Here is a 55,041-nt window from a genome sequence, read left to right as displayed (position 1 = left end):
GGCGATCGCCTACGACATGGCCGGGATCACCTGGAGCCTGGCGACGTTCCTGATCGGGTGCCTGGGCGGCATACTCCTGTCCCTGCTGGTGGGACGGCTGCTGCGCACCACGTCCGACCCGGCCGCGGTGGTGGTGGCCGGCACCCGCCGGCTGACCGGCAGCGAGCGCGGCTGGCTGACCGCGACCGGGCTGCTCGGTGGCGGCGTGCTGGCGATGGCGATGATGACCGGCATGCAGCGCGCCGACATGCCGCTGCAGGTGTGGGACGCCGTCTACCACCTCAACGCCCTGTGGTTCATCCAGGACACCGGCAACGCCTCCAGCCTGGGCGCGCTGGCGCCGATGTATGCCGACACGGCCGCGCCGTACTACCCGACCGTGTGGCACTCGATCGTGGCCATCGCCCCCGGCTTCCAGGACGTCACGCAGGCGGCCAACGCCTCCTCCATCGTGCTGGGCACCGCCGTGTGGATGACCTCGCTCATGGCCCTGTCACGGGTCGTCTGGCCCGCCCGGGCCCTCCCGGTCGTGCTGACACCGATCGTCGCGGCGACCTTCGTCACCTTCCCGGCGATCTCCGTGTCGATGCTGGGCGTGTGGCCGTTCGCGGTGAGCGTGGCGTGCCTGCCCGGTGCGCTCGCGCTGATGATCGCCGCGCTGCGGGGCAACCAGACCTGGCGGATGCACCTGGCCTATGCCCTGGGCTTCGCGACCGCGGCCGCCGGTGTCGTGCTGGCGCACGGGTCCGGGCTGTTCTCGCTCGTGCTCCTCGCGGCGCCGTTGCTGGCCGTGCTGCTGTTCCGGCAGGGGCGCCGCTACTGGCGGCGGGGCTACCAGGTGCCGGTCGGGGTGGCAGGGACCCTGCTCGTGGTGACGGTCGTGGTCGGCACCGTGGTGCTGGTCAACTTCCAGCCTGTGCAGGCGATCCTGGGCTACGAGCGCGGCGGCCAGGAGAGCTACTGGCCGGGCATCGGCAGCCTGCTCATCGACCACCCGCTGATCTACGTCTACGAGATCAAGTCGGTCAACCTCGTCATCACCGCCATGGCCTTCATCGGGGTCTACCTGACGATCAGCCGTCGGCACGCGAGGTGGCTGGTCGTCGCCCTCGTGGCCTCGGCCGTGCTGACCCTGCTCGCCGCCGGGCCGCCCGAGAACGTGCTGCGTCCCCTGGCAGGCTTCTGGTACACCCAGGCCTCGCGGCTCAACCAGCTCTTCGTGATCCCGATGATCGTCCTGGCGGCCGGTGGTCTGGCGTGGACCTGCCGCAAGCTGGCCGACAGCCTCCGCCTGCCCATCACGGGGACCACCCTCGTCGTGCTGGCCGGGGTCACCCTGGCCACCTTCGGTCTGCGCTGGCCCTCCCAGGTGGAGGTGATGGCGTCGGTCTACAGCAACTGGCCGATCGCGTGGGGCACGATGATCGACTCCGAGGACGAGCTGGCGATGATCGACCGCGCGGACGAGGTGCTACCCGCTGACGCGGTCGTGCTGGGGGAGCCCATCAACGGCTCGCCCTACCTGCTCGCTCGCAGCGGCGTGCAGGTGGTCTACCCGCAGCTGACGCCGATCGCCGGGTCGCCGGAGCGCGAGCTGCTGGCCGAGCAGTTCAACCGGTGGTACCTCGACCCCGACGTGTGCCAGGTGGTCCGCGAGCTGGGGGTCACGCACGTGTATGCCGACGACCTCACCTTCGAGGAGGGCGGCAAGTGGGAGGAGACCACCCCGGGGTTGCGCGTCATCGACACCGACCGCCCCGGCTTCGAGCTGGTCGACGAGGGTGGTCAGGCCTCGATCTGGCGTTTCACCGGGTGTGACCGGTCGGTTCCCGCGCGCTGACCACGCGGACTGACCGGGGCACGTGGGCAGGGCGGTGGACGGGCCCTGCCTTGAGGGCCGGTCGGCGTCCGCGTAGCGTGTGCGGTCCTGCCTGGTCGTGCCGGACCGGCGTGGGGAGCCGTCGACCAGGGGAGGACCCAGCGTGGAGCCTGTCGTCTATCTCGGTGCGGTCCTGGTCGTGGGGGCGCTGGCCCAGTGGCTGGCCTGGGCGATCAGGATCCCGTCCATCCTCGTCCTGCTCGTCGTCGGGTTCGCCGGCGGCACGCTGGTGAGCCCGGACGAGGTGCTGGGCCGGGATGTCCTCTTCGCGGGTGTCACCCTGGCCGTCGGCATCATCCTCTTCGAGGGCAGCCTGACGCTCCGGCTCGCGGACGTGCGGGACCTGGGCCAGCCGGTCCGGAGGCTGTGCTCGGTGACGGTGCTGATCGCGTGGGCGCTCATCACCGGCGCCGGCTGGCTGGTGGGTCTGGAGCTGCAGCTGGCCCTGCTGGTCGGGGCGATCCTCGTGGTCACCGGCCCGACGGTGATCAACCCGATCCTGCGGCAGCTGCGCCCCACCCGGAGGGTCTCCTCGCTGCTGCGCTGGGAGGGCATTGTGGTCGACCCGATCGGGGCGATCCTCGCGCTCCTGGTCTACCAGGCGGTGCTCGTCGGCAACCGGGAGGACGCCTTCGGCACGGCGGTCCTCACCCTCCTCGTCTCGGTCGGGGTGGCGCTGCTGTTCGCGCTGGTCCTGGCCGTGCTGGTCGAGCTCGTGATGGTCCGGCACCTGGTGCCCGACTACCTGCACGGCACGCTCTTCATCGCCGTGGCCGCCTGCGGCCTGGTGGGCTCCAACATGGTCCAGTCCGAGAGCGGGCTGCTCACGGTGACCGTCCTGGGGATCGTCCTGGGCAACCGGCGCACGCTGCACCTGGAGCACGTCAAGGAGTTCTACGAGCACCTGCAGGTGCTGCTGGTGGGCGTGCTGTTCGTCATCCTCGCGGGGCGGATCACCCCGCAGCAGGTCCTGGACCACCTGCCGATGGCGCTAGTCTTCGTGTCCGTGCTGATCCTGGTCGTGCGTCCCGTCAGCATCTGGCTCGGCCTGCTCGGCACCGGGACGACCAGGCAGGAGCGCCTGCTCATGTCGGGCATGGCCCCGCGCGGCATCGTCGCTGCCGCGGTGACCAGCATCTTCGCCCTCGAGCTGGAGCACGCGGCCGCAACCGCGACGGGTGAGCGCCGTGCGGCGCTGGCCCGGTTGGCCGAGGGTGCCGAGGCGATGGTCCCCCTGGTGTTCGTCACGATCGTGGTGACCGTCGCCGTGTACGGACTGGGGGTCGGCCGTCTTGCCGAGCGTCTCGGGCTGGCGACCACGAACCCGCAGGGGGTGGTCTTCGCCGGCTCCCAGGAGTGGGTGCGGCAGGCGGCGGGGGCACTGGGGGAGGCGGGCGTCCCCACCGTGCTGGTCAGCCAGGACGCGCGGCAGCTGCACCGGGCCAGGATGGAGGGCGTGCGGACCGAGCGTTCCAACATCCTGTCCGACTACGCCCTCAACGAGCTCGACCTCGCCGGGATCGGCAGCTTCATCGCGGCGACGGACGACGACGGGACCAACACCACGGCCGCCCGGGAGTTCGGGCACACGCTCGGGCGGGCCAACGTGTACCAGCTGCGGCGGGCCGACGTCGCGGTGTCCTCAGAGCCCGAGGGCGACGGGTCCTCGGCGGAGCGGACCGCTCCGGGCGAGCCGGTGACGGGCGCAGCGACGACCGGCTCGACCAGGCAGGTCCAAACGGTCCCGGCCACGGCGACGAGGAAGCGCGGGGACCGCACCAGCAGTGCGGACCGCCTCTCGGCGCGGGCACCGTTTCGCCCGGCCCTCACCCACGAGCAGCTGGAGGAGCGGGTCGCCGCGGGCATGGTCGTGCGCCGGACCAGGCTGACGGAGACGTTCACGCTCGAGCACTACCTGGGGCGCAACCCCGACGCCGTGCTGCTGTTCACCCACGACGGGACCCGGGCGACCGTGCTGACCGAGGAGTCGGACGTCCCCGACTCCGAGGTCACGCTGATCGCCCTGGCACCTCCGCGCGGGCCCGACCCTCAGGCCCACTGACCACGCTCGGTGAGCACCTGCCTCAGGAGGTCTGCCCGGTCCGAGACGATGCCGTCCACCCCCAGGTCCAGCAGCCGGTGCATCTCGGTCGGGTCATTGATCGTCCAGACGTGGACGAACTTGCCGGCGGCGTGCGCTGCCTCCACGGTCCGGCCGGTGACGACCGGGAGTCCCCGGAAGGCCACGGGCACCTGCAACCCGTCGGCGTCACGCAGCGCCGCGCCGACCAGAGGCCCCCTCCGTCGCGCCCCTGCCTGCGCCGCGACCCGGAACCGGGCCGTGCTGGCCTGGCCCGCGGAGGTGACCACGGGACGGGTCAGCCGGCGCAGCGCCTCGCGTCGCCGGGCGTCGGAGAAGGAGGTCACGCACACCCGGTCGTGGGCCCGTGCCCGCTCGACCACGCGCACCAGGGGACCGATCGCCCCGGCGGACTTGATGTCGATGTTGAAGCGGGCCTCCGGCCACGTGTGCAGCATCTCCTCCAGGCGCGGGATCGCCTCCGTCCCACCGATCCTCGCCCGCGAGACCTGCGCCCACGGCATACCCGTGATGACCCCGGTGCCGTCGGTGACCCGGTCCAGGCTCGCGTCGTGGAAGGCGACGAGCACACCGTCCGAGGTGGCATGCACGTCCGTCTCGAGGTAGCGGTAACCCAGCTCGACCGCAGCCTGGTAGGCCGCCATGGAGTTCTCCCGCCCGTGCAGGTCGAACCCGCGGTGAGCCAGGGGGATGGGTCCGGGGTGGTCGAGATAGGCGGTCCAGGTCACTCCCCAGACGCTACCGACACCCACCGTATGCCGAGGCACCGGTCGGTCGACCGCGTCACCTGCGAGGGGTGTCGACCGACGAAACCCGGCTCTTCGCAGTGAAAGGTGTAGTCCGGTCGACGCGTCGGTGGCCGGGTAGGGTCGAGGTCTCCCGAGGATGGTGTCGTCCGCCGATACCGGTGTAACGCCGCCTCCGACGACCGGAACACGGACCGACGACGCGCCGCGAGCCGTCAGTCGCCGACGCTGCCGTCGATCATCTCGCGCAGGATGTCCGCGTGGCCCGCGTGCCGGGCGGTCTCCACGATCACGTGCAGGTACATCCACGTCAGCTCCCTGCCCCGCGGTGTGGTGACGGCGTAGTCGAGGCTGTGCTGGGCGGCGATCTCGCGGGAGCGGTCGCACTCCGCCTGGTAGGCGGCGATGACGTCGTCGAGCTTCTCGTTCGGCTCCAGCCGCAGGTCGGCCTCTGGGTCTGCGTCGGTCCACGGCGGCGTGGGCAGCTCCGCGGCAGGGATCTGCCCGATCTGCTCGGCGAACCCGCCCAGTTCCACCCACCGCAGGTGTTTGATCAGGCCGCCGAGGTTGGTGCCGGTCGGCACCGGGCTGCGCCGGGCGTCCTCCTCCGACACCCCGCGGGCCTTGCGCACGACGGCGTCGCGCAGGTAATCCAGGAACGTCTCGAGCTGCTCGCGCTCGCTGGCGGCGAACACGCTGCCGAGGATCTCACCGGGTCTAGTCATGGCCGGAACGTAGCACGCGGGCCGACCCTCGCACCGGGGCTATTTTCGGGCTCTTCGCAGTCGCAGTTGAGGGTGTAGTCCGGTCGGCGCGTCGGTGGCCGGGTAGGGCCGAGGTCTCCCGAGGATGGAGGTGACTATGCCGTCCATCTGGAAGACCTCGACGTGTCTGACGCTACCTTCGCCCGCCCTGACCTGACTAGGTTCGCTCGTCTTGATGATCGGGCTCGAAGTGCTCGCGCAGCGGTTGGCGCCCGATCGGGCGATTCTCCGGTGCCGGGTTGTCGAGCCCGACATTGTGAAGAGCCACGAAACCGCTACGACATTCCGGGAGGGGCCAACGAGACCGCCACGAAAAGTGGTCAGATGTCGCGGAAGGTCTGGATGTCGGCGCCCAGGTTGTTGAGCCGGGTCGCCAGGTCCTCGTAGCCCCGGTGGATCACGTAGACGTTGCGCAGCACGGACTCTCCCGGGGCGGCGAGCATCGCCAGGAGGATGACCACACCAGGGCGCAGCGCCGGCGGGCACATGATCTCGCCCGCCCGCCACTTGGTCGGCCCCTCCACCATGACGCGGTGCGGGTCCATGAGGTGCACCTTGGCGCCGAGGGTCGAGAGCTCCGTGAGATAGATCGCGCGGTTCTCGTAGACCCAGTCGTGGATCAGCGTCGACCCCTCCGCGCACGCCGCGATGATCGCGAAGAACGGGAGGTTGTCGATGTTCAGCCCCGGGAACGGCAGGGGGTGGATCTTGTCCATCGCCGCGCGGAGGGGGCCGGGGATGGTCCTGAGGTCCACCAGCCGGGTGTGCCCGTTGGCTGAGGTGTACTCCTCGGACAGCTCGTAGCGCAGCCCCATCGTGTCGAGCACGGCGAGCTCGATCTCCATGAACTCGATCGGCACGCGCTTGATGGTGATCTCGCTGCCGGTGACGACTCCCGCGGCGAGCAGGCTCATCGCCTCGATCGGGTCCTCGGAGGGGGAGTACTCGATCTCCCGGTTGATCTCCTCGACGCCGGTGATGGTCAGGGTCGTGGTCCCCAGCCCCTCGATCTGGACGCCGAGCGCCTGGAGGAAGACGCACAGGTCCTGGACCATGTAGTTGGACGAGGCGTTGCGGATCACGGTGGTGCCGGGGTGCCGGGCGGCGGCGAGCAGGACGTTCTCGGTCACGGTGTCGCCGCGCTCGGTGAGCACGATCGGCCGGGTCGGACGACGGTCCGGGTCGACGGTGACGTGGTAGCTGCCCATGGTGGCGGTCACGTCGATGCCGAAGTGGCGCAGCGCGACCATGTGCGGCTCGACGGTGCGGGTGCCGAGGTCGCAGCCACCGGCATACGGCAGCTCGAACTCGTCCAGCTCGTGCATGAGCGGGCCCAGGAACATGATGATCGTGCGCGTCCGGCGGGCGGCCGCCTCGTCCATGGAGGCGAGGTCGATCGTGGCGGGCGGCACGATCTCCAGGTCGGAGGAGTCCTGCAGCCACCGGATCTTGAAGCCGATGCTGGTCAGCACCTCGACGATGCGGTTGACCTCCTCGATGCGGGCGAGGTTGCGCAGCGTGGTCCGGCCCTTGTTGAGCAGCGACGCGCACAGGAGCGCGACCGCGGCGTTCTTGGAGGTGCGCACGTCGATCTCGCCGGACAGCCGCTTGCCGCCGCTGATCCGCAGGTTCTGGGGGAGCGCGCTGCCCACGGAGACGATCTCGGAGTCCAGGCTCTCGCCGATGCGGGCCAGCATCTCGAGGGAGAGGTTCTGTTTGCCCTGCTCGATCCGGGCGATGGCGGACTGGCTCGTGTTGAGCAGCGCCGCCAGCTCGGCCTGGGTCAGATCCTTGTGACGGCGGGCGTCACGGATCAGGGCGCCGATGCGGGACAGATAGCTCTCGGTCATGACGCCAACTGTAGATCACATATGAGATAACGCCGCATCGACACGGAGGGTGTGAGGACGCTGGGACAGCGGTGTGCGGGAGCAGGGGCAGCGGTGGGCTGTCGCTGGGCACGGGGTGGACGGCCGCTCGTCTCAGCCCTCGTCCGGGACCTCGCGCAGGGCCTCCACGACCAGCGGGGTGACCAGCTCGCGCTGCCACTGCCGCGCGCCCTGGACGGCCAGTGCCGCGTCGACCGCCTCGGCGTCGCCACCCTCCGGCGGGGTCCAGAGCACCCGGCGCAGGGCCTCGGGAGTGAGCAGGTTCTCGACCGGGACCCGGACCCTCTCGGAGAGCTCGGTCATGGCGGTCCGGGCCCGGGCGAGCCGCGCGGCCGCCACGGGGTCGCGGTCCGCCCACGCCCTGGCCGGGGGCGGCGCGTCGCTGCGCCGCGCCATCTCGGGCAGCTCCGCCTCCGGCAGCTCGGCGGCCACGCTGATGGCCTCGAGCCACTGGCGCTGATAGCGGGACAGTCCCTGGTGGGCCCTGCGCTGGCGGGACCGTCCGGACTCCACGGTCCGCTCCGACACGAGGGCGGCCGGCGTCCGGGGCTGGCGCACCGCCAGGTCGATCAGGGTCGCGTCCGGCAGGACCCGACCGGGTGCCACGTCGCGCTGCTGGGCGATGAGGTCACGGGCGTCCCAGAGGGCGCGCACGTGGGCGGCGATGCGGCGGTTGCGCACCTTGTGCATGCCGGACGTGCGCCGCCACGGGTCCTGGCGCGGGGCGTGCCCGGTGAACTCGACCTCGGCCGCGAACTCCTGGGCCGCCCACTCCGACTTGCCCTGGGCCTCCAGGTCGGCCGCGACGGCGTCGCGCAGCTCCACCAGGAGCTCGACGTCGAGCGCGGCGTAGAGCAGCCAGGGCTCGGGCAGCGGCCGGGTCGACCAGTCGACCGCGGAGTGCTCCTTGGCCAGGCCGACGCCGAGATAGTGCTCGAGCACGGCGCCCAGTCCGACCTTCGGCCGCCCTGCCAGGCGCGCGCCGAGCTCGGTGTCGAAGAGGGTGTCCGGGCGCAGCCCCACCTCGGCCAGGCAGGGGATGTCCTGGGTGGCCGCGTGCAGCACCCACTCGGTGCCAGCCAGGGCGTCGTTGACGCTGCTCAGGTCGGGGAGGGCGACCGGGTCGATGAGGAAGCTGCCGGCACCGTGACGTCGCAGCTGCACCAGGTAGGCGCGCTGGCCGTAGCGGTAGCCCGACGCCCGCTCGGCGTCGACCGCGACGGGGCCGGTCCCGGCGGAGAGCGCCGCGACGACCTCGGCCAGGGCTGCGGGGTCGGCCGTGACCGGCGGGACCCCCTCGGCGGGCGCGGTGAGCAGCTCGACCGGTGGCCCCTCGGGCACTGCCTCCGCGTCGCCCTCAGCGTCAGGGTCCGCCGGCTCGGTGTCAGGGGGGTCGGTGTCGGCTGTGCCGGAGTCGGCGGGGCGCGGGTCCTGGGAGTCGGTCATCGGTCCTGGACCCTACCGTCGCTGGGGGAGGGCGACGACACCCTCGGGCAGCGGTGGCAGGCCGGCGATGGTGCACAGGAGGTCGCCCCACGCCTGGAGGTGACCGTCGATCTGGCGGCCGTCCAGCGGCGTCCACGACGCGCGGATCTCCATCTCCACGGTCGGGGCGCGGTCGGACAGGGCGCCGAAGCTCTCGCTCAGCACGCACGTCACGGCACCCGCCTCAGCGGTCCACCGGAGGCCCCGTTGCTCCAGCGCGTCGGTCAGCCAGGACCAGCCCACGCGCCCGACATAGGGGTCGTGCCCCACCTCCGGCTCGACAGCCGCCTTGGCATAGGTCACCACCCGCCAGGCGCCCTCCCACGGCTCCGGCTCGGCCGGGTCGTGGAGCAGCACGAAGCGCCCCGTCGCGATCGGCTCGTCATCGGCGTTGCGGCTCGGGATGACCTCACCGGACAGGGCCAGGGCCGAGGGGGCCAGCCGGGTGGGCGCAGGCACCTCCTCGATCAGCACCTCCGGGCGCAGCGCGGCAGCGTGCACGGACGCCAGTGCCTCGGCAAAGGTCGATTCATCGCGCACGGTCTCACCTCCCGACGCTCTGCGTGGCCGGGACTGGATGCGGCTCACCACGTGCATCAGGTTAAGTGCGCGCACCGACATGTCCCGGCAGGCCACGCCGACGGTTCCCAGGGACATGGCAGGATGGGACAGCGTGACCACCCCTGATGCCACCACCCAGCCCGGGTCCGAGAGGCCCCACAGCCCGTATGCCGACACCCCCGTCCCCGGGGACCCGACCCAGAGCGCTCTGGTGCAGGCGGCGCGGGGCCGGACCACTCCGCATACTCCCGTGTGGTTCATGCGCCAGGCGGGCCGCTCGCTGCCGGAGTACCGCGAGCTACGGGTCGGCACCGGCATGCTGGAGGCCTGCGCGACACCCGACCTGGTCACCGAGATCACGCTGCAGCCGGTGCGTCGCCACGGGGTGGACGCCGCGATCCTGTTCAGCGACATCGTCGTGCCGCTCAAGGCGGTCGGCCTCGACATCGACATCGTGGCCGGCACCGGTCCCGTCGTCGCCGAGCCCATCGCGACCCGGGCCGACCTGGACCGCATCCCTGAGCTCTCGCCCGAGCACGTGCCGTATATCACCGAGGCGGTGAGCACCCTTGTCGCGCAGCTGGGTTCGACGCCGCTGATCGGTTTCAGCGGGGCGCCGTTCACGCTGGCGAGCTACCTCGTCGAGGGCGGCCCCTCCAAGACGCACCAGCGCACCAAGGCACTCATGCACGGTGACCCCGAGCTGTGGCGTGACCTGTGTGCGCGGCTGGCCCAGATCGCCAGCACCTTCCTGCAGGTGCAGATCGACGCCGGCGTCTCCGCGGTGCAGCTCTTCGACTCCTGGGTCGGTGCGCTGCCCCGGGCCGACTACCTGCGGTTCGTCGAGCCGCACTCACGCGCCGTGCTGACGGCCGTCGGGGAGCAGGTGCCGCGGATCCACTTCGGCGTCGGCACCGGCGAGCTCCTGGCCGACATGGCCGACGCGGGCGCCGACGTGATCGGCGTGGACTACCGGCTGTCGCTGACCGATGCCGTGGAGCGCACCGGTGGCCGCTATCCCGTGCAGGGCAACCTCGACCCGGCCCTGCTGTTCGCGCCGTGGCCGGTCATCGAGGAGCGCGTCACCGAGATCGTGCGCGAGGGACGGCAGGCTCCGGGCCACATCTTCAACCTGGGCCACGGTGTCCTGCCGGACACCGACCCGACGGTGCTCACCCGCGTGGTCGAGCTGGTGCACTCCCTGGGCTGACCCGCTCGGCGCCGAGGGCGCCGGGCGACCCACTCAGCGCCTGGGCGGATCGACCCGCACCACCAGCGGTGGCAGGAAGGCCTGGGTCAGTGGGCCGATCGCGAGGGCGAACAGCACGGTGCCGACGCCCACCACGCCGCCGAGCAGCCAGCCGACGAGCACGACGATCACCTCGAGTCCGGTGCGGACCACGCGGAGGCTGACCGGCAGTCGGCGTGCCAGGCCCGTCATCAGGCCGTCCCGCGGCCCCGGCCCGAACTGGGCACCGATGTAGAGCGCCGTGGCGAACGCGTTCAGCACGATGCCGCCGCTCATCAGCAGGATCTTGAGCACGAGCGGGTCGGGCGTGCTGAGCAGCGCGAGGGCGAGGTCCGCCGAGATGCCGACCCAGATGGCGTTGGCGATGGTCCCCAGCCCGGGCACCTCGCGCAGCGGGATCCACAGCAGGAGGACGAAGAGCGCGACGATGATCGTGATGGTCCCGAACGACAGCGGCACGTGCGCGGCCAAGCCGTAGTGGAAGACGTCCCACGGGATCATGCCGAGCCCGCCACGGATGACCATCGCCATGGAGAGGCCGAAGATGGTGAGCCCGACGAACAGCTGGGTCAGCCGGCGCGGCAGCCGGCCGGAGCGCAGCTGCTGGCGCGGCGTCATGTGCTGCAGGCCCAGCAGGCTCCGCGGCGTCGGCTCGAGGGGGACGTCCATGGGGACATCATCGGGGAGGGTCTGGCGAGTGGTCACACAGGCCTCAACACCGGTGGCCGCGGGAGTATGCCGAGGGCGCCCGCCCCCGACGGGACCACGGTCGGCGACCGTCGGTGGCGAGGCCTACGGTAGAGCCATGGCACACCCGATCGGCGCTCACGTCAGTCAGACCGACCCCGTCGCCGAGGCGCAGGCCCGCGGCGCGGACGCGGTCCAGTTCTTCCTCGGCGACCCCCAGAGCTACAAGGGACCGGTGGTGGAGTATGCCGCGGGGCCGGCTGCCCTGAGGGCCGCGGCCGAGGCGGCGGGCGTGGACCTGTATGTCCACGCGCCCTACCCGATCAACGTGGCCTCCCTCAACAACCGGATCCGCATCCCCGGCCGCAAGCTCCTGCAGCAGCACGTGACCGCCGCCGCCGAGATCGGTGCCAAGGGCGTGATCGTGCACGGCGGCCACCTCGGGGTCGACGAGGACGCGGCCAAGGGCTTCGACAACTGGCGCAAGTGCATCGACGGCCTCGACATGCCGGTGCCCGTGCTCATCGAGAACACCGCCGGCGGGGACAACGCCATGGCGCGGCGGCTGGAGGCCCTCGAGCAGCTGTGGGAGGCCATCGGACGGGCGGAGGGCGGCGACACCGTCGGCTTCTGCCTGGACACCTGTCACGCCCACGCCGGGGGCATCGACCTGTCCGACGTGGTCGACCGGGTCCGCGCGATCACCGGCCGCATCGACCTTGTGCACGCCAACGACTCGCGGGACGCCTTCGACTCCGGTGCGGACCGGCACACCAACCTGGGCGCTGGTCAGATCACCGGTGACGTGGTCGCGGACGTGGTGCGTGCAGCCAACGCGCCGGCCATCGTGGAGACGCCCGGTGGGGCGGCCGAGCAGGGCGCCGACATCGCCCTGTTGCGCGAGCGCGCCTGATCCTGCGGCGTGAGTCGCGTCTGACGCTGCGGCGTGAGTCGCGTCTGACTCTGCGGCGTGAGTCGCGTCTGAGCCTGCGGCGTGAGCGTCTCTGATCAGGCGTCTGCCCGTGCCGCCGGGTCCGTCCCGGGTGTCGAGCCGCGGGCGGCGGAGCCGGAACGACGGCGGCGCCACCACAGGACCGGGGCGGTGAGGAGCGCCGCCGCGGCAGCGAACGGCAGCAGCGCGCCGACGGCGGTGAGCACGAACGTCACTCCCTGGAGGAACGCCTCCCAGCCACCGGCGATGCCGGCGGCGAAGCCGGTCGGCTCGTCCTCCGGCTCGGTCCGGACCGGCTCGTCGGGGTCGACCTCGTCGAGGGTGACGGTGATCGAGGAGCGCGCGACGTCGTCCTCAAGGGTCGTGGCATGGGCCTTGAGGACTTCGAGCTCGGCCTCTCGCTGGGCCAGCTCGCCCTCCAGGAGGACCACGTCCTCGATGTCGGTGGCCTCCTCCATGAGCGCCCGCACCCTGCTGATGCTCGCCTCCAGGGTCGCGATCCGGGTGGTGGTGTCGCGGTAGTCCTGTGTGACGTTCAGGCTGGTGACCGTGCTGCGGGTCACCCTGCCCGTGGGACCCAGCTGCTCGAGCGTGGCGTCGAGCCGCCCGCTGGGGACGGAGAGCACCAGCGCGGCGTGTCCGTCGAAGACCTCAGGGCCGGCATCGGGTTGGAGCTCCTCGCTGACCACCCAGCCCTCGGCGGCTGCAGCGGCCGCACGGACGTCCGCTGCGGCCGCCGTGACGTCCTCGACGGCGAGTCCGAGGGTGGCGTCCCGTGCGATCATCTCGCCCTCGGGGAGCTGCTGGGACACCGTCTCGGCCTGCTCACCCTCTGCAGAGCCGGGCCGAGCCTGCGCCTCGGTGTCGTCGGGGTCTGCCTGCTGGCCGGTCTCGGCCAGCCCGGGCTGGCCGCCGTCGGCCCCGGAGTCGTCCGATCCACCCTGGGCCTCCTGCACCGCACCGCCCCCGCTCGCAGGTTCGGCCATGTCGGACGCCCGGTCGGTGCCCGACGAGGAGCAGCCGGCCGAGAAGGTCAGGGTGGCCGCGGCGATGAGCGTCGCCACCAGCCGGGTGGGTGAGCCGTGGGGCAGGGTCATGGTGCTTCTCCTTCTGGTGCATCGGTGGACTGTCGGGCAGTCGGCCTCTGTGCTGCCTGTGACCTCCAGGTCTGGCCGTCCGTTCCCCGGTGGGGGTCACGGTCGGGTCACAGTTCGGGCGTGATTGGGTAACACCCGTGCGGTATCTCGTGATCGGTGGCGGCATCAGCGGCCTGGCCGCGGCGTGGGAGCTTGTCCAGCACGTCGACGGGAGCCGGGTCACCGTGCTCGACGCGGGGGACCGGCCGGGCGGCAAGCTGCGCGGCGAGCCGGTCGGCGGGGTGAGAGTCGACGTGGGTGCGGAGTCGGTGCTCGCCAGGCGTCCCGAGGCGCTCGAGCTGATCCGTGAGGTCGGGCTCGGGGAGGCGATGGTCCACCCGACGGGTGTGTCCGCCGCGATCTGGAGCCGCGAGGCCCTGCACCCGGTGCCGCGGCGGACGCTGCTCGGTGTGCCCGCCGACCCTGCCGACCTGGGCGGGCTGCTCACCGACGACGAGGTGGCCCGGATCCGGGCGGAGGAGCCGGAGCCGCTGACCGCTGAGGACGTCTCAGTGGGGGAGCTGGTGGCCTCCCGCCTGGGCGATGCGGTCGTGGACCGTCTGGTGGAGCCGCTGCTCGGTGGCGTCTACGCCGGGCACGCCCGGCTGATCTCGGCCGCGGCCGCGGCCCCGGCCCTGCTAGCGGCTGCGCGGGACGGAGAGTCGCTGGTCGGCGTCGCCGCCCGCGCCGTGCCGCCCGCGGACCCGGCCACCCCGCGGCCACCTGTCTTCGCGGGCATCGACGGCGGTCTGCACCTGCTGCCAGCAGCGCTGGTCGAGCGGCTCACTGCCCGGGGCGTGACCGTGCACTCGGCCACGATCGCGAGGGAGCTCCACCGCACCCCCGGCGGTTGGCAGGTGGTCACGGGTCCGGTGCCGGATCCGCGGCTGCACGAGGCGGACCGGGTGATCCTGGCACTGCCGCCGGCCCCGACCGCGCGCCTGCTGCGCGCGAACGTTCCCGCGGCCGCCGAGGCGCTGGCCACTGTCGAGACGGCCTCGATGGCCGTGCTCACCTACGCCTTCCCCGGCGACCTCCTGGCCGACCTGACGGGTTCCGGGTTCCTGGTCCCACCACGGGACGGCCGCTTCATCAAGGCCGCGACGTTCAGCGCCAACAAGTGGGAGTGGGTGCGTCGCAACGGGGTGGGGGCCGGACCCGACGGCGAGGACCTGATCCTGCTCAGGGCATCTGTGGGCCGCCACCGTGAGGAGGCCTCGCTGCAGCACTCCGACCGCGAGCTGCTGGACCGGGCGCTGGAGGACCTGGCACTGGCCACCGGCCACCGGCTGCCTCCACCGGTGGCGCGGCACGTGCAGCGGTGGGGCGGCGGCCTGCCGCAGTATGCCGTCGGCCACCCTTCCCTGGTCGCGACGGTCCGTGACGCGGTCGCCGAGCACTCCGGTCTGGCGGTGGCTGGCGCGACCTACGACGGCGTGGGCATCCCCGCGTGCATTGCGAGCGGCCGCCGCGCCGCGCAGGACATGGTGGCCGGCTGATCCTGACGCTTTCGTCCACCCCACGCTTTCGCCTACCGGCAGCCTCGCCGCCCGCGCCTCCCGGCCGCCCCGCCTACCGGCCGCCCGCGTCTCCCGGCCGCGACTGCGCCCTACCGGCCGCGCCTTCGTCCCACCGAACGCCAGATACGTCGACACCTCACTAGGGCGAACCCGCGTTCGGTTCGGGCGCAGTCGTGGGTTGTCCACAGATTCGTGCCAGCGACCCGGGAGAGCCGCGGATGCTGGAACGCTGACGGGCATGGATCTGCCACCCGCCCCGCGGCCGCCATAGCCGACCACCTGGGAGCCACCGGCGGCATCCTGACCACACCTCAGGCCCGGGACATCGGCATCGATGCCGACCTCCTCACGGTGTGTGTGCGTCGGAAGGTGCTGTTGCGCGTCGGCCGGGGCGTCTACGTCGACCGAACGCTCTTCGACACGGCCGATCGTGATGGCCAGACCGCACTGCGCATCCGCGCCGTTGTCGCAACGTGGCGTAGCGGCGTCGCTCTCGCGCACGTGTCTGCCGCCTTCATCCTCGGGCTGCCGCTCCTGAGGCCTCACGGCACCCATGTCCACGGGATCCGGCCGGGGCGGACCTTTCGCAGGACCCGGCACTACACGCTGCACGGTGGCTGTCCCGCTGCACAGACAGTCGTCCATGAGGGCCTCCGGGTGCTTGAACCCGCGTACGTCATCCTCGGCATCGCGGCCCAGCTGGGTTTCGCGGCGCGCAGCCAGGTCACGGTGCGAGACGCGCAAGGATTTGTGGGCGCGTGGACTTCATGCTCAGGGGACACAAGGTCATCGTCGAGTTCGACGGGCTCGTGAAGTATGCCGGCCTCGACGGGCGGCGGGCGCTGGCCGCGGAGAAGATGCGCGAGGACCGGCTGCGACGGTTGGGGTACGCGGTCGTGCGACTGACCTGGCGTGACCTCGACAACCCAGCCCGCGTGCGTAGCCTGATCGAGGCAGCCATCCGTCAGGCGGCCTGATCGACCGGCAACTGGACGCGGGTCTGTCCCACCGCGGGCGGGTGGCACCCACCAACCGCGTGACACTGTGCGTGGCCGCCAGGGCGAACCCACGCTCGCTCCGATCGTGCAGCCCGTCCCTGCAGATCGCCCCACCCGGTGGTCGGTGGCCGGAGCGCACGGCGGACAATGGACCCATGACCGAGCACCCCCAGGCACCATCCGACGTCCAGCCCAAGCAGGAGACGACCCCCGACAGCGAGCGGATCAACAGCGAGGTCCGCTACGCGATGTACTCGGTGTTCCGCACCGTCAACCCCTTGGGCGACGACCGCGGCGACCTGGCGCACGAGCTGGAGGTGCTGCTGGCCAGCATCGAGGACGAGGGCGTCACCGTGCGTGGGCTCTATGACGTGTCAGGGCTCCGCGCGGACGCCGACTTCATGGTGTGGTGGCACGCCGAGTCCGTCGAGCTGCTCCAGTCGGCCTACCAGCGGCTGCGCCGCACGCAGCTGGGCACCCAGCTGGAGCCGGTGTGGAGCAACGTCGGCATCCACCGGCCCGCCGAGTTCAACCGCGGCCACATCCCGGCGTTCCTGGCGGGGGAGGAGCCGGGTGCCTACATGTGTGTCTACCCGTTCGTGCGGTCCTACGACTGGTACGTGCTGCCGGAGGAGGACCGCCGCCGCATGCTCCGCGAGCACGGCCTGGCCGCGAAGGACTACAAGGACGTGCGCGCCAACACGATCGCCAGCTTTGCGCTGGGTGACTACGAGTGGCTGCTGGCGTTCGAGGCGGACGAGCTGCACCGGATCGTGGACCTGATGCGTGAGCTCCGCGCCGTCGACGCGCGCCTTCACGTGCGCGAGGAGATCCCGTTCTTCACGGGACCGCGCGTGGACGTCGCGACACTGGTCGCCACGCTGCCGTAGTCCGCGCAGGGGCGCCTCAGGTGCAGGGATCCTTGACGCTGCCGGGCCGGCCGGGCGTCAAGGATCCTGCACGTGAGGGGTAGCGGGTTGGGCGTCAGCCTCAGAAGGTGCCGCCGACGCTGGTCGACCTCGGCTGGGCCTCAGAGCCCGCATGGTCGAGCGGCTGCAGCGTCATCGCGATGGAGTTCATGCAGTAGCGCTGGTCGGTGGGCGTGTCGTAGCCCTCGCCCTCGAAGACGTGGCCCAGGTGGGATCCGCAGTTGGCGCAGCGCACCTCGGTGCGGGTGCGGCCCAGCGTGTTGTCCTCGAGGTACTCGACCCGGTCCTGCGCCAGCGGCGCGTAGAAGGACGGCCACCCGCAGTGGCTCTCGAACTTGGTCTCGCTGCGGAACAGCTCGGCACCGCAGGCGCGGCAGGAGTAGACGCCCTCGGTGGTGGTGTCGGTGTACTCCCCGACGAACGGCCGCTCGGTGCCCGCCTTGCGGAGCACGGCGTACTCCTCTGGCGTGAGCTGCTCACGCCACTCCTGGTCGGTCTTGCTGACGGGGTAGGTGTTGTTCTCGGTCATAGTGCTTCCACCGTACGCCCGGTCCCGCGAATCTCCGAGTCGCCCCCGTCCGCGTGGCCCCGGCCTGGGTCAGGCAGTGGTCGGCGGACCCGGCACATCGCGCACAAAACCCTGGTACCACGTGCCCTGGTGGGTCAGCCGGCCGTTGTCGCCGATCGCGAGCATCCCGAACTCCTGGCCGCTCACCTCCAGCTCCAGACGCTGCAGGTCCAGGCGCTCGAAGGTCACGAAGTAGTGGGTGCGTGCGGAGCTGTTGCCGCCGCCGCTGACGCTGTCGCGCTTGCCGATCACCCGTGCCGGGAAGGCCAGCACGGGCGCCGTCTCGTTGGCCCGGCGCCGCTGCCAGGCCGACCAGATGCCCCGCCCGATGACGACCAGGATGAGGAGCCAGACCAGCCCGATGAACAGCGGCACGCCGACAAAGATCCAGGGGAACCACTCCATGAACGCTCTCCTCCGTGTCGTCGCGGGCCTTCCGGACCCGCTGGCGGCTTGGAGGTTACCCGTCGCCAGTCGGTTCCCTCGGAGTCGACACCAGGGGTATGCCGCATGGCTCGGCGAGCGGACCGGTGCGGCCGTCACCCGGGCCGGGTAGCGTTCCGCGTATGGCGAGTGCCCAGACCCTGGTCGTGCCCGGTCCCGAGGGGGACCGCGAGGTGCGGCTGAGCAGCCCCGACAAGACCGTGTGGCCGGCCACCAACGGTGGTGCGGCGATCACCAAGGCCGACCTCGCGGCATACCTCACGGCCGTGGGTGAGCCGCTCCTGCGGGCGCTCGCCGACCGGCCGGTCACCCTGCAGCGTGTCCGCGACGGCATCGAGGGTGAGGTGTTCTACTCCAAGAACCCGCCCAAGGGTGTGCCGGCGTGGGTCCGGACCACCATGGTGACCTACCCCTCCGGGCGGAGTCACCCACAGCTGGTGATCGACGAGCTGGCCGGCGCGGTGTGGGCCGCGCAGATGGGCACCGTGACCTTCCACCCGTGGCCGGTCCGCAGCGGCGACAACGACCACCCGGACGAGATCCGCATCGACCTCGACCCGCAGCCCGGGCTCGGTTTCGCCGAGATCGTCGAGGTGGCGCGGGGGCTGCGCGAGGTGATGACGGAGGTCGGTCTGACGCCCTTCGTCAAGACCACCGGGAGCCGTGGTGTGCACGTCTTCGCCGCGATCGAGCCGCGCCTGGAGTTCCTGGAGGTGCGGCACGCCGTGATCGGCATCGCCCGGGAGCTGGAGCGGCGGATGCCCGACCTGGTCACCACCGCCTGGTGGAAGGAGGAGCGCGGTCAGCGGATCTTCGTGGACTTCAACCAGGCCACGCGCGACCGCACGCTGGCCGCCGCCTGGTCACCACGGGTGCTGCCCGGTGGCCCCGTGTCGGTGCCGATGACGTGGGACCAGCTCGGCGAGATCGGCCCGGCCGAGCTGACCGTGCGGACCGTCCCGGAGTGGCTCGCCGAGCACGGCGACGCGTGGGAGCACCTGCACGACGAGGCGGGCTCGATCGACGGGGCCTACGCCTTGTGGGAGGCCGACCTGGAGCGCGGCCTGGGGGAGCTCAACTTCCCGCCGGACCACCCGAAGATGCCGGGGGAGCCCCCGCGGGTGCAGCCCAGCAAGAAGGTCGCCGAGCACTGGGACGAGCACGGGAACCGCGTCGAGAGCTAGCGCCTCCGCGTGTGCCGACGCCTGATCGGGCAGACTGGCGGCATGGACCTGCCCGTCATGCCACCGGTCAAGCCGATGCTCGCCAAGCCGGTCAAGGGGATCCCGGAGGGCCAGTTCTACGAGCCCAAGTGGGACGGCTTCCGGTCGATCATCTTCCGCGACGGCAACGAGGTGGAGATCGGCTCGCGCAACGAGAAGCCGATGACCCGCTACTTCCCCGAGGTCGTCGAGGCGGTGCTGGCGAACTTTCCCGAGCGCGCAGTGATCGACGGCGAGATCGTCTACGCGGACACCGCCGGCAACCGCCTGGACTTCGAGGTGCTCCAGCAGCGGATCCACCCCGCCGACTCGCGTGTCCGCAAGCTGGCTGCGGAGACGCCGGCCAGCTTCGTGGCCTTCGACCTGCTGGCGCTGGGGGACGAGGACCTCATGGGTTTCCCGCTGGAGCAGCGGCGGGCCCGGCTGGAGGAGGCACTCGCCGACGCTGAGCCACCGATCTATCTGACCCGGGTGACCAGGGACAGTGCCCTGGCCCAGGAGTGGTTCGAGCAGTTCGAGGGCGCCGGTCTGGACGGGCTCATCGCCAAGGACCCGGCCGGGGTCTACCAGCCCGACAAGCGGGTGCTCAGCAAGATCAAGCACGAGCGGACCGCAGACTGTGTGGTCGCTGGCTACCGCCTGCACAAGTCAGGCCCGGACGCCCTCGGCTCCCTGCTGCTCGGGCTCTACACCGACGAGGGTGTGCTGGCGCCGGTCGGTGTCGTCGGGGCCTTCCCGATGGCCCGACGCCGTGAGCTGTTGACCGAGCTGCAGCCCCTGGTCACCGAGATCGGCGGACACCCGTGGGACTGGGCAGCGACTCTTGAGGGCACCCCCCGCAAGAACGAGACGAGCCGGTGGAACGCGGGCAAGGACCTGTCGTTCGTCCCACTGCGCCCCGAACGGGTCGTCGAGGTCAGGTACGACTACCTCGAGGGTGCCCGCTTCCGGCACACGGCACAGTTCGTCCGGTGGCGGCCCGACCGTGACCCGGAGTCCTGCACCTACGCCCAGCTCGAGCAGCCGGTGGCCTTCGACCTCTCTGAGGTCCTCGGTGGCTGAGGTGCGGCTGAAGCCGAGGCTGAGCACGGTGCTGGCTGCCGGTGGGGTGGGCTCCGCGGTCACCGCCGCCCTGGCCTCCCTGGGCGTGGCGACCTACTTCGCCCGCCGCGTGGTCACTCCGGAGCACGAGCGCAAGGACGACACATGGATCGTCTCGGTCGACCGCGACGGCGCCGGCCCGGACACGATCACCCTGGTCGCGGCGCCGCACACGCTCTCACCCGGCCGCTACGGCCTGTGGCTCGACCACGCGGCCGGCCACGCCCGGGTCGGCGAGGTCGTGTCGAGCGACCTGACAGCTCGCAAGCCCCTCGACCGCACCGTGGTCCGTGAGCTCATTGACCTGGACGAGGGCCGCCTGGTCCCCGGACCGGCGCGGTGGAACAGCTACTACTACTGCGGCGACCCCGGCACCGCGGTCGGCCTCCCGTTCGAGGACGTGCACGTCCCCTCCGACGTCGGCGACCTGCCCGCCTGGCTGGTGCCGCCGCGGGCGGACGCGGAGCGCCCGGGGCAGTGGGCGGTCCTGGTGCACGGTCGCTCGGCCAGGCGGGAGGAAGTGATCCGGGCGCTGCCCCTGCTCCACGACCTCGGGTTCACCTCCCTCGTGCCGAAGTATCGCAACGACCAGGGGGCTCCGCCCAGTGCGGACGGCCGCTACAACCTCGGGCTGTCGGAGTGGCGGGACGTCGAGGCAGCCATCTCGTATGCCGTCAGTCAGGGAGCCGAGCAGGTCACCCTGTTCGGGTGGTCGATGGGCGGCGCGATCGTCCTGCAGACCCTGGACCGCTCGGACTACTCCCGCTTCGTCGACCGGGTGGTGCTGGACTGCCCGGTGATCGACTGGGGAGTGGTCCTGACCCACCACGCCGACCTGAACCGCATCCCGCGGGCCGCCAGCATGCTGGGCAAGCTCCTCATGGGTCGCCGGGCGACCCGGCACCTGGTCGGTGTGGCAGAGCCGATCGACATCGCGGTCACCAACTGGGTGGCCCGCGCCGAGGAGCTCGAGCACCCGATGCTGTTGATCCACTCGCGCACCGACGACTCCGTGCCCTACGGGCCCTCCGAGGCCCTCGCGCAGCGACGGCCCGACCTCATCACGCTGGACCTGTGGGACGGCCCGCTGCACTGCCGCGAATGGAACACTGACCGCGAGCGGTGGGAACGCACGGTGCGCGACTTCCTCAGTTGAGGTGTGGCCCGGTCCCCGACTGGTGGCGTGTGCGCGACTCCTTGACCGCGACGTACCGCAGCATCAGGTCGCCCTCCACAGCCAGGGCGTGGCGCAGCTCGAACCGGGCCAGCGGGCCGGAGCCGATCGGCGCTTCCAGGATGCGCGGACCCGTGCCGCCGACCACGACGGGGCGCACGGTGAGGCAGAGCTCGTCCAGGACCCCTGCCCGCACCCACCCGCCGAGCAGGTGGGGACCGCCCTCGGTGAGCACGTGCCCCAACCCGCGCTCGTGCAGGGCGCGCACGGCGGTTGTCGGCTCGACGCTGTCGGTGCCGCAGGCGATCACGGCGTCCGGCCCGAGGCTTGCCGAGAGCTCCTCGGTCACGGCCCCCGCGCACAGCGCCAGCAGGTCGCCGGCCTCCGGGTCCGGCGTCAGCACCTTCTCCGGCAGCTCACCCGAGGCGGTGACCACCGCGAGCACCGGGTGGTCGGGCCGCCCGGCCGCCCGCCGTAGCTCCAGCAGCGCGGGGTCCTCGGTGCGCAGCCTGCCGTAGCCCTCCGCGCGGATCGTCCCGGCGCCGACCACCACGACGTCGGCCAGGGCGCGCAGCAGGTCGAAGACCTGCTTGTCCGCGGCGGAGTTGATCGAGCCCGACAGCCCGTCGCCGCCGGTCGCGTGGCCGTCCAGAGTGGTGACGAAGTTGGCGCGGACCACCGGCCCCGGCCCCACGGCATACTGCCGGAGCAGGTCGTCGAGGGAGCGTGGCCCGGCGAGCAGGGTGACCATGGGTCCATCGTGGCCCATGCCGCGCACCGGTGGGCCATCTGGTGCAGGATGGCGCGATGGGTAGCAAGAAGTCGAGGAAGAGCGCCACACCGTTCAGCGAGGCCCTGCACGCGGGGGAGGGGTTCGTCCTGGCCGACGTCGACACCCGGGGAACGCCCGCCTTCACCGGTGACAAGGACGCCGGCAAGCAGGCCCTGGCGGAGGCCGACGACGAGATCGACACCCTGCAGGAGCAGCTCTACGCCAACGGCCGCAGCGGGGGCACCCAGAAGGTCCTCCTCATCATCCAGGGACTCGACACCGCCGGGAAGGGCGGGATCATGCGCCACGTGGTGGGTGCCGTGGACCCGCAGGGCACCGAGATCACCGCGTTCAAGGCCCCCACGAAGGAAGAGCAGGCCCATCCCTTCCTCTGGCGCATCCGCCGGGCGCTGCCCGCGGCCGGAATGATCGGGGTCTTCGACCGCTCCCACTACGAGGACGTCCTCATCGCGCGGGTCGACGAGCTCGTCGAGCCCGCCGTGTGGAGCCGGCGCTACTCCACGATCAACGACTTCGAGCAGTCCCTCGTGGACGACGACACGAGCCTCATCAAGGTCATGCTGCACGTCTCCCACGAGGAGCAGGGCGAGCGCCTGGCCGAGCGGCTGGAGCGACCCGACAAGTACTGGAAGTACAACCCCGGCGACATCGACACCCGTCTCAGGTGGGACGCCTACCAGGAGGCGTACCAGGCGCTCCTGGACCGGACCTCGACCGAGGCTGCTCCGTGGTACGTCGTGCCGGCCGACCGCAAGTGGTACGCCCGGCTGGCGGTCCAGCAGCTGCTCCTGGAACACCTGCGCGCCCTGGGCCTGGAGTGGCCGCCGGCCGACTTCGACATCGAGACCGAGAAGGCCCGCCTGGCCGCCACCCGCTGAGCCCGGGGGCTGCGCTCAGGCCAGACCGGGCCGCGGCGTGCCGGTGAGCACGATGACCGCCTGCGGGGGAACCGAATAGGTCTGCCCGGTCTCCCAGTCGCCGTCGTGCTCGGCGCCGGTCGTGTCGACCACCACCGACCAGGTCGTCGCGTCGATACCCTCGGGCAGGGTGAAGTCGACCGACTCGTGGTGGGCGTTGAACAGCAGCAGGAAGTGGTCGTCGGTGACCGGGCGTCCCATCTCGTCCGGGGCCGCGATCGCCTCGCCGTTGAGGAACACCATGATCGAGCGGGCGAAGTGGGACCGCCAGGCGCTCTCGTCCATGACCAGTCCCATGGGGGCGTACCAGACGATGTCGCCCAGCTCGCTCTGCCCGCCGTGCTCGGCGTCGCCGGCGAAGAACCGGCGCCGCCGGAACACCGGGTGCTCCTTGCGCAGCGTGATCAGGTCGGCCGTGAAGTCGAGCAGGTCCCGCTGGTCGGGGTCCAGGTCCCAGGGCACCCAGGACAGCTCGTTGTCCTGGGCGTAGACGTTGTTGTTGCCCAGCTGGGTGCGTCCGAGCTCGTCGCCGTGGGCGATCATCGGGACGCCCTGGCTCAGCAGGAGCGTCGCGAGGAAGTTCTTCTGCTGCTTGAGCCGCAGCGCGTTGATCTCGGGGTCGTCCGTCGGGCCCTCCACACCGCAGTTCCACGAGCGGTTGTGGCTCTCGCCGTCGGCACCGCCCTCACCGTTGGCCTCGTTGTGCTTCTCGTTGTAGGACACCAGGTCCCGCAGGGTGAAGCCGTCGTGGGCGGTGACGAAGTTGATGGAGGCGATGGGCCGGCGCCCGGAGTGCTCGTAGAGGTCGGAGGAGCCGCTGAGCCGGGAGGCGAACACCCCCAGCGTCGAGGGGAGGCCCCGCCAGTAGTCGCGCACGGTGTCGCGGTACTTGCCGTTCCACTCGGTCCACAGCGGCGGGAAGTTGCCCACCTGGTAACCGCCGTCGCCGAGGTCCCACGGCTCGGCGATCAGCTTGACCTGGGAGATCACCGGGTCCTGCTGGATGATGTCGAAGAAGGCGGACAGCTTGGACACCTCGTGAAACTGCCGTGCCAGCGTGGCGGCGAGGTCGAACCGGAAGCCGTCCACGTGCAACTCGGTGACCCAGTAGCGCAGCGAGTCCATGATGAGCTGCAGCACGTGGGGACTGCGCATGAGCAGGCTGTTGCCCGTGCCGGTGGTGTCGTAGTAGTGCGCCTGGTCCTCGTCCACCAGCCGGTAGTAGCTCTTGTTGTCGATGCCACGGAAGGCCAGCGTCGGTCCGAGGTGGTTGCCCTCGGCAGTGTGGTTGTAGACGACGTCGAGGATGACCTCGATGCCTGCGGTGTGCAGGGCCTTGACCATCGACTTGAACTCGGTGACCTGCTGGCCCTGGGTGCCCGTCGCGGCATACCCGTTGTGCGGTGCCAGGAACCCGATGGTGTTGTAGCCCCAGTAGTTGCTCAGCCCCTGGTCGAGCAGGGTCCGCTCGTGGACGAACTGGTGGACAGGCAGCAGCTCCACCGCGGTGACCCCGAGCCCCGTCAGGTGCTCGACGATCGCGGGGTGGCCCAGCGCGGCGTAGGTTCCGCGGATCTCCTCGGGCACGTCCGGGTGCCGCATCGTCAGGCCCTTGACGTGGGTCTCGTAGATGACGCTGTCGTGGTACTCGTGCCGCGGTGGGCGGTCGTGTCCCCAGTCGAAGAAGGGGTTGACCACCACAGAGAGCATCGTGTGGCCGAGCGAGTCCTCCTCGTTGAGGACCGAGTGGTCCTCGAAGTCGTAGGAGAACAGCGGCTGCTCGCCGGAGGTCGTGCCGTCGAAGGCCCTGGCATAGGGGTCCAGCAGCAGCTTCGCCGGGTTGCACCGGTGCCCGGCCTCGGGGTCGTAGGGGCCGTGGACGCGGAACCCGTAGCGCTGGCCGGGCTCGACCCGTGGCAGGTACCCGTGCCAGACGTAGGCGTCGACCTCGGTGAGGGGCACCCGGGTCTCGACGCCCTCGTCGTCGATGAGGCACAGGTCGACACCGGTCGCGACCTCGGAGAACAGGGCAAAGTTGACACCGGTGCCGTCGTAGGTGGCACCCAGGGGGTAGGGCTTGCCGGGCCAGGTTTCCATCAAGGTCTTTCTGCAGGGGACGTGCGGGCCGGACGACGGTGTCGGCCACGCCATGGTCCAGTATGCCGGGGGGTCGGCTCTTTCCGTCGCTAACCTGACCCCCTCGGCCGGCCGAGGCACGAGCCGGGTTGCCCGACCCGGGCCGGCCACGCGCCATACGGTAGGAGGCATGACGGTGCGGCGCGGGGTCAAGCGGCTGCTCGCCCCCGTGCCCGGCGCCCTGCCCCTGGCCCGGCTGGTGATCGAGGTGTTCCGGATCTGCTTCCGCTACCGGGTGACGGGCCTGTCGGCCGAGGCGGCGTTCTTCATGCTGCTGTGCCTCCCGCCGCTGCTCCTCGGCCTCACGGCGGGGGTCGGTTTCCTGGGCGGCCAGTTCGACCAGCAGTCCGTCGCCAAGGTGACGGCGGCCATCGAGCGCCTCAGTGCCGAGTTCCTGACGCCGCAGGTGGTGAGCGAGATCATCGTCCCGACGGTGCAGGACACGCTGTCCGGCGGGCGCGCGGACCTGCTGTCCATCGGGTTCCTCATCAGCCTCTGGTCCGGCAGCCGGGCCCTGCACGTCTTCATGGACGCGATCCAGATCATGTATGCCCAGAGCGGTGAGCGCAGCATCGTGGGCGCACGGGCCATGTCCCTGGGGCTCTACGTCGGCTCGATCCTGCTGGCCGGGGTGCTGGTGCCGCTGGCCGTCATCGGGCCGTCGCTGCTGCGGCAGTGGCTCCCGAGCCGGCTGGACGTCCTGGTGACCGCCTACTGGCCCGTGGTCGGGGGACTGGCGCTCGTGGGGCTGACGGCGCTCTACCACTACGCCCCCAAGGAGAAGACGCCCTTCCACCGGGACTTCCCCGGGGCCGTTCTCGCGGCGGTGATCTGGCTGGTCAGTTCCCTGGCACTGCGCCAGTGGGCGTCGGTGGCGGTGGGCGGCGCCACGATCTTCGGCCCGTTGGCGGCGCCCATCCTCGTCCTCACGTGGTTCTACCTCGTGGCCCTCGCGATCCTCATCGGGGCGGCGACCAACGCCGCCATCCGCCGGTTGTGGCCGACCCAGGGCTATCGGGGGCCGATCGGGCGCGCGGGGGACTGGTGGGACCAGGTGCGGTCGAGCGAGCCGCCGCAGCCTCTGTCGCACATTGAGGACCGCGAGGATCCCGAGCGACTGCCGCGCCGCGACACGCCCGCACCGCCGTCCTGACACGCGGATTTGGTTCCTGGCCCAGACGTCAGATAATGTTCCGTGACGCCTGAGGGGAACACCCGAGGGAAGTTGCGGACGTAGCTCAGTTGGTAGAGCGCAACCTTGCCAAGGTTGAGGTCGCCGGTTCGAACCCGGTCGTCCGCTCGGAGGCACAATCCCAGATGCCTCTACGGTGGCGTGGCCGAGAGGCGAGGCAACGGCCTGCAAAGCCGTCTACACGGGTTCAAATCCCGTCGCCACCTCGCACAGCTCCACCCGACTAGGGCGATTGGCGCAGTGGTAGCGCGCTTCCTTGACACGGAAGAGGTCACTGGTTCAAACCCAGTATCGCCCACCAACACAACGCCCCTGGCCTGTCCGACAGGTCGGGGGCAGCGTCGTCTCTGGGGCCGTTCCTGTCGTTCACGACGTGAAGTTCCGACTATCCTCTCGTCCTGTCCCACTGCGACCGAGAGGAAACTCCGTGAAGAAACTGACCGCCGTACTCACCTCGCTGGTACTTTCGGCCACCATGATGGCAGGCACCGCGACCTCCGCATCGGCCGCCGAGAAGGGTCTTGTCCGCGACTCCTGCATCGGCACCCGGATCCATCACAAGCCACTGGTCAACGGCTACGGCAACACGATCGGCCGGGTCGAGCTGTGGTACTCGCCCCGCAACGGCGGACAGAACTGCGCCATGACCTACAACTACGCCAAGGGCAAGCGCTTCACCGGCACCTTCCTGGTGGTGGATCGCGATCGCAACAACATCTCCTACGACGACGGCTGGTACGAGCACTACGCCGGGGGCGCCTACCGCAACGGCACGGACGGTCACTGTGTGAGGTACGGCGGCTTCGTCATGGGACCCAACAGGGACAGCAGCAAGGACGACGCCACGTGGAACTCCGCGTTCCGCTGGTGCGGCTGACCCGGGCGTCGGAGAGGGGCGAGCCGGGCCCTGCTCGCTGGTAGACCGTGCCGCGCAGCGGGGTGCAGGTCCGGTGCTCAGGCCGAGGCGACGTAGTGTCGTCCGCTCAGGGCATCGACGACCACCTCGATGCTGCGGTCACCGTCCCGACCGGTGACCCACCAGTTCGGTTTGCCGAAGTAGATCAGTGGCGCCGCCAGCTCGGCCGGACCGACCGGGTCGAGTCGGCGGCGCCGGGCCAGCACGCCCGGGAGCAGGGAACGGCCGGCCGCGACCGCCTCTGCCTCGCGCAGGCGCGGCGCCGGGCCCCGCACCGGTGCAGCACCGCGGGTCGTGGCTGCGGGGCCGGCCACCCCTAGGGCGGCGGCCCGGGTGGTGAAGTCCTCGTCGTTCCACGGGTCGCTCAGGTAGGCGCGACCACCCACCAGGTCGACGACCACAGCCGCCAGGACCTGTCCGGCGCCGGTCCGTGACCTGAACCTGCGCACCGGGGCACCGCACAGGAACATCATCCCGAGGAACGGGTGGTGATAGAGGCGTGCGGCCAGGTCGACACCCGGGTGCAGCCGGCGGGCGACCGTGCGGATCGCGTCCTCCGGCGCCACCACCGCTGGCCACACGAGCTCCGGAGGCGCGGTCAGCGCCAGGTCGCTGCCGCCCGGCGTCACCGCACGTCGTCCAGGTCGGGCAGCTGCGCCGACAGGGTGGGATCCTCCCCGGCTGCCAGCCGTGCCGGGACGGGCCGCACGCGTGCGGTCTCCTCCACGGCACGGAGGACGCGGTCGGGCACGGGGTGGGAGCGCTGCGTGAGCAGCGAGACGACGACGATGGCGATCACCGAGCAGGTGATGCCGATCCCCATGGAGTCGAAGCCGATCGTGTCGCTCGAGCCGGCCACCTGTGCCAGGACGGCGGCCACAGTGCCGACGACGATCGAGGCGAGGGCCCCGGGCGTGTTCGCCTTCTTCCACCACACGGCGCACACGTAGACCGGCACGAAGGCCGCGCCGAGCACACTCGTCGCAAACACGACGATGTCGAACACACCCGGCGGCTCGGTGATGGCCAGGATCGTGCCGACGACGGCCAGCAGCAGCACCGTGATGCGGGAGACGGTCACGGCGGTGCGCTCGTCCATCTTCTTCTTGCGGAACCGGCCCCACAGGTCGTGCGAGGCGATGGTGCCGGCCTGCAGGAGCAGCGCGTCGGCGGTGGACATGATGGCCGCCATGATGGCCGCCATGACGACGCCCAGCGCAAAGGACGGCAGGACGGTCTCGGCGACCTCGAAGATCGCCAGCTCGGGGTTGTCCAGGTTGGGGACGACGAGCAGGCCCATCATGCCGATGAGGTAGGCCGCGGGGATGAACAGCAGGTTGAAGGTCGTGGCGTAGAGCCCGGCCCGGCGCGCGACCGACGGCTGCTTCATCGCCATGTGGCTGACGTTGACGTGCGGCCAACCCATGTAGCCGATGGAGAAGATGAGGACGGCGCCGATGATGATGCCCCACTGGCCCAGGTACTGCTGCTCGGCCCCCCACATGGTGAGCAGGTCCGGGTCGAGGGCACCCAGGGCCTCGTGGCCCGCGGTGAGGCCACCGACGTACTGGAGGGTGGCGATGAGGATCCACAGCATCCCGATCACCATGATGATCGCCTGGACGAAGTCCGTGTACGCGACAGCCAGGTAGCCGCCGAGGAAGGTGTAGCCGACGATGACACCGACGGCGATCACCAACGAGACGTTGACCGACAGCCCCGTGACCATGGCCAGGCCCTGGCCACCGGCGAGGAACTGGGCAAGGACATAGAAGAACATGCAGAACAGCGCGACCGACGCGGCGATCGCCCGGATCCACGGGGAGGGGTAGCGGTGCTCCAGGTAGCCGATCGAGGTGATCGACCCCAGCATCGCGGACAGCTTGCGCATCCGTCGCCCGAGGATCGACAGGTTGAGCACCCCGCCGCCCACGTCGCCGAGGGCGTACCACATGCCGAAGTAGCCCTGGGTGTAGCCGAGGGAACCGGCGCCCAGGAACATGTAGCCCGACATCGAGGAGCTCTGCAGGCGGAGCGCGGTCACCGCCGGTCCGAGGCTGCGGTCGGCGAGCAGGAAACCCTCCGTCGTTGCGCTCTTCCTGCGGGCCGCCCACACGCCGATGCCGAGCATCGCAGCAAAGTAGAGGACGAGGAACCCCAGCTCGATACTCATCAGGACACCTCCTCGTGGTCGTCCTCAGCGTCCTCGACAGACCAGTTGCTGGTACTGATGTAGAAGACCACGGTGTAGACGACCCAGAATCCCAGGACGCCGATCATGATGGCCGTCGTCGTTGCCGGTAACCCAAACATGTCGTTCTCCTCTGTCGCTCTCGTGAGCCGAAGGCCGGTGTGGGGTTGCTCAGTCCACCACGTGTGCGTCGGCCACCTTCAGGGCCTCGTCGAGCACTGCCAGGCCGGCCAGGATGTCCTCGTCGCTAATGTTCAGCGGTGGGACGATGTGGACGCGGTTGAAGTTGACGAACGGCAGGATGCCGCCGGCCCTGAGCGCCTTCGTCAGCTCTGCCATGGCCGGTGAGCTGCCACCGTACTCGGCCAGGGGTTCCCTGGTCTCGCGGTTCCGGACCAGCTCGACCGCCCAGAAGCAGCCGGTGCCCCGGACGTCGCCCACGCTGGGGTGGCGCTCGGCGATCTCGCGCAGGCGCGGACCGATGACCTCGCGTCCCAGACGGGCCGCGTTGTCGATCATGCCCTCCTCGCGCATCGCCGTGATCGTGGCGACAGCGGCGGCGCACGCCAACGGGTGGCCGGAGTAGGTCAGACCGCCCGGGTAGACACGCTCGTCGAAGGTCGCCGCGATCTCGGAGTTGATGACTACTCCACCCAGCGGGACATAGCCGGAGTTGACGCCCTTGGCGAAGGTGATCAGGTCGGGCGTGATGTCCCAGTGGTCGAACGCGAACCAGGCGCCGGCCCGGCCGAAGCCCGCCATCACCTCGTCGAGGATGAGGACGATGCCGTAGCGCCGCGTGAGCTCGCGGACCCCGGCGAGGTAGCCGGCCGGTGGCAGGTAGATGCCCGCGGTGCCCGGGATGGTCTCCAGGATGAGGGCGGCGATGTTGCTGGGGCCCTCGAGGACGATCAGGTCCTCGAGGTGGCGCAGGGCCCGGGCGGTCTCCTCCTCCTCGGTCGTGGAGCCGAAGTAGCTGCGGTAGAGGTAGGCCGGCATGAAGTGCACGACTCCCTCGGCCGAGTAGTCGTTGGCGAAGCGGCGGGGGTCGCCGGTGACGTTGACCGCGAGCTGCGTGCCGCCGTGGTAGCTGCGGTACGCGGAGAGCACCTTGTGCCGCCCCGTGTGCAGTCGCGCCATGCGGATGGCGTGCTCGTTGCCGTCGGCCCCGCCGTTGGTGAAGAACACCTTGTCCAGCCCGGCGGGCGTCAGCTCGGTGATGAGGCGCGCGGCCTCGGAGCGGGCGTCGTTGACGTGCTGCGGCGCGATCGTGCACAGTCGGCCGGCCTGCTCCTGCACGGCCGCCACGACGGCGGGGTGCTGATGGCCGATGTTGGTGTTGACCAGCTGCGAGGACAGGTCGAGCAGCCGGTTGCCCTCGCCGTCCCACACGTGGGAGCCCGAGGCGGCCAGCACGGTCATCGGCTGGAACGGCGCCTGTGCCTGCCAGGAATGGAAGACGTGCGCGCGGTCGAGCTCATAGGCCCGGCGCCCGTTCTCGATGTCGGTGCGCGTCACCGCGGTCGTCTCTACGGTCATGGTTGTTCCTCTCGCGTCTTCGGGTCTCAGGCGTTGGTCGGGAAGCCGAGCTGCAGGCCGGCGTGGCTCGGGTCGAGCCAGCGGGTGGTCACGACCTTGCCGCGGGTGAAGAAGTGCACACCCTCCATCCCGTGGGCGTGCGTGTCGCCGAACAGGCTGTTCTTCCAACCGCCGAAGGAGTAGTAGGACATGGGCACGGGGATCGGCACGTTGACGCCGATCATCCCGACCTCGACCTCGTTCTGGAACTTGCGTGCGGCACCGCCGTCATTGGTGAAGATCGCCGTGCCGTTGCCGTAGGGGTTGGCGTTGATGAGCGCCAGGCCCTCCTCGTAGCCCTCGACCCGGACGACGGACAGCACCGGACCGAAGATCTCGTCGGTGTAGACGGTCATGTCCGGCTTCACCTGGTCGAGCAGGGTCGGGTTGAGGAAGAAGCCGGATCCGTCGGCGTCGGGTTCGACGTCGCGACCGTCGAGAACCACCTCGGCGCCGGCCTGCTCGCCCGCGTCGACGTACCCGGCCACCCTGTCCCGGTGCTCACCGGTGATGAGGGGGCCCATGTCTGTCTCACGCGTGCCGTCCCCGACGCGCAGCCCCTTGGCGCGCTCGGCGATCTTGGCGACCAGCTCGTCAGCAACCGAGTCCACGGCCACGACGGCTGAGATCGCCATGCAGCGCTCACCCGCGGCGCCGTAGCCCGCGCTCACTGCGGCGTCCGCAGCCAGGTCCAGATCGGCATCGGGGAGCACCAGCATGTGGTTCTTGGCGCCGCCGAGGGCCTGGACCCGCTTGCCGGCCGCGGTGGCCTGCTCGTAGACGTACTTCGCGATCGGGGTCGAGCCCACGAACGACACGGAGGCGACCTGCGGGTCGGTGAGCAGGGTGTCGACCGCCTCCTTGTCGCCGTGTACGACGTTGAACACACCGTCGGGCAGCCCGGCCTCCCTCCACAGCTCGGCCATCCAGTTGGCGGCCGAGGGGTCCTTCTCGGAGGGCTTGAGCACGACCGTGTTGCCGGCGGCGATGGCGACCGGGAAGAACCACATCGGCACCATGGCCGGGAAGTTGAAGGGCGCGATGATCGCGCTCACGCCCAGCGGCTGGCGCACGGAGTGCACGTCCACGCCGGTGGAGGCGTTCTCGGTGAAGCCGCCCTTGAGCAGGTGCGGGATGCCACAGGCGAACTCGACGACCTCCTGTCCGCGACTCACCTCGCCCAGGGCGTCGCTGAGGACCTTGCCATGCTCCTCGGTGATGATCGCGGCCAGCTCGTCCTTGCGCTCGTTGAGCAGCTCGCGGAAGCGGAAGACGATCCCCGTCCGCTTGCTCAGGGACGTCTCACGCCAGGTCGGGAAGGTCTGCGCGGCGACCGTGATCGCCTCGCGAACCTGGTCGGCGGTGGCCAGCTCGACGCGGCGGACCACCTTGCCCGTCGCCGGGTTGTAGACGTCCCCGAGGCGGGCATCCTGCCGCGGGGGTGCGGCCTGGCCGTTGATCCAGTGTCCGACGGTCTGCATCCGATCTCCTTCGATGGCGGTGTGGGGGCGCGCTGGGCTGCCGAGTGTCCCTGAGTCTGACGCGTGCCGGGCGCGAGCGGCAGCGACAGGGTGTCAGGTCTTTGTGCACGCTGCATGACACACTGTCCACGTGATCGTGGCACCCGGCGAGGCCGACGAGCGGTTGACCGTCCGCGCGGTCCTCGAGCTGGACGAGGTCCGTTTCGGGGGGCCGGAGATCATCAACGGCGAGGCGCAGCTCAACCGGCCCGTGCGCTGGGTGCACGTGGCCGACGCAGAGGGCGTCGGGGCCCTCATCGAGGGCGGCGAGGTGGTGCTCAGCACAGCGGGCGGCTTCCGGACCTCGGCCGTGCGGGTGCACCGCTTCCTCCAGGGACTCGAGGATGGAGGGGCCGCCGCCGCGCTGATCGAGTTGGTGGACGAGCAGGGGCGGCCCGACGAGGCCGCACTGGCGGCGGTTCAGGAGGCGGTCGAGGGGCTCACCCTCCCGGTGGTCGTCCTGCGCCGCCGGATCAAGTTCGTCCGGGTCACCCAGGCTGCGCACCGGCTCCTCATCGGCGAGCAGCTGGCCCGTGTCGAGCGGTCACGCCGCGTGCACGAGATCTTCACCCAGCTCAACCTCGAGTCGGCAGACGAGCAGCGGATCGTCGAGATCACCGCTCGGCTGCTCGACCGGCCCGTCGTCCTGGAGGACGTCGCCCACCGGATGCTGCTCAGTGCCCCCGCAGACGGGGACGGCGAGTACGCCTCGGAACGACTGACCCACAGGGCCGAGACCGAGGGTCAGGTGGCTGTCGTCGCGGGCGGACACGTCTGGGGGCGGCTCGTCTCGCCGGGGGTGGACCCGGACGACGCGGAGGCGATGCTCGTGCTGGAGCGGGCCGGTCAGGCACTGACCCTGGCGCGGATGGCGGCACGTGACGAGGCGGACCTGCTGCAGCGGGCACAGGCCGGTTTCCTCCAGGCGCTGGTTGCCGGTGACCTGACCGAGGACGAGGCACGCACCCGGGCGGCCGCGTTGGGGCTGCGTGCGGCGGACCTCTATGTCCCCGTCGCGGTGCACCTGACGCCAGGGGTGGACGAGGACCTGACACAGCTGCAGATGCGGGAACAGGCCCTGCTGGACGGTTGGCTGGGCGCCGCGCGCCCGTTGGTGAGCAGCGTCTTCGCCGCCGCCCTCCGCACCGGCACCTTCGCACTGCTGCTCGGCCTCGGCCAGCAGGCAGACGTGGACGAGACGCTGACCCGCCTGGTCGGCAGCGTCAGGGAGCGGACCGGTCGGTCAGGCGACGCCAGCCGTCGCGGCCCCAGGGAACCGCGTGCGGTCGGTGCCTGGACCGTCGGTGTGGGACCAGCGCAGGAGTCCCTGACCGGTGGCGCGGCGGGAGTCGCCGAGTCCGCCGACGTGGCGCGCACCGCCGCTGCCACGGAGACCAGGGAGCTGCCGTTCTACCGCTTCGAGGACATCCGTCTCCGTGGGCTGGTGGCGCTGCTGGCGGACAACCCCCGGGTGCGGACCTTCGCCCAGACCGAGCTCGGGCCGCTGCTCGCCGGACGTCCGACGTGGGGGCTGGATCTGCTGGAGCTCTACCTGCGACACGGCGGCAACAAGAGCAAGGTCGCGCGCGCGGGGCACCTGAGCCGGCAGTCCCTCTACGCCCGCCTCCACCGGCTCGAGGAGTGCCTCGGTGTCTCGCTGGACGATCCCGAGTCGCGGGCCGCACTCCACGTCGCCCTGCTCTGGAAGCGTCTGCAGGCGTGACCTGATGCCGCCGTTCCCGGCTCGAAAGGTCCCGGTCGCTCGCCCGGCGCAGGGAGCGCTCACTCGTCGATTCCCCAACTGATGACGCGATCGGGATGGATCCGGACGAAGGCCGGCTCACCAGGGGCCGCCTCTGCGCGCCCTCGGACCTCGACGCCACGGGGCTGCCACGGGTCCGTGCTGGCGAGGTCGTCGATGACGATGGCAGCGCGCCCGGTGGCGGCCACGTCGCGGAACTTCTTGGTCGTCGCGAAGGCTCGGCCCGTCACGTCGATCGTGTCCCGCTCGGTGTTGTGGCTCCACATCCCGACGGGAGTCACATGTGGGGTGCCGTCGCGACCAACGGTCGCCAACCGGGCCAGCCGCCGTCCGGCCAGGAACGCGACCTGGGCGTCAGTGAAGACGCTCATGCGTGGCTCACCCCTGTCCGCTGCTGGGACCGGTCGGGGTCCGTTGCCGCTTCAGGCAGCGCCTGCCTCCGCACGGCGATGACCCAGGCCACGCCGGCGACGACGTGCATCGACGCCAGGACCAGGGTGGTCTGGGTCGACGCCTGAGCGGTGAAGGGGGCGGGGACCGTGAGGAGGCCGACGGCCAACCCGAGCCAGCCAACGGCCCGCCACGAGCGGTTGCCTCGACGGGCGGCCAGCCACAGTGCGACGCCTCCGAGCAGGGCCGGCCCGACCGACGCTGCAACGACCATGCCGATGCCGATCTCGGTGGTAGCCGCGCTTCCGGCCGGTTGGACGACGAAGTCGGTGCCGAGGGCGCGCCCGAGCGTCAGGATCACCACGTTGAGCGCGCTGATCACCAGTCCAACCGTCAGAGCGGTGCGCCACGGTGCGAGGGTTCTCATGATGCTTCAACTCCTTGATAGTTATGGATAATCAGTAAATCGATCGTCACACGATTGATGATGAGTGTCAACTGTTATTCAGGACTACTATGTCGGCATGCCGACTCTCTCCGAGGCGCACCTGCTCAGCGCCCGCCTGTTCCAGGTGACCGAGCAGATGCGCTCCGACTTCGCGGCCGTGGCGGCGGAGTTCGGCCTCACGGCGCTGCAGGCCCGCTCGCTCCTCTTCCTGGACCGGGCCAGGCCGATGCGTGCGGTGGCCGACCACCTCAGCTGCGAACCGTCCAACCTCACCGGTGTCGCCGACCGTCTCGAACGGTCCGGCCTGGTGGAGCGGGTGGCCGGACAGGACCGGCGGGTGAAGCTGCTCCAGCTCACACCGGACGGGGCCGACCTGCGGGCGCGGCTGGCCGAGCGGGTGGCGAACCGCTCCACGGTGACCGCGAAGCTCGACGCAGCCGAACGGCGCACCCTGTCCACGTTGTTGGACCGGTTGCTGGAACCAGGCCCTTAGCCCCCAGGAGCCCCGGCCGTGCGGTGGCGGCCTGCGCCACGGTCCCCACAGAGGTGTGGGAGCCTCCCGTCCCTCACACCATCACGCCAGGGTTGAGGAGACCGTCCGGGTCGAGGGCAGCCTTGATCGCGGCGGTCAGCTGCATCACGTCTGGCCCGACCTGGTTGGGCAGCCAGGCCTTCTTAAGACGCCCCACGCCGTGCTCGCCGGTGATGGTGCCGCCCAGTGAGATCGCCAGGTCCATGATCTGGCCGAAGGCCTCGTGAGCACGGGCTCGCTGGGCGGCGTCGGAGGCGTCGAAGGCGATGAGCGGATGGGTGTTCCCGTCACCGGCATGGGCGATCACCGAGATGGTCACGTCCTGGGCGGCGGCGATCGCTGCGACACCCTCGATGAGGTCCGTCAGGACGGGCAGCGGAACCCCCACGTCCTCCAGCAGGAGGGTGCCGAGCTTCTCGACGGCGGGGATCGCCGCCCGGCGTGCTGCGGTGAACGCCTCGCCGTCCGCCGGGTCGTCGGTGGCGAAGGTCTCCGTGGCGCCGTGGGCACGGAACGACTCCTCGATGAGGGCCATCTCCGCCTGGCCGGCAGCCCCCGGGGCGTCGGACTGGGCGACCAGGAGCGCCGCGGCCTCCCGCGGGAGGCCCATGTGCAGCTCGTCCTCGACCGCGTTGATGGCGACGGAGTCCATGAACTCCAACAGGGCGGGACGGATCTGGTTGGTCACGGCAAGCACCGCCCGCCCGGCGTCGGACACGGAGGAGAACATGCCGACGACAGTGGCCCTGGGCGGCTGTGGAGGCAGGAGCCGCAGCGTCACTTCGGTGATGATGCCGAGCACGCCCTCGCTGCCGACGAACAGCTTGGTGAGGGAGAGCCCTGCCGAGTCCTTGATGTGCCGGCCCCCGAACCGGACCGCGCGTCCGTCGGCGAGCACCACCTCGAGGCCGAGAACATAGTCGCTGGTCACGCCGTACTTCACGCAGCACAGGCCCCCGGCGTTGGTGGCGACGTTGCCGCCGATCGAGCAGATCTCGAAGGAGGAGGGGTCCGGTGGGTACCACAGCCCGTGCTCGGCGGCCGCGGCCTTGACCTCCGCGTTCAGCAACCCGGGCTGGACCGTCGCGGTCCGGGTGGCGGTGTCGACGCTCAGCGCGCGCATCCGCTCGGTCGAGAGCAGCAGCACTCCGTCCTGCGCGGTCGACCCTCCGGACAGGCCTGTGCCTGCCCCGCGAGTCACCACCTTGACCCCGTGGGCGGCACACCAGCGCAGGGTGGACTGCACCTCGGCCGTGGTCGTCGGGCGGACCAGGGCCAGCGGTGTCCCGGCCTCTGGGTCCTGGGCGCGGTCGTAGCGGTAGCCGGCTAGCCGGTCCGGATCGGTGACGACGACCCCGTCGGGCAGGGTGTCGGCCAGGGCGGCGAGGGTTGCGCTGGTCGTCATGCACCCACCGTAGAGCCGCTGGTGACCAGGCTCACCACCGGGAGGAACTCTCGGCAGCTCAGCCCTGCGGAGACGTGCGGACACGGCGCAGGAGGAGGGACACGGCCGCTGACGGTCAGACTGTGTCCAGGGGTGCCGCGGGACCGATGCCGAATCGTGACCGATACCCCCTCGTGGTGTCGGGACCGCCTTCGCTAGGTTGAAGAGAACCCAACTCCCTGTGCGAAGGAGCTCATCGTGAAGAGGTCAGTAGGAATCGCCACGGCGACGGCATTGGTCCTGGCGCTCACTGCGTGCGGAGGCGACACCGGGACGGACACCCCCGCCGAGGACGTCGGTGACAACGGTTCGACCGTGGACGAGACCCCGGCGGACGGCGGTGAGAGCACGGGCGCGACCGACGGGTCGGAGGCGACCGAGGGCGGCACCGCCGGCGGCGAGGGCGCGGCCCTTCCGGACCTGTCGGGTGAGGAGCTCGAGGTGGCCGCCGTGTGGACCGGCACCGAGCAGGAGCGTTTCACGATGGTGCTGGACTCCTTCGAGGAGCAGACCGGTGCCACCGTCCAGTACACCTCGACCGGCGACGACATCGCCCCTGTGCTCACCCCCCGCGTCGAGGGCGGCAACCCGCCCGACGTGGCCTTCCTGCCCCAGCCGGGTCTGCTGAACGAGTTCGCGGGCCGCGACGCCCTGAAGCCACTGACGGAGGACGTCGAGGCCACCATCGACGCCAACTACGCGCCGGTCTGGAAGGACCTCGGCACCGTCGACGGTGATCTGTACGGCGTGTGGTTCAAGGCCGCCAACAAGTCCACGATCTGGTACGACGTCGAGGCGCTCGATGCGGCCGGCGTGACCCCGCCGGAGACCTGGGACGACCTGGTGACCGCGTCCCAGACCGTCTCGGACTCGGGAGTGACGCCGTGGTCGGTCGCCGGTGCGGACGGCTGGACCCTGACCGACTGGTTCGAGAACGTCTACCTGTCCCAGGCGGGCCCCGACATGTACGACCAGCTCACCAACCACGAGATCCCGTGGACCGACCCCTCCGTCGAGGAGGCCCTCAACACCCTGGCCGAGATCTGGGGCGCCGACGGGTTCGTCGCCGAGGGCGCGCTGCAGACGGACTTCCCGACCTCGGTGACGAGGGTGTTCAGCAGCGGTGACGCCGCCATGGTCTACGAGGGTGACTTCGTGGCCGGTGTGATCGGTGGAGAGACCGAGGCAGTGGTCGGTGAGGACGCCAACTTCTTCCCGTTCCCCGCAGTGGGCGAGGCGCCGGCCGTCGTCGGCGGCGGTGACGTCGCGGTGGCGTTCACCGACACCGAGGCGACGATGGCGCTCATGTCCTACCTGGCCTCCCCGGAGGCGGCCGAGATCTGGGTCGCCGAGGGAGGCTTCACCTCGCCGAACAAGAGCGTGGACACCGCGCTCTACCCCGACGACATCTCCCGAGGCATCGCCGAGGGGCTGATCGCGGCCGGTGACGCGTTCCGGTTCGACATGTCCGACCAGATGCCCTCGGCTTTCGGTGGCACCCCTGGACAGGGGATGTGGCAGGACCTCACCGACTTCCTGGCCGACCCCTCGGACGTCCAGGGCGTGATGGACAGCCTGGAGGCCAACGCGAGCAAGGCCTACGGACGCTGACCGAGCGAACGGCATACCCGTGAGTCAGACCGCGACCCAGGTCCGTCCGGGCGGGGGAGGTACCCCCGCCCGGACGCGCCGACCACCCGCGCGCGAGGGTCGGTGGCTGGCCTGGCTGTTCCTGGCTCCGGCCGGTGTGGTCCTGCTGGCCCTGGTGCTCTGGCCGATCGTCTACTCGGTCTGGCGCAGCCTGTTCGACCGCAGTGGCCGGGCCTTCATCGGGCTCGGCAACTACCAGCGCATCTTCACCGACGCCGACACCTTCACCGCCCTCAAGAACAACCTCATCTGGGTCCTGGTCGCGCCGGCCCTGGTGACCGTGCTGGGGCTGATCTTCGCCGTCCTGACCGAGCGGGTGCGGTGGGGCACGGCCTTCAAGCTCATCGTCTTCATGCCGATGGCCATCTCCTTCCTGGCCGCCGGCATCATCTTCCGGGTCGTCTACGACCAGGACCCGGACCGCGGGGTGGCGAACGCCGTCGTGACCGGGGTGCACGACGTCTTCAGCAGCTCCGCGCAGTACCCCGGCGCCCGGCCAAGGGACGCGGACGCGCTCCCGCCGGCCGCCGCCGGAGGCTACGCCACGGCCGACACCGTCGAGCCCGGCAGCACCGTCCCGCTGCCCCTCGTCGGGGTCGAGGGTGACGCCCTGCCCGAGGACCCGAGTGCGGCACAGGCCGCGGGGGAGCCCGCGGCCGACGCCATCACCGGCACCGTCTGGTTCGACTTCGCCCGCGGCGGGGGAGGCGCGCCCGGCGAGATCGACGACAACGAGTCGGCCCTGCCCGGTGTGGTCGTCCAGGCGCTGCGGGACGGCGAGGTGGTGGCCGAGGCCACGACGGACGACCAGGGCCTGTTCGTGCTGGAGGGGCTGGATCCCGGCGGCTACCAGCTCGCGCTGCCGGCCGGCAACTTCGCCCAGCCGTTCCGCGGGGTCTCCTGGCTGGGTCCCGACCTGGTGACGCCGGCGATCATCGTGGCCTATGTCTGGATGTGGGCCGGGTTCGCGATGGTGCTCATCGGCGCCGGCCTGGCCGCCATCCCGAGGGACGCGCTCGAGGCCGCGCGGATCGACGGTGCCAACGAGTGGCAGGTGTTCCGGCTGATCACCGTGCCGTTGCTCGCGCCCGTGCTCACGGTGGTCCTGGTGACCATGATCATCAACGTCCTCAAGATCTTCGACCTCGTCTACATCATCGCCCCCGGTTCGTCGGCCCAGGCGGCCAACGTGATCGCGGTCCAGATGTGGTCGGTGTCCTTCGGCGGTGCCCAGGACTTCGGGCTCGGCAGCGCGCTCGGCGTGTTCCTGTTCCTGCTGGTCCTGCCGGCCATGCTCTTCAACATCCGTCGCTTCCGGCAGGAGCAGCAATGAGTGTCGCCACCGGCGGCGGTGCCGCGACCGTTCCCGAGACCGTCGAGACGCAGCGGCCCCCGAAGCGGGTGACCGGCCCCCTCGGCGGCTGGGGCTCGCGCATCACCGCCTTCCTGAACCGCGGTCTGGTGTCGGTCGTGCTCACGCTCATCGCCGTCTTCTGGTTGCTGCCGACCCTGGGCCTGTTCTTCTCCTCGCTCCGCAGCGCCCAGGACAACACCGCCTCCGGCTGGTGGAACGCCCTGACCGCGCCCGCCCAGCTGACCTTGGACAACTACCAGAACCTGCTGTCGAACGAGGGCATGGTCAACGCCTTCTTCAACACGGTCTGGATCACGGTGCCGGCCACCGTACTGGTCGTCGTGCTCGCCTCGCTGGCGGCCTACGCGTTCGCCTGGATGGACTTCCCCGGGCGGGACTGGCTGTTCATCGTCGTGGTCGGGCTGCTGGTCGTGCCGGTGCAGGTGGCGCTGATCCCGGTCGCCGGGCTCTTCGGTGACCTGGGGATCTACGGGACCAGGCTGTCGGTGATCCTCTTCCACGTCGCCTTCGGGCTGCCCTTCGCGGTCTTCCTGCTGCGCAACTTCTTCGCCGGCGTCCCCAAGGAGCTGCTCGAGGCTGCGCGGATGGACGGCGCGGGGGAGTGGCGCATCTTCCGGAGCGTCATCATGCCGCTGGGCCTGCCGGCCATCGCCTCGCTCGGCATCTTCCAGTTCCTCTGGGTGTGGAACGACATGCTGATCGCGCTGGTCTTCGCCGACTCCTCCGCAGCGCCGCTCACCGTCGCACTGCAGTCCCAGGCACGTCAGTTCGGGTCCAACATCGACGTCCTCGCCACGGGTGCCTTCCTCTCCCTGGTGGTGCCCCTCGTGGTCTTCTTCTCGTTCCAGCGCTACTTCGAGCAGGGGGTCCTGGCCGGCTCGGTGAAGTAGAGGGGACGGCAGCCCGGACAGGGCTCGTGGTGACCGGCCCCGCCCGCAGGCTTCTCAGCCCGTATGCCGCAGCGCGCGTCGGGTGGAGGCGTGCGGCTCAGTCGTGGTCGCCTGAGCAGAAGGGGGCCTGGTGCCAGGCCTGCGAGGCCGACTCCAGGGCCGTGTCGAGACGCTCCTGCCAGTCCAGGCGCTGCGGGTGGATCGTGGCGAACTCGGCGAGCAGGGCGCACCGCTGCGCGTCGGTCCCGGTGTCGTGGTCCGCGAGCGCGACGGAGATCCGGTCGAACAGGTCGCCCTCGCTGCCCGCACGTTCGTGGGCGTCCTGCGCCTCGTTGACCCCTAGCGTGACGCTTGAGCCCGTCCCCAGCAGCACGACCAGTGCCATCATCACCAGGCGTCCAGCACGTCGGTGCGGCCCACCGGCGATCCGGGCGAGCAGGCAGCCGACCCCGGCGACGACGACGCTCCCGGCCGCAGCCACCAGCCAGAGGTCGCGCCAGCCGCGACCCACCGGCCACTCACCACCGGCCACACGGTTCTGGACCTCCGTGGTGAGGGCCATCGCCAGGCTGGACCCGACCAGGAGCGCGAGACCTGCCAGCACCACGACGAGAACGACCCGCCAGGGCGGCAGGTGCCGGGTCCGCACCTCCCAGGCCGTGAGGAGAACCAGCACGGCGAGGGCTCCCAGGCTGCCCAGGAGAACAGGATCGGTCTGGGGCACCCACCGCTGCGGGCTCGGCTCGGCAGCCAGCCACGGGACCGGTGGGACCGCCGAGAGCAACCGGTGCCCCAGCGCCGGGAGGGCAGCCTCGGTGACGCTGAGGTCCGAGGCGGCGTAGCACCCGCCGTCGGCGCAGCGTTCGGCGATGAGCAGCCGCACCGGGACCAGCACCGCTGCGAACCCGACAGCGGCCGCGAGCACGACCCGCGCCGCCCTGCTGACCAGGACGTCGACGAGCCGCATACGGAGTGTCAGGAGTCCTCGCGCCGCGACGGTGACCACGGCCAGGGGCACGGCGAGGTAGGTGATCTCGTTGAAGGCCGCCATGGCAGCACCTATGAGGACCGCTGCGACCAGGAGCACCGGCCCCGCCCGTCGGGAGTCGAACCCGGCCCGGCGGGAGGTCCAGCTCGCGACCAGCAGCACGACCGCGACCGAGCAGGCGTACAGCGAGGTGTAGAGCACGACGGCCGACCCGGTGGAGGCGACCAGGAACATCGGGAACGTGAGCGCTGTCAGCAGCGCCAGGGCGGACGGCCGCCCGCTCAGGGCCGGTCCCTCGCGGCTCAGCGTCTCCGCCCACAGGACGGCCGCGACGCAGACCAGGACGGCAAAGACCAGGGCCACCACGCGCAGCGCCATCGGGACCGGCAGGTCGGTCACCCTGCTCAGGGACAGGGCGAGGAAGTCCTGCCCCTGCTCGACCATCCGCGCCAACGGCCGGAAGTTGCCGTGCCCGAGGTAGTTGGGAACCGACGAGATCGGCGCGGCGATGATCTCCCAGGGGTTCCTGGTGAGGTCGCCGCCGTACCGGAAGATGTTGAACCGGTGGTCGGCCACCAGCGGCAGGTGGAGGAGGGGCAACAGCACGACGACCGGCAGCAGGACGACCCGGCTCCAGAGCCAGAGCCAGGCCCACCGCGCCGCGGGCTCCGGGTCGGGTTCGGGCGCGGTGGCTGCCGTGTCGTCCCCGGTGCGGCCGGTCCTACTGATCGGCGTCATCCGGGGAGTCCTTCGAGGCGCAGGTGGAGGTGTGCCCACATGCTAGACGGTGCCGGTCAGAGGCCCGGCCCCGTCAGCGGTCAGCGCGCTGTCCGGCCGTCCCCGCCCAGTGCGGCCTGAGACGCGGAGATCACCTGCGTGAGGGACTCGCGGAGCGCGATGAGGTGCTCGAGGTCGAGGTCCAGCCGGGAGACCACGGCGGGCGGGACCCTGAGGGCCTCCTGTCGGAGGGCGCGCCCGCGCTCCGTGAGGGTGACCGCCAGGGCACGTTCGTCCTCCGCGTTGCGCTCGCGGCGCAGCAGCCCGCTGGCCTCGAGCCGCTTCAGGAGGGGGGAGAGGGTCGCCGGGTCCAGGTGCAGCAGCGCACTCAGCTCGCGCACCGACACCGGCTCGTGCTGCCACATCGCCAGCATCACGAGGTACTGGGGATGAGTGAGTCCGAGCGGCTCGAGGATCGGTTTGTAGACCGCGACCACGTTGCGGGCGGCGACGGACAGCGCGAAGCAGACCTGCTCCTCCAGGGCGAGGGCGGCCTCCGGGTCCAGCCGGGTTTGGGTGTCGGGGGGCATGGCAGGTAGCGTACCAATCATTAGTGGACTAACTATTGGCCCACCCTGAACTAGGAGTCGTCATGAGCGCTCAGGGCAAGAACGAGGGCCTGTCCCTCTGGTACCGGTTCTGGTGGAAGGTCCGCTACCTGGGCCTGCACATCTATGGCCCTGCGCAGCTGGACCGCGCCCGCGATCCGCAACGGAAGATGCGCGAGAAGCGGGCTGCGAAGGTACGGGCCGCCCGCGAGGCGCGCCTCGCTCGCGAGGGCACGCAGCGAGCCTGAGCCGACCTGCGGGTGTCAGCCGCCGAGGAAGGCCGCGACCCGGTCGCTGGGACGGCCGATGATGGCGTGGTCTCCCTTGACCAGGACCGGGCGCTGCATGAGCCGGGGGTGCTCCACCAGCAGGGCGACGACCTGGTCCGTGGTGGCGACGTCCTCGTCCGTGAGCCCGAGCGCCGTGAACGTCGCGTCCCGACGCACCAGGTCGGTGACGGGGTCCTCAAGCTTGCGGAGCAGCTCACGCAGCTGTGTCTCGTCCAGTGGGGTCGACAGGTACCGGACCACCTCGACGTCCGTCCCGGCGGCCTCGACCCGCTCCAGAGCGGATCGGGACGTGGAACAGCGGGGGTTGTGCAGCAGGGTCACCTCGGCCATGTCCTGGACGGTACACGTCGGGACCACGACAGCCCCACGCCCGGGCACGCAGCCCGGGTCCAGCGCACCGGAGGAAGGGTCCGCTGAGCAGGTGGGCTCTCGACAGGATCTCCCGTCAACCTGGTCCTACCGTTGAGAGATGACGACCGACGGTTCGCAATCTGACCAGGATGCGCAGGGTCGGGACCGGCGTGCGGGGGACCGCCCCTCCAGCCACCGGACCGCGCGCTACGGCGTGCTGCTCGGACCGGCACTCTTCGCCCTGATCGGCGCGGTGCTCATCATCCTGGCCATCGTCTTCATCTAGGGGCGGCATGTCCGAGGCCCAGGACGCGAGTGCGTGGGTGCCCGCGCGGCCGACGCTGCCGCGCCTGGCAGAGGCGGTCCAGGCGTGCCGCGGGTGCGAGCTGTGGGAGGACGCCACGCAGGCGGTCCTGTCCAGCGGTGGTCCGGGCGCCCGCGTGATGCTGGTGGGAGTGCAACCCGGTGACCAGGAGGACAGGCGGGGTGAGCCGTTCGTCGGGCCAGCCGGCGGCGTCCTCACCACGGCGCTCGAGGCGGCCGGCATCGAGGTCGGCGAGGCCTATCTCACCAACGCCGTCAAGCACTTCCGGTTCCGACCGCGCGGCAGGCGTCGGATCCACGAGGCCCCCGAGCTGCGACACCTCGTGGCGTGCCACCCGTGGCTGGAGGCGGAGCTCGGGGTGGTCGACCCGGACGTGGTCGTGTGCCTGGGAGCCTCCGCCGGCCGGGCCGTCCTGGGACGCCGGGTCCGCATCGGCGCGGAGCGCGGGAAGGTGCTGGAGGGTCCGGGTGGCCGGGCGACCGTGATCACGACGCACCCGTCCGCCGTGCTGCGACTCCGGGCCAGGGGTGGGTATGACGAGGCGCTGGCTGAGCTGGTAGCCGACCTGCGGGTGGCGGCGTCCGTCGGCAGCTGAGCCGCCCCGCCTCAGGAGACGGGCAACGCGTAGACGGCGTAGGCCGACCGGATGACCGGGTGCGCGACGTTGCGGACGCGGACCCCGCCCTGGGTGCTGCCCTTCTCGCTGCCCGCGTGGGCGTGGCCGTGGACGGCGAGGTCGGCACCGGCCTCGTCGATGGCCTGTCCCAGGAGGAAGTTGCCGAGGAAGGGCCAGATCTCTGGTGGTTCGCCGACGAGGGTCTCGTCAACGGGGGCGTAGTGGGTCAGTGCGACGGTCACGTCGGGGGACTGCCCGGCGACCTCGGCGAGAGCCTGTGCCATGAGCTCGCCGCTGCGACGGCCGGTGCGCGTGAAGTCCTTCATCTCCGGCTCCCCGAAGTCGCTGGCGCAGCGCCCGGCGAACCCCAGGCCGAAGCCCTTGACGCCTGCGACGCCCAGACGACCCGGGCCGAGGTCGAACACCACGCTGTCGCCCTCGAGCACGACCAGGCCCGCCTGTCGGAGCACGTCGGTCACGGCCGGCGCGGCGTTGTCGTGGTAGTCGTGGTTGCCGAGCACAGCCACGACGGGCACCGGAAGGTCCCGGTACTCGTCGGCCACGATCCGGGCCTCGTCGACGGTCCCGTGGCGGGTCAGGTCGCCGGCCAGCAGCAGGACGTCGGCGTGTGCGGTGATGTCCTCGAGGCCGGCCCGATGGCGCCCCGCGAGGTCGGGCCCGAGGTGCACGTCCCCGACGGCGGCCACGCGGATCATCGGAGCTCCTCGGCGGAGACCGGCGGCTGCCCGAGCATCTGCTCGGCGCAGGTCAGCTGGTCGATGACGGCACGGCCCGGGCACAACGCACTGACCCGGTCCAGCACCGCCCGCCTGCTCGCCTCGCTGGCCACCTCGCCGTGGACGAAGACCTTGCCCCCGTGCTCGGACAGGTGCACGCCGAGCTCAGCGGTCTCCTCCTCCTCGGCGAGGCGACGCTCAACGTCCCTCAGCTGGTACTCGTCGGTCATGGTCCTCCTCCTTCGGTGGCAGCAGCGACAGGTCCCGCGCCAGCCCGAGGGCGGCGCGAGCGAACGGGTTGCCTGCGCAGGCCCGGTCCACGCGCTCCGCGTCCACCTGCTCGCGAAGGCTGCGGATGAGTGACAGGACCGGGGAGAAGTCGCAGTAGTGCTCCGTCATGGGGAGCAGCTTGGAGATGAGCAGGTCGGTGGCTGAGAGCACCGGCATGCACACGGAGTCGACGCGGATCTCGTTGGCCCGGTCGAGGAGAGCGGCGTCGACCGGGCCGGCGGCGAGGTGGTAGATCACGTCGACCTGCTCACCGCCGTGCCGCACCTTGAAGAGCCAGTCCTCCGGCGGGTCCACCACCTCCAGGTCGCGGCCCCGCAGCGTGGTGCGGGCACGGTGGGCGTCCTCCTCCCGGATCACGATGTCGGCATCGTGCCTGCTGTCCGCGCCTCCCCGGGCATACACGGCGTAGCCCCCGGCGAGCGCGAACGGGATGGACTCCTCCTTGAGGGCCACCGCGACGGTCTTCAGGGCGTCCAGGATGGGTTGGACCTCTCCCGATGCCATGCCCTTATGGTCATCCGCGCGCGGTGGCTCCGCGAGGCCAGACGGTGGGCCGCGGCCTGGACGAGCGGTCGAGGACCGGCGGCCGGAGTATGGCGGTATGACGACACAGCACACCACCTCGCACGTGGTCACGGACCTGCTCGAGCTCTACCTCAACGACCACCTGGCAGGTGCGGCAGCGGGCCGGGCCCGCGTCCACCGGATGGCCAGCGCCTACCCGGACCCGGAGATCGGTGGACCGCTGCACGAGCTCGCCCGTCAGCTCGACGCCGAGTACGAGCGGTTGGAGACGCTGCTGCTCGAGCTGGGGATGCGGCGGCTGACCTACCGGCAGCTGGCCGCGCGGGCACTGGAGCGGCTCGGCCGGCTCAAGCTCAACGGGAGGTTGCTGCGCCGTTCCCCGATGACCCCGGTGCTGGAGCTGGAGCTGATGCGCGGGGCCGTCAACGCCAAGGCCGGGCTCTGGGAGCTCCTGGTCTCCCTGTCGCCGGACCTGGGCCTGGACGCCCGGGAGTTCTCCGAGCTCGCGGCCCTGGTCCCGCGGCAGAGCAGGATGCTCGAGGAACTCCACGGGGAGCTGGTTCCGGATGCCTTCCGGGACGTGCCGCCCGAGTGACCGACCCCGCCGGGTAGACCAGCCCGGCCGGCCTCCGAGCTCCCTCACGCGGCGTCCCGGGAACGGGTTCCTTCCAGCAGCCTGGCGGCATCACGCACCGTATAGGCCAGGGTCGCGACCAGGTGGCGCTGCGCGACCGGGACAGACTCCTGCTCGGACAACGCGTGGAGAGAAGCGATGTCGTCGCTGAGCCGGTGTGGCCACGCGTCCTCGCCCTCACCTTCCGGTGCCGACGGCGCACGCAGTCGGGCGGCCAGGTGCTCGAACGTCTCGGCAAGCGGCCGCCGAAGCTCCTCCGAGACGGTCGTGCCGAGCTCATCGAGGAGGACTCCAGCGGCCTCGCCGAGTAGGTCGCAGCGGTGCAGCGCACGGCTCTCGGTCCAGAGCCGCTGGTCGAGGGCGGCAAAACGAGCGCTGCGGGGGTTGCCCCGGTGTGCCCGCCGGTTCAGGTCCAGGGCGGTGGCGACCTGCTGCCGGCGCACCTCCACCTGGCTCAGCAGGTCGGGTGACAGGTCGCGCTCGCCCTTCTCGCGCAGGGCGGAGGCCAGCTCCTCGAGACGGCTGCCGAGGGCGAAGCGGTAGCCGCGCAGGGCCTTCTCCAGGTCGTGCACGGGTAGCGGGGGGACGAGCACCACGTTGATGGTGATCCCGATGGCGGCACCGAGGGGCACCTGCGTGAGGTAGCCCAGGACGAACAGCTGCGGGTCCTCGCCACCGAAGGCCAGGACGAAGAGCGCGACGAGCGGCGCCCAGCTCGCCTCGTTGTGCAGCACGGGCAGGGCGGCGGCCACCACGGCGATCGCGACCGCGAGCGCGATGACCCACCAGGTGGTGGACGTGATCGACTGCAGCCCGACGGCGATAGCGATGCCGAGCAGGATGGCCAGCACCGTCCGGAGCGCCGACTTGAGCGAGTCGGCGACCGCAGGGAGGACGACGGTGAAGGCGCCCATCGCCGCGTAGTAGCTGTAGCCGTCCAGCGGCTCGGGCAGGGTGGAGCCCACCAGGTAGGACACGCCGGCAGCGAGGCCGGACTTGAGGGCACGGGCCGTGACGGGGTGGTGCGCGGCCTGCGCGACCCGGTCCCGCAGGCGATGGGGTGCCATTGCTCCAGCCTGCGGCAGGGGCCGGCGTCCCGCGAGGTGGCGAGGGGGTCAGCGCGCGGTCATGGGGAGGGGAGCCCTGGAGGGCGCCCCGGTCAGCCGATGACGTCCTGCAGGGCGCCCCACAGCTGGTTGACTCCCAGGGCGAGGAAGAGCAGTGCCGTGATGCCGAGGGCGATGTTGGTGTGGAGCCTGTTCGCCCACTCCTTGGGCACGCGGCGACCGTTGAGCAGGCCCAACAGCGTCAGGGCGAGGAAGGGCATGAACAGCGACCCGAGCACGCCGTAGGCCAGCACCAGACCGATCGGACGGTCCAGGAACAGCAGCAGCATCGGCGGGAAGGTCAGCCAGATCAGGTAGAACTTGAAGTACTTGCCGCCGACCCGGGTGTCGGGGTGGTCCGAGCCGACGCCCCTCAGGTTGCCCCAGAAGTCGGCGAACATCAGCGAGACGCCGTTCCACACCCCGATGATGGAGGAGAAGGCCGCGGCCCAGAACCCGACGAGGAACATCGTCCCGACGACGTCGCCGTAGCGGTCCTTGAGCACCTCGTTCAGGTCCAGCAGCCCTTGGTCGCCCGCACCCACGGCCACGCCGGCGGCCTGCACGACCTCGGCGCCGACGATGAGCATCGAGATGACGAACACGCCGGTCAGCACGTAGGCCATGCTGTTGTCGATGCGCATGACCCGCATCCACTTGGGGGTGTACCAGCCCTTCTCCCGCAGCCAGTAGCCGTAGGCCGCCAGGGTGATGGTGCCACCGACGCCGCCGGCGAGGGCCAGGGTGTAGAGGAGCCCACCCTCCGGGATCATCGGGACCAGGCCCTTGAGCATCTCTGGGATGTTGGGCACCGCGATCACCGCCAGAGCCACGATGGTGATGAACATGATGCCCACCAGGCCGGCGGTGATCTTCTCGAAGGTGGCGTAGCGGTTGAACCAGACCATGACGAAGCCGGCAAGCCCCATCAGGACGGCCCAGGCCCAGAGCGGCACCGCTGGGAAGAGCGCGGCCAGGGGCAGCGCGGTGGAGCTCATCGCCGAGGCGCCGTAGACGAAGCCCCAGATGATGATGTACGGCCCGAAGTACCAGGTGGTCCAGCGGCCGAGCGTGCGCCACCCCTCGAAGATCGTGTAGCCCGTGGCCAGGGTGTAGCGACCGGCACCCTCGACCAGGACGATCTTGAGGATCACGCCGACGATGACGGCCCAGAGCAGCCCGTAGCCGTAACGCGACCCGGCTGCCAGCGTGGCGACCATATCCGCGGCGCCCACACCGGTGGCCGCGACCACCAGGCCCGGGCCGATGATCTTCCAGCGGGGCCGGACGCCCTGGTCGTCGTCGACGCGCTCGCTGTGGCCTGCCTTGCGACCAAAGTCCTCGGTGCTCATCACAACCTCCCAGTGCCCGCCGGGTGCGCAGCACGCAGGCATTCTGCCCCATCGAGCGCACTCCGTGGGGAACGCACGCCGTCACCTGGGATCATGGCCCGGTGCGTGATGTGACCTCCGAGCTCTTCGACGCCGTCCTGTTCGACAACGACGGCACCCTGATCGACTCCCGCGAGGCGGTGGTGCGGTCCTGGCTGGCGTGGGCCGGTGACCACGGGGTGCCCGCCGAGAGCCTGGTCGGGTTCCACGGCGTCCCCAGCAGCGGGATCGTCGCCTCCGTCGCGCCGCACCTGGACGCGGTGGCCGCCACTGCCGACATCGACCGCCGGGAGCTCGCGGACGTCGAGGGCGTGGTCGCCCTGCCGGGCGCGGCCGAGGCGGTGGCCGCGGTCGGCTGGCGGGGTGCGGTCGTCACCTCCGCGAGCCGGGCCCTGCTGACGGTCCGGCTGGAGGCGGCCGGCTTCACCGCGCCCGAGGTGCTGGTCACGGCCGACGACATCACCCGGGGCAAGCCGGACCCGGAGCCCTACCTGATCGGCGCCCAGCGGCTCGGTGCCGACCCGACGCGTTGCCTGGTGGTCGAGGACGCACCGGCCGGGCTGCGGGCGGGCCGGGCCGCGGGGGCGGCGACGGTCGCGGTCGTGACGACCAGCCCGCGCGAGGAGCTCGAGCCGCTGGCCGACCTGGTCGTCACTGACCTGTCGGAGCTGTCCTTCACCCTGGAGGACACCGGCGTCCGGGTCGCCCTGCGCTGATCCGTGGCCGGTCGGGTGAGGGCGATCTCTCGGCACCGGGCGGGGTGCCGTCATCCTGACGGCACCCCCTTGTAGGGTGCGGATCGGCGGGGCAAGGCGTGCCCGCTACCCCCCCGAGGCGAAGGAGCCCGCGTGCTGATCGGCGTCCCCACTGAGTCCGCACCCGGTGAGACCCGCGTCGCGGCAACGCCCCAGACGGTCGGCCGCCTGATCGCCCTCGGCCACACGGTGGTCGTCCAGGCCGGTGCGGGTGCCCGGGCCAGCTATCCCGACGAGCAGTATGCCGAGGCGGGGGCTGCCGTGGATCCCGGCCAGGGGGTCTGGGGCGCGGACCTGGTGGTCACCATCGATGCCCCCGGCCCGACAGAGCTCGAGCAGCTGCGTCCGGGTGCCTACGTCGTCGCCCAGCTGGGCCCCGGCCAGCACCCGGAGCTGCTCGATGACCTCGCCAGGAGGGGAGTGACCGCGCTCGCGATGGACGCCGTGCCCCGCATCTCGCGGGCCCAGTCACTGGACGTCCTGTCCTCGATGGCCAACCTCGGTGGCTACCGGGCCGTGATCGAGGCCGCCAACGTCTACGGCTCGGTGTTCACCGGTCAGGTCACCGCCGCCGGGAACGTGCCACCGGCCAGGGTGTTCGTGATCGGCGCCGGTGTGGCCGGCCTCGCGGCGATCGGCACCGCGAGCAGCCTGGGCGCGGTGGTGCGCGCCACAGACATCCGTCCCGAGGTCGCCGAGCAGGTCGAGTCGATGGGCGCCGAGTTCGTGCCCATCGAGGTGGAGGACCAGGCAGCCAGCTCGGACGGCTACGCCCGGGAGATGGGGGAGGACCTGCAGCGCCGCGCGCTGGAGGTCTACGCGCGGGAGTGTGCCGAGGCCGACATCGTCATCACGACCGCCCTCATCCCCGGGCGCCCCGCGCCCACGCTGGTCACCTCCGGGACGGTGGCCTCCATGCGCCCGGGCAGCGTCCTGGTCGACATGGCCGCCCGCAACGGCGGCAACTGCGAGCTGACCCGGCCCGGTGAGGTCCTGACCTCGGACAACGGTGTGACGATCGTCGGCTACACCGACCTGCCCGCACGACTGCCCACGCAGGCCTCCCAGCTCTACGGCACCAACGTCGCCAACCTCATCGAGCTGCTCACGCCCGGCCGGGACGGCCGGCTGGTCCTCGACCTCGAGGACGAGGTGCAGCGTGGACTCACCGTCACCCACGACGGCACGGTGCTGTGGCCTCCGCCACCGGTCGCCGTGTCCGCCGGACCGGGTCCGGTGCCCGAAGCGGTCCCGGCCGGGGGCGCGACTCCCGCGGCACCCCCGAGGGCGCGTGACCCACGTCGCGGCTATGTGGCCATGGCGCTCGCCGCCGTGCTGTTCGCGCTGGTGGCCAGCCTCTCCCCGCCGGACTTCCTCGGGCACTTCACGGTCTTCGCCCTGGCGGTCATCGTGGGCTTCTACGTGATCAGCAACGTCACCCACGCCCTGCACACACCGCTCCTGGCCGAGACCAACGCGATCAGCGGCATCATCCTGGTCGGCGCGATCCTCCAGGTCGGCAACGAGAGCCTGCTGGTCCGCGGGCTGGCCCTCGCGGCGACAGTCGTGGCCAGCATCAACGTCTTCGGCGGTTTCGCCGTGACCGGGCGGATGCTGCGCATGTTCCGCAGGGAGGACGTCGCGTGACCCTCAACCTCGTCCAGGCGGCCTACCTCATCGCCGCCGTCCTGTTCGTGCTCTCCCTGGCCGGCCTGTCGAGGCACGAGACGGCACGGCGCGGCAACGTGTTCGGCATCATCGGCATGGCGATCGCCCTCGGCGCGACGATCTGGCTGGCTGCCGAGCAGGCGGACAGCCCTGGGGTGACCCTGGTCCTGATCGCGCTGGCCATGGCCGCGGGCGCAGCCATCGGCCTGTGGCGGGCCCGTGTCGTGCAGATGACCGGCATGCCGCAGCTGATCGCCATGCTGCACAGCTTCGTCGGCATTGCGGCCGTGCTGATCGGCTACAACGCCTACCGGGCGCCCGGGCCGCTGAGCGGGTCCGAGACGACGATCCACCTGGTCGAGGTGTCCCTGGGCATCTTCATCGGAGCCGTGACCTTCACGGGCTCGGTGGTGGCGGCGCTCAAGCTCAGCGGGCGGGTCAGCTCCAACCCCCTCATGCTGCCGCGCCGTCACCTGCTCAACCTGCTGGCCCTCTTGTCGTCGGCCGGCCTGCTGGTCTGGTTCGTGGCCAGCCACGCAATGCTTCCGTTGCTGCTGCTGACGGTGATCGCGCTCGCCTTCGGCTGGCACCTGGTCGCCTCGATCGGCGGCGGGGACATGCCGATCGTCGTCTCGATGCTCAACAGCTACTCCGGTTGGGCGGCCGCCGCGGCGGGCTTCCTGCTGGGCAACGACCTGCTGATCGTCACCGGCGCGCTGGTCGGCTCCTCCGGTGCGATCCTGTCCTACCTGATGTGCCAGGGCATGAACCGCTCGTTCCTCTCCGTCATCGCCGGCGGCTTCGGCACCGAGGGCGTGACCTTCGCCGGCGACGAGGACTACGGTGAGCACCGCGAGGCCAGTGCCGCCGAGGTGGCCGCCCTGCTCCGGGCGGCCAGGTCCGTGGTGATCACGCCCGGCTACGGCATGGCGGTCGCGCGGGCCCAGTACCCCGTTGCCGACCTGACCGCCCGCCTGCGCAAGCAGGGCACCCAGGTGCGCTTCGGCATCCACCCGGTCGCCGGTCGCCTGCCGGGGCACATGAACGTCCTGCTCGCCGAGGCCAGGGTGCCCTACGACATCGTGCTGGGCCTGGACGAGATCAACGGCGACCTGCCGGACACCGACGTGGTCCTGGTCATCGGTGCCAACGACACCGTCAACCCGGCGGCCATCGACGAGCCCGGGTCACCGATCGCCGGCATGCCCGTCCTCGAGGTGTGGAAGGCGCGCGAGGTGGTCGTGCTGAAGCGGTCGATGGCCAGTGGCTATGCCGGGGTGCAGAACCCGCTCTTCTTCAGGGACAACACCCGGATGCTCTTCGGTGACGCCAAGGACGTCGTCGAGGAGGTCGTTCGGCTCCTGTGAGCCGACCGCGGCCGCCGGGGAGACCGGCGGCCGCGACACCCGCTCAGTCGGCCGACCTGCTCAGGGCGGTGCCCGGGTGGAACTGCCCCGTCCCGGCTGCGATCCCGCCGTCGACCGGGACGATAACCCCGGTGACGAAGCTCGCATCGGGGGAGGCGAGGAACTGGATCACGCTGGCGAGCTCCTCGGACTCGCCCCACCGGCCGAGCGGAATGGCACCGGCCAGCGCGGCGTAGGCCTCGGGGGCGTCGGTCTCGATGTAGCCGGTCAGCGCCGTCCTGATCGGGCCGGGGGCGACGCCGTTGACCCGGATGCCGTGACCGGCGAGGTCCCAGGAGGCGGTGCGGACGAAGCCGTGGACCCCGGCCTTGGCGGTGTTGTAGGTCCACATGGCCGGGTCGGCGCCGGTGCCGGAGATCGAACCGGTGACCACGATGCTGCCTGCCGGGGACTCCTTCAGGGCCGGGACCGCCGCCCGGGTGCCGATGACGACACCCCACAGGTCCACGTCGGCGATCTTGCGCGCCTCCTCCAGCGGCATGTCCTCGAGGGAACCGGTCCACGACACACCCGCGTTGAGCACGACGGTGTCGAGGCGACCGAACTTCTCCAGGGCCGCTGCCACGGCCGCGGTGTTCGTCTCCTCGGTGGCGACGTCGCCGATCACGCTGACGTAGCGCTCGTCGGCGGTGGCCCACCCCAGAGCCTCGGCGTCGCGGTCGACGAGAACGACTCCCGCGTGGTCCTGAGTGAGTCGCTCGGCGGTGGCGCGTCCGATGCCGTTGCCTGCCCCCGTGACCAGGGCGATGCGGTCTGGTGTGGAACCCATGATGATGCCTCCTTGGGTGAACTGGCTAGTTAATTGATCAACAAAAATGACCATCGTCATCTTCCCGACGTCGGCGGGCACCGCTACCGTCGGAGCATGACCGACCAGACCCGTTCTCTCACCGACCGGTTCCTCGACCTGCACCGGCCGGGGGAGCCACTGCTGCTGGCCAATGCCTGGGACGTCGGGTCGGCGCGGCTGTTCGCGTCCCTCGGGTTCACTGCGCTGGCCACCACGAGCAGCGGCTTCGCGGCCACCCGCGGCCTGCTGGACGGGGCGGTCGGGCGCGCGGACGTGTTGGCTCACGCGGCGGACCTGGTCTCCGCCACCGCACTGCCGGTCAGCGCCGACCTGGAGAACGGCTTCGCGCACGAGCCGGACGCCGTCGCCGAGACGATCGGGCTGGCCGCGGAAACCGGCCTGGCCGGGGCCTCGATCGAGGACTACAGCGGCTCCGCGGACGAGCCGATCTATCCGTTCGCGCAGGCCCGTGAGCGCGTGCTCGCCGCGGCCGAGGCAGCCCATCACGGGCCGTCGCGACTCGTGCTCACGGCCCGGGCCGAGAACCACCTCCACGGCCGGGACGACCTCGCGGACACCATCGCGCGACTGCAGGCCTTCGCCGAGGCCGGCGCCGATGTGGTCTACGCCCCCGGGCTGACGGACCTGGACGACATCCGGCGCGTCGTCACCGAGGTCGGGG

The 55,041-nt window shown here is 71.0% G+C and carries 54 protein-coding genes, 3 tRNA genes and 1 pseudogene (2 of these 58 running past the window's edge); 30 read left to right on the top strand and 28 right to left on the bottom strand.

Features of this window, described 5'->3' with window-relative positions; genetic code table 11:
* A protein-coding gene (locus tag DA085_RS14620) for a DUF6541 family protein (RefSeq protein WP_109473709.1) crosses the window boundary here: on the top strand, positions 1-1,840 show its 3' portion. It extends 149 nt beyond the left edge of the window; only the last 1,840 of its 1,989 coding nucleotides appear in the window; its start codon lies off the left edge, out of view; the stop codon is at positions 1,838-1,840.
* A gap of 142 nt (positions 1,841-1,982) precedes the next feature.
* The gene (locus DA085_RS14615) at positions 1,983-3,941 is read left to right on the top strand and encodes a cation:proton antiporter (RefSeq protein WP_109473708.1); all 1,959 of its coding nucleotides are present in this window, start codon (positions 1,983-1,985) and stop codon (positions 3,939-3,941) included.
* Here DA085_RS14615 and DA085_RS14610 read toward each other — a convergent pair.
* Entirely contained in the window at positions 3,929-4,708 is a 780-nt protein-coding gene (locus DA085_RS14610; RefSeq protein WP_237565538.1) for a glycerophosphodiester phosphodiesterase family protein, read from the bottom strand. The two genes, DA085_RS14615 and DA085_RS14610, sit on opposite strands and share 13 nt — an antisense overlap.
* 233 nt (positions 4,709-4,941) lie before the next feature.
* The gene (locus DA085_RS14605; protein WP_077690675.1) at positions 4,942-5,451 is read right to left on the bottom strand and encodes a DinB family protein; all 510 of its coding nucleotides are present in this window, start codon (positions 5,449-5,451) and stop codon (positions 4,942-4,944) included.
* A gap of 162 nt (positions 5,452-5,613) precedes the next feature.
* Here DA085_RS14605 and DA085_RS14600 point away from each other — a divergent pair.
* A pseudogene (locus DA085_RS14600) lies at positions 5,614-5,743 on the top strand (ISL3 family transposase); the annotation flags it as partial.
* Positions 5,744-5,810: 67 nt separating this feature from the next.
* Here the strand turns inward: DA085_RS14600 and DA085_RS14595 are convergent.
* The 3 genes from DA085_RS14595 to DA085_RS14585 form a co-directional block, all read right to left on the bottom strand.
* Entirely contained in the window at positions 5,811-7,340 is a 1,530-nt protein-coding gene (locus DA085_RS14595) for a helix-turn-helix domain-containing protein (RefSeq protein WP_109473707.1), read from the bottom strand.
* Between the two features lie 132 nt (positions 7,341-7,472).
* Positions 7,473-8,825 carry an HRDC domain-containing protein gene (locus DA085_RS14590; RefSeq protein ID WP_109473706.1) on the bottom strand — a complete coding sequence of 451 codons (1,353 nt, stop codon included), beginning with the start codon at positions 8,823-8,825 and terminating at the stop codon, positions 7,473-7,475.
* A gap of 12 nt (positions 8,826-8,837) precedes the next feature.
* The gene (locus DA085_RS14585) at positions 8,838-9,521 is read right to left on the bottom strand and encodes a DUF3000 domain-containing protein (RefSeq protein WP_237565537.1); all 684 of its coding nucleotides are present in this window, start codon (positions 9,519-9,521) and stop codon (positions 8,838-8,840) included.
* Between DA085_RS14585 and hemE the strand changes: the two genes are divergently transcribed.
* Positions 9,520-10,635 carry a uroporphyrinogen decarboxylase gene (gene hemE, locus DA085_RS14580; protein ID WP_109473705.1) on the top strand — a complete coding sequence of 372 codons (1,116 nt, stop codon included), beginning with the start codon at positions 9,520-9,522 and terminating at the stop codon, positions 10,633-10,635. The genes DA085_RS14585 and hemE overlap by 2 nt on opposite strands.
* Before the next feature lie 33 nt (positions 10,636-10,668).
* Here the strand turns inward: hemE and yczE are convergent, their stop codons facing one another.
* The gene (gene yczE / locus DA085_RS21025) at positions 10,669-11,343 is read right to left on the bottom strand and encodes a membrane protein YczE (RefSeq protein ID WP_154402216.1); all 675 of its coding nucleotides are present in this window, start codon (positions 11,341-11,343) and stop codon (positions 10,669-10,671) included.
* Between the two features lie 136 nt (positions 11,344-11,479).
* Here yczE and DA085_RS14570 point away from each other — a divergent pair, with 136 nt between their 5' ends.
* Positions 11,480-12,274 carry a deoxyribonuclease IV gene (locus DA085_RS14570; protein ID WP_109473704.1) on the top strand — a complete coding sequence of 265 codons (795 nt, stop codon included), beginning with the start codon at positions 11,480-11,482 and terminating at the stop codon, positions 12,272-12,274.
* Between the two features lie 95 nt (positions 12,275-12,369).
* Here the strand turns inward: DA085_RS14570 and DA085_RS14565 are convergent, their stop codons facing one another.
* On the bottom strand, positions 12,370-13,410 hold the full coding sequence (locus tag DA085_RS14565) for a DUF4349 domain-containing protein (RefSeq protein WP_109473703.1): 1,041 nt from the start codon (positions 13,408-13,410) through the stop codon (positions 12,370-12,372).
* A gap of 137 nt (positions 13,411-13,547) precedes the next feature.
* Between DA085_RS14565 and hemG the strand changes: the two genes are divergently transcribed.
* From hemG to hemQ, 3 genes are all read left to right on the top strand, one after another.
* The gene (gene hemG, locus DA085_RS14560) at positions 13,548-14,948 is read left to right on the top strand and encodes a protoporphyrinogen oxidase (protein ID WP_202619255.1); all 1,401 of its coding nucleotides are present in this window, start codon (positions 13,548-13,550) and stop codon (positions 14,946-14,948) included.
* 788 nt (positions 14,949-15,736) lie between these two features.
* Positions 15,737-15,946: a PDDEXK family nuclease gene (locus DA085_RS14555; RefSeq protein ID WP_109473765.1), complete on the top strand. Its 210-nt coding sequence runs from the start codon at positions 15,737-15,739 to the stop codon at positions 15,944-15,946.
* A 176-nt stretch (positions 15,947-16,122) separates the two neighbouring features.
* Entirely contained in the window at positions 16,123-16,857 is a 735-nt protein-coding gene (hemQ, locus tag DA085_RS14550; RefSeq protein ID WP_109473701.1) for a hydrogen peroxide-dependent heme synthase, read from the top strand.
* Positions 16,858-16,957: 100 nt separating this feature from the next.
* On the opposite strand, the gene msrB is transcribed toward hemQ, so the two are convergent.
* Both msrB and DA085_RS14540 read right to left on the bottom strand, forming a co-directional pair.
* Positions 16,958-17,425, bottom strand: coding sequence for a peptide-methionine (R)-S-oxide reductase MsrB (gene msrB, locus DA085_RS14545; RefSeq protein WP_109473700.1), 468 nt, complete (start codon positions 17,423-17,425; stop codon positions 16,958-16,960).
* 69 nt (positions 17,426-17,494) lie between these two features.
* Positions 17,495-17,869, bottom strand: a complete 375-nt coding sequence (locus tag DA085_RS14540; protein WP_109473699.1) for a DUF2500 domain-containing protein — start codon at positions 17,867-17,869, stop codon at positions 17,495-17,497.
* A 161-nt stretch (positions 17,870-18,030) separates the two neighbouring features.
* Between DA085_RS14540 and ligD the strand changes: the two genes are divergently transcribed.
* Genes ligD through DA085_RS14530 form a run of 3 tightly spaced genes read left to right on the top strand, consistent with a single transcriptional unit; the run spans position 18,031 to position 21,388 of the window.
* Complete coding sequence (ligD, locus tag DA085_RS21690) at positions 18,031-19,092, top strand: non-homologous end-joining DNA ligase (protein ID WP_237565536.1); 1,062 nt, start codon at positions 18,031-18,033, stop codon at positions 19,090-19,092.
* Between the two features lie 42 nt (positions 19,093-19,134).
* Positions 19,135-20,193 carry an ATP-dependent DNA ligase gene (locus DA085_RS21685; RefSeq protein ID WP_237565535.1) on the top strand — a complete coding sequence of 353 codons (1,059 nt, stop codon included), beginning with the start codon at positions 19,135-19,137 and terminating at the stop codon, positions 20,191-20,193.
* A complete protein-coding gene (locus DA085_RS14530) occupies positions 20,186-21,388 on the top strand; it encodes an alpha/beta hydrolase (protein WP_237565534.1) in 1,203 nt (400 codons plus the stop codon). Before DA085_RS21685 ends, DA085_RS14530 begins: the two co-directional genes overlap by 8 nt.
* Here DA085_RS14530 and DA085_RS14525 read toward each other — a convergent pair.
* A complete protein-coding gene (locus tag DA085_RS14525) occupies positions 21,381-22,157 on the bottom strand; it encodes a dihydrofolate reductase family protein (RefSeq protein ID WP_161958513.1) in 777 nt (258 codons plus the stop codon). The two genes, DA085_RS14530 and DA085_RS14525, sit on opposite strands and share 8 nt — an antisense overlap.
* A gap of 56 nt (positions 22,158-22,213) precedes the next feature.
* Between DA085_RS14525 and DA085_RS14520 the strand changes: the two genes are divergently transcribed.
* Positions 22,214-23,077: a PPK2 family polyphosphate kinase gene (locus DA085_RS14520; RefSeq protein ID WP_109473697.1), complete on the top strand. Its 864-nt coding sequence runs from the start codon at positions 22,214-22,216 to the stop codon at positions 23,075-23,077.
* A gap of 15 nt (positions 23,078-23,092) precedes the next feature.
* Here the strand turns inward: DA085_RS14520 and glgX are convergent, their stop codons facing one another.
* Positions 23,093-25,213: a glycogen debranching protein GlgX gene (glgX, locus tag DA085_RS14515; protein WP_109473696.1), complete on the bottom strand. Its 2,121-nt coding sequence runs from the start codon at positions 25,211-25,213 to the stop codon at positions 23,093-23,095.
* Between the two features lie 169 nt (positions 25,214-25,382).
* On the opposite strand from glgX, the gene DA085_RS14510 reads away from it, so the two are divergent.
* From DA085_RS14510 to DA085_RS14490, 5 genes are all read left to right on the top strand, one after another.
* The gene (locus DA085_RS14510; RefSeq protein WP_161958512.1) at positions 25,383-26,405 is read left to right on the top strand and encodes a YihY/virulence factor BrkB family protein; all 1,023 of its coding nucleotides are present in this window, start codon (positions 25,383-25,385) and stop codon (positions 26,403-26,405) included.
* Between the two features lie 74 nt (positions 26,406-26,479).
* Positions 26,480-26,552 (top strand) — tRNA-Gly (locus DA085_RS14505).
* A 27-nt stretch (positions 26,553-26,579) separates the two neighbouring features.
* Positions 26,580-26,650: transfer RNA gene (locus tag DA085_RS14500), tRNA-Cys, on the top strand.
* A 20-nt stretch (positions 26,651-26,670) separates the two neighbouring features.
* Positions 26,671-26,745: transfer RNA gene (locus DA085_RS14495), tRNA-Val, on the top strand.
* A 126-nt stretch (positions 26,746-26,871) separates the two neighbouring features.
* Entirely contained in the window at positions 26,872-27,321 is a 450-nt protein-coding gene (locus DA085_RS14490) for a hypothetical protein (protein ID WP_154402214.1), read from the top strand.
* A 77-nt stretch (positions 27,322-27,398) separates the two neighbouring features.
* On the opposite strand, the gene DA085_RS21020 is transcribed toward DA085_RS14490, so the two are convergent.
* Genes DA085_RS21020 through DA085_RS14470 form a run of 5 tightly spaced genes read right to left on the bottom strand, consistent with a single transcriptional unit; the run spans position 27,399 to position 32,610 of the window.
* Positions 27,399-27,989 (bottom strand): hypothetical protein, encoded by a 591-nt coding sequence (locus DA085_RS21020; RefSeq protein WP_154402213.1) that lies wholly within the window; start codon positions 27,987-27,989, stop codon positions 27,399-27,401.
* Positions 27,986-29,533: a sodium/proline symporter gene (locus tag DA085_RS14480; protein ID WP_109473692.1), complete on the bottom strand. Its 1,548-nt coding sequence runs from the start codon at positions 29,531-29,533 to the stop codon at positions 27,986-27,988. Before DA085_RS14480 ends, DA085_RS21020 begins: the two co-directional genes overlap by 4 nt.
* The gene (locus tag DA085_RS21015; RefSeq protein ID WP_154402212.1) at positions 29,533-29,673 is read right to left on the bottom strand and encodes a hypothetical protein; all 141 of its coding nucleotides are present in this window, start codon (positions 29,671-29,673) and stop codon (positions 29,533-29,535) included. The genes DA085_RS14480 and DA085_RS21015 overlap by 1 nt, the downstream gene beginning before the upstream one ends.
* A gap of 49 nt (positions 29,674-29,722) precedes the next feature.
* Positions 29,723-31,090, bottom strand: coding sequence for an aspartate aminotransferase family protein (locus DA085_RS14475; protein WP_109473691.1), 1,368 nt, complete (start codon positions 31,088-31,090; stop codon positions 29,723-29,725).
* Between the two features lie 26 nt (positions 31,091-31,116).
* On the bottom strand, positions 31,117-32,610 hold the full coding sequence (locus DA085_RS14470) for a CoA-acylating methylmalonate-semialdehyde dehydrogenase (protein WP_109473690.1): 1,494 nt from the start codon (positions 32,608-32,610) through the stop codon (positions 31,117-31,119).
* 130 nt (positions 32,611-32,740) lie between these two features.
* Between DA085_RS14470 and DA085_RS14465 the strand changes: the two genes are divergently transcribed.
* Entirely contained in the window at positions 32,741-34,372 is a 1,632-nt protein-coding gene (locus tag DA085_RS14465; protein WP_237565533.1) for a PucR family transcriptional regulator, read from the top strand.
* A 59-nt stretch (positions 34,373-34,431) separates the two neighbouring features.
* On the opposite strand, the gene DA085_RS14460 is transcribed toward DA085_RS14465, so the two are convergent.
* Entirely contained in the window at positions 34,432-34,782 is a 351-nt protein-coding gene (locus tag DA085_RS14460; RefSeq protein ID WP_109473689.1) for a PPOX class F420-dependent oxidoreductase, read from the bottom strand.
* The gene (locus DA085_RS14455) at positions 34,779-35,228 is read right to left on the bottom strand and encodes a DUF6069 family protein (protein WP_109473688.1); all 450 of its coding nucleotides are present in this window, start codon (positions 35,226-35,228) and stop codon (positions 34,779-34,781) included. The genes DA085_RS14460 and DA085_RS14455 overlap by 4 nt, the downstream gene beginning before the upstream one ends.
* Positions 35,229-35,325: 97 nt before the next feature.
* On the opposite strand from DA085_RS14455, the gene DA085_RS14450 reads away from it, so the two are divergent.
* On the top strand, positions 35,326-35,742 hold the full coding sequence (locus tag DA085_RS14450; RefSeq protein ID WP_109473687.1) for a MarR family winged helix-turn-helix transcriptional regulator: 417 nt from the start codon (positions 35,326-35,328) through the stop codon (positions 35,740-35,742).
* A 73-nt stretch (positions 35,743-35,815) separates the two neighbouring features.
* On the opposite strand, the gene DA085_RS14445 is transcribed toward DA085_RS14450, so the two are convergent.
* Positions 35,816-37,186, bottom strand: coding sequence for an FAD-binding oxidoreductase (locus DA085_RS14445; RefSeq protein ID WP_109473686.1), 1,371 nt, complete (start codon positions 37,184-37,186; stop codon positions 35,816-35,818).
* 237 nt (positions 37,187-37,423) lie between these two features.
* On the opposite strand from DA085_RS14445, the gene DA085_RS14440 reads away from it, so the two are divergent.
* Genes DA085_RS14440 through DA085_RS14430 form a run of 3 tightly spaced genes read left to right on the top strand, consistent with a single transcriptional unit; the run spans position 37,424 to position 41,140 of the window.
* On the top strand, positions 37,424-38,836 hold the full coding sequence (locus DA085_RS14440; RefSeq protein WP_237565532.1) for an ABC transporter substrate-binding protein: 1,413 nt from the start codon (positions 37,424-37,426) through the stop codon (positions 38,834-38,836).
* Between the two features lie 19 nt (positions 38,837-38,855).
* Positions 38,856-40,208, top strand: coding sequence for an ABC transporter permease subunit (locus tag DA085_RS14435; RefSeq protein ID WP_109473684.1), 1,353 nt, complete (start codon positions 38,856-38,858; stop codon positions 40,206-40,208).
* On the top strand, positions 40,205-41,140 hold the full coding sequence (locus DA085_RS14430) for a carbohydrate ABC transporter permease (protein WP_109473683.1): 936 nt from the start codon (positions 40,205-40,207) through the stop codon (positions 41,138-41,140). Before DA085_RS14435 ends, DA085_RS14430 begins: the two co-directional genes overlap by 4 nt.
* Positions 41,141-41,237: 97 nt before the next feature.
* Here DA085_RS14430 and DA085_RS14425 read toward each other — a convergent pair whose 3' ends face one another.
* Entirely contained in the window at positions 41,238-42,866 is a 1,629-nt protein-coding gene (locus DA085_RS14425; protein ID WP_109473682.1) for a hypothetical protein, read from the bottom strand.
* A gap of 80 nt (positions 42,867-42,946) precedes the next feature.
* Complete coding sequence (locus tag DA085_RS14420; RefSeq protein WP_109473681.1) at positions 42,947-43,435, bottom strand: MarR family winged helix-turn-helix transcriptional regulator; 489 nt, start codon at positions 43,433-43,435, stop codon at positions 42,947-42,949.
* A gap of 62 nt (positions 43,436-43,497) precedes the next feature.
* On the opposite strand from DA085_RS14420, the gene DA085_RS14415 reads away from it, so the two are divergent.
* Positions 43,498-43,701, top strand: a complete 204-nt coding sequence (locus tag DA085_RS14415) for a hypothetical protein (protein ID WP_109473680.1) — start codon at positions 43,498-43,500, stop codon at positions 43,699-43,701.
* 15 nt (positions 43,702-43,716) lie between these two features.
* On the opposite strand, the gene DA085_RS14410 is transcribed toward DA085_RS14415, so the two are convergent.
* On the bottom strand, positions 43,717-44,073 hold the full coding sequence (locus tag DA085_RS14410; RefSeq protein ID WP_109473679.1) for an arsenate reductase family protein: 357 nt from the start codon (positions 44,071-44,073) through the stop codon (positions 43,717-43,719).
* A 139-nt stretch (positions 44,074-44,212) separates the two neighbouring features.
* Here DA085_RS14410 and DA085_RS21010 point away from each other — a divergent pair, with 139 nt between their 5' ends.
* Positions 44,213-44,380, top strand: coding sequence for a hypothetical protein (locus tag DA085_RS21010; protein ID WP_154402211.1), 168 nt, complete (start codon positions 44,213-44,215; stop codon positions 44,378-44,380).
* Between the two features lie 7 nt (positions 44,381-44,387).
* Positions 44,388-45,014, top strand: coding sequence for a UdgX family uracil-DNA binding protein (locus tag DA085_RS14405; protein ID WP_109473678.1), 627 nt, complete (start codon positions 44,388-44,390; stop codon positions 45,012-45,014).
* An 11-nt stretch (positions 45,015-45,025) separates the two neighbouring features.
* Here the strand turns inward: DA085_RS14405 and DA085_RS14400 are convergent, their stop codons facing one another.
* Genes DA085_RS14400 through DA085_RS14390 form a run of 3 tightly spaced genes read right to left on the bottom strand, consistent with a single transcriptional unit; the run spans position 45,026 to position 46,567 of the window.
* On the bottom strand, positions 45,026-45,751 hold the full coding sequence (locus DA085_RS14400; protein ID WP_202619253.1) for a metallophosphoesterase family protein: 726 nt from the start codon (positions 45,749-45,751) through the stop codon (positions 45,026-45,028).
* Positions 45,748-46,002 carry a hypothetical protein gene (locus DA085_RS14395; RefSeq protein ID WP_109473677.1) on the bottom strand — a complete coding sequence of 85 codons (255 nt, stop codon included), beginning with the start codon at positions 46,000-46,002 and terminating at the stop codon, positions 45,748-45,750. The genes DA085_RS14400 and DA085_RS14395 overlap by 4 nt, the downstream gene beginning before the upstream one ends.
* Positions 45,971-46,567, bottom strand: a complete 597-nt coding sequence (locus tag DA085_RS14390) for a nucleotidyltransferase family protein (protein ID WP_109473676.1) — start codon at positions 46,565-46,567, stop codon at positions 45,971-45,973. Before DA085_RS14390 ends, DA085_RS14395 begins: the two co-directional genes overlap by 32 nt.
* Before the next feature lie 97 nt (positions 46,568-46,664).
* On the opposite strand from DA085_RS14390, the gene DA085_RS14385 reads away from it, so the two are divergent.
* Positions 46,665-47,183 carry a hypothetical protein gene (locus DA085_RS14385; protein WP_109473675.1) on the top strand — a complete coding sequence of 173 codons (519 nt, stop codon included), beginning with the start codon at positions 46,665-46,667 and terminating at the stop codon, positions 47,181-47,183.
* Positions 47,184-47,227: 44 nt separating this feature from the next.
* Here DA085_RS14385 and DA085_RS14380 read toward each other — a convergent pair whose 3' ends face one another.
* Positions 47,228-48,289, bottom strand: coding sequence for an FUSC family protein (locus tag DA085_RS14380; protein WP_109473674.1), 1,062 nt, complete (start codon positions 48,287-48,289; stop codon positions 47,228-47,230).
* A 92-nt stretch (positions 48,290-48,381) separates the two neighbouring features.
* Entirely contained in the window at positions 48,382-49,680 is a 1,299-nt protein-coding gene (locus DA085_RS14375; protein ID WP_109473673.1) for an Nramp family divalent metal transporter, read from the bottom strand.
* Positions 49,681-49,781: 101 nt separating this feature from the next.
* On the opposite strand from DA085_RS14375, the gene DA085_RS14370 reads away from it, so the two are divergent.
* From DA085_RS14370 to pntB, 3 genes are all read left to right on the top strand, one after another.
* Positions 49,782-50,435 (top strand): HAD-IA family hydrolase, encoded by a 654-nt coding sequence (locus DA085_RS14370; RefSeq protein ID WP_237565531.1) that lies wholly within the window; start codon positions 49,782-49,784, stop codon positions 50,433-50,435.
* Between the two features lie 132 nt (positions 50,436-50,567).
* Positions 50,568-52,121, top strand: coding sequence for a Re/Si-specific NAD(P)(+) transhydrogenase subunit alpha (locus DA085_RS14365; RefSeq protein ID WP_109473671.1), 1,554 nt, complete (start codon positions 50,568-50,570; stop codon positions 52,119-52,121).
* Positions 52,118-53,509: a Re/Si-specific NAD(P)(+) transhydrogenase subunit beta gene (gene pntB / locus DA085_RS14360; protein ID WP_109473670.1), complete on the top strand. Its 1,392-nt coding sequence runs from the start codon at positions 52,118-52,120 to the stop codon at positions 53,507-53,509. The genes DA085_RS14365 and pntB overlap by 4 nt, the downstream gene beginning before the upstream one ends.
* A 43-nt stretch (positions 53,510-53,552) precedes the next feature.
* Here the strand turns inward: pntB and DA085_RS14355 are convergent, their stop codons facing one another.
* Entirely contained in the window at positions 53,553-54,338 is a 786-nt protein-coding gene (locus DA085_RS14355; protein ID WP_161958511.1) for an SDR family NAD(P)-dependent oxidoreductase, read from the bottom strand.
* A 96-nt stretch (positions 54,339-54,434) separates the two neighbouring features.
* On the opposite strand from DA085_RS14355, the gene DA085_RS14350 reads away from it, so the two are divergent.
* A protein-coding gene (locus DA085_RS14350) for an isocitrate lyase/PEP mutase family protein (protein ID WP_109473668.1) crosses the window boundary here: on the top strand, positions 54,435-55,041 show its 5' portion. 212 nt of this gene lie beyond the right edge of the window; 607 of the gene's 819 nt are visible here — the first part of the coding sequence; it begins with the start codon at positions 54,435-54,437; its stop codon lies off the right edge, out of view.

It is taken from the genome of Ornithinimicrobium cavernae, from assembly GCF_003121625.1.
Classification (GTDB): domain Bacteria; phylum Actinomycetota; class Actinomycetes; order Actinomycetales; family Dermatophilaceae; genus Ornithinicoccus; species Ornithinicoccus cavernae.
This window is presented reverse-complemented; position numbering and strand designations above follow the sequence as displayed.

Excerpts from the sequence above, each read along its gene's own strand:
- DA085_RS14605 (WP_077690675.1), bottom strand. The coding sequence starts at position 5,451 with ATGACTAGACCCGGTGAGATCCTCGGCAGCGTGTTCGCCGCCAGCGAG.
- DA085_RS14595 (WP_109473707.1), bottom strand. The coding sequence starts at position 7,340 with ATGACCGAGAGCTATCTGTCCCGCATCGGCGCCCTGATCCGTGACGCC.
- DA085_RS14590 (WP_109473706.1), bottom strand. The coding sequence starts at position 8,825 with ATGACCGACTCCCAGGACCCGCGCCCCGCCGACTCCGGCACAGCCGAC.
- hemE (WP_109473705.1), top strand. The coding sequence starts at position 9,520 with ATGGCAGGATGGGACAGCGTGACCACCCCTGATGCCACCACCCAGCCC.
- DA085_RS14585 (WP_237565537.1), bottom strand. The coding sequence starts at position 9,521 with ATGTCCCTGGGAACCGTCGGCGTGGCCTGCCGGGACATGTCGGTGCGC.
- yczE (WP_154402216.1), bottom strand. The coding sequence starts at position 11,343 with ATGGACGTCCCCCTCGAGCCGACGCCGCGGAGCCTGCTGGGCCTGCAG.
- DA085_RS14570 (WP_109473704.1), top strand. The coding sequence starts at position 11,480 with ATGGCACACCCGATCGGCGCTCACGTCAGTCAGACCGACCCCGTCGCC.
- DA085_RS14565 (WP_109473703.1), bottom strand. The coding sequence starts at position 13,410 with ATGACCCTGCCCCACGGCTCACCCACCCGGCTGGTGGCGACGCTCATC.
- DA085_RS14555 (WP_109473765.1), top strand. The coding sequence starts at position 15,737 with ATGCTCAGGGGACACAAGGTCATCGTCGAGTTCGACGGGCTCGTGAAG.
- hemQ (WP_109473701.1), top strand. The coding sequence starts at position 16,123 with ATGACCGAGCACCCCCAGGCACCATCCGACGTCCAGCCCAAGCAGGAG.
- msrB (WP_109473700.1), bottom strand. The coding sequence starts at position 17,425 with ATGACCGAGAACAACACCTACCCCGTCAGCAAGACCGACCAGGAGTGG.
- DA085_RS14540 (WP_109473699.1), bottom strand. The coding sequence starts at position 17,869 with ATGGAGTGGTTCCCCTGGATCTTTGTCGGCGTGCCGCTGTTCATCGGG.
- ligD (WP_237565536.1), top strand. The coding sequence starts at position 18,031 with ATGGCGAGTGCCCAGACCCTGGTCGTGCCCGGTCCCGAGGGGGACCGC.
- DA085_RS21685 (WP_237565535.1), top strand. The coding sequence starts at position 19,135 with ATGGACCTGCCCGTCATGCCACCGGTCAAGCCGATGCTCGCCAAGCCG.
- DA085_RS14525 (WP_161958513.1), bottom strand. The coding sequence starts at position 22,157 with ATGGTCACCCTGCTCGCCGGGCCACGCTCCCTCGACGACCTGCTCCGG.
- DA085_RS14520 (WP_109473697.1), top strand. The coding sequence starts at position 22,214 with ATGGGTAGCAAGAAGTCGAGGAAGAGCGCCACACCGTTCAGCGAGGCC.
- glgX (WP_109473696.1), bottom strand. The coding sequence starts at position 25,213 with ATGGAAACCTGGCCCGGCAAGCCCTACCCCCTGGGTGCCACCTACGAC.
- DA085_RS14510 (WP_161958512.1), top strand. The coding sequence starts at position 25,383 with ATGACGGTGCGGCGCGGGGTCAAGCGGCTGCTCGCCCCCGTGCCCGGC.
- DA085_RS14480 (WP_109473692.1), bottom strand. The coding sequence starts at position 29,533 with ATGAGTATCGAGCTGGGGTTCCTCGTCCTCTACTTTGCTGCGATGCTC.
- DA085_RS21015 (WP_154402212.1), bottom strand. The coding sequence starts at position 29,673 with ATGTTTGGGTTACCGGCAACGACGACGGCCATCATGATCGGCGTCCTG.
- DA085_RS14475 (WP_109473691.1), bottom strand. The coding sequence starts at position 31,090 with ATGACCGTAGAGACGACCGCGGTGACGCGCACCGACATCGAGAACGGG.
- DA085_RS14470 (WP_109473690.1), bottom strand. The coding sequence starts at position 32,610 with ATGCAGACCGTCGGACACTGGATCAACGGCCAGGCCGCACCCCCGCGG.
- DA085_RS14460 (WP_109473689.1), bottom strand. The coding sequence starts at position 34,782 with ATGAGCGTCTTCACTGACGCCCAGGTCGCGTTCCTGGCCGGACGGCGG.
- DA085_RS14455 (WP_109473688.1), bottom strand. The coding sequence starts at position 35,228 with ATGAGAACCCTCGCACCGTGGCGCACCGCTCTGACGGTTGGACTGGTG.
- DA085_RS14450 (WP_109473687.1), top strand. The coding sequence starts at position 35,326 with ATGCCGACTCTCTCCGAGGCGCACCTGCTCAGCGCCCGCCTGTTCCAG.
- DA085_RS14445 (WP_109473686.1), bottom strand. The coding sequence starts at position 37,186 with ATGACGACCAGCGCAACCCTCGCCGCCCTGGCCGACACCCTGCCCGAC.
- DA085_RS14430 (WP_109473683.1), top strand. The coding sequence starts at position 40,205 with ATGAGTGTCGCCACCGGCGGCGGTGCCGCGACCGTTCCCGAGACCGTC.
- DA085_RS14425 (WP_109473682.1), bottom strand. The coding sequence starts at position 42,866 with ATGACGCCGATCAGTAGGACCGGCCGCACCGGGGACGACACGGCAGCC.
- DA085_RS14420 (WP_109473681.1), bottom strand. The coding sequence starts at position 43,435 with ATGCCCCCCGACACCCAAACCCGGCTGGACCCGGAGGCCGCCCTCGCC.
- DA085_RS14415 (WP_109473680.1), top strand. The coding sequence starts at position 43,498 with ATGAGCGCTCAGGGCAAGAACGAGGGCCTGTCCCTCTGGTACCGGTTC.
- DA085_RS14410 (WP_109473679.1), bottom strand. The coding sequence starts at position 44,073 with ATGGCCGAGGTGACCCTGCTGCACAACCCCCGCTGTTCCACGTCCCGA.
- DA085_RS21010 (WP_154402211.1), top strand. The coding sequence starts at position 44,213 with ATGACGACCGACGGTTCGCAATCTGACCAGGATGCGCAGGGTCGGGAC.
- DA085_RS14405 (WP_109473678.1), top strand. The coding sequence starts at position 44,388 with ATGTCCGAGGCCCAGGACGCGAGTGCGTGGGTGCCCGCGCGGCCGACG.
- DA085_RS14400 (WP_202619253.1), bottom strand. The coding sequence starts at position 45,751 with ATGATCCGCGTGGCCGCCGTCGGGGACGTGCACCTCGGGCCCGACCTC.
- DA085_RS14395 (WP_109473677.1), bottom strand. The coding sequence starts at position 46,002 with ATGACCGACGAGTACCAGCTGAGGGACGTTGAGCGTCGCCTCGCCGAG.
- DA085_RS14390 (WP_109473676.1), bottom strand. The coding sequence starts at position 46,567 with ATGGCATCGGGAGAGGTCCAACCCATCCTGGACGCCCTGAAGACCGTC.
- DA085_RS14385 (WP_109473675.1), top strand. The coding sequence starts at position 46,665 with ATGACGACACAGCACACCACCTCGCACGTGGTCACGGACCTGCTCGAG.
- DA085_RS14380 (WP_109473674.1), bottom strand. The coding sequence starts at position 48,289 with ATGGCACCCCATCGCCTGCGGGACCGGGTCGCGCAGGCCGCGCACCAC.
- DA085_RS14375 (WP_109473673.1), bottom strand. The coding sequence starts at position 49,680 with ATGAGCACCGAGGACTTTGGTCGCAAGGCAGGCCACAGCGAGCGCGTC.
- DA085_RS14355 (WP_161958511.1), bottom strand. The coding sequence starts at position 54,338 with ATGGGTTCCACACCAGACCGCATCGCCCTGGTCACGGGGGCAGGCAAC.